Genomic DNA, 57,671 nt, shown 5'->3' with positions numbered 1-57,671 from the left:
TGTCGGCCGTGCACCAGCACATGATCGACCAGTTCTGGAGCCCACGGGTCAACAAGCGTACCGATGAATGGGGCGGCAGCTTCGAAGGTCGCATGAAGTTCGGCCTGGAAGTGCTCAAGGCCGTACGCGCCGAGGTCGGTGACGACTTCTGCGTGGGCATGCGTATCTGTGGTGACGAGTTCCACCCCGATGGCCTCAGCCACGAAGACATGAAGCAGATCGCCGCGTACTACGACGCCACCGGCATGGTCGACTTCTTCGGCGTGATCGGCTCGGGTTGCGACACCCACAACACCCTGGCCAACGTCATCCCGAACATGAGCTACCCGCCTGAGCCGTTCCTGCACCTGGCAGCCGGCATCAAGGAAGTGGTCAAGGTTCCGGTGCTGCACGCGCAGAACATCAAGGACCCGAACCAGGCCCAGCGCATCCTCGAAGGTGGCTATGTCGACATGGTCGGCATGACCCGTGCGCACATGGCCGACCCGCACCTGATCGCCAAGATCAAGATGGGCCAGGTCGACCAGATCAAGCAGTGCGTCGGTGCCAACTACTGCATCGACCGTCAGTACCAGGGTCTGGACGTGCTGTGCATCCAGAACGCTGCGACCTCCCGTGAGTATATGGGCGTGCCGCACATCATCGAGAAATCCACCGGGCCGAAACGCAAGGTGGTAGTCGTTGGTGCCGGTCCTGCCGGTATGGAAGCGGCCCGCGTTGCCGCCGAACGTGGCCACGACGTGACCGTGTTCGAGAAGAAAGAACAGATCGGCGGCCAGATCATCACCGCAGCCAAGGCGCCGCAGCGTGACCAGATCGCCGGTATCACCCGCTGGTACCAGCTGGAGTTCGCCCGTCTGAAGGTCGATCTGCGACTGGGCACCGCCGCCGACGTGGCGACCATCCAGGACCTGCGTCCGGACATCATCGTGCTGGCAGTGGGCGGTCATCCGTTCGTCGAGCAGAACGAGCACTGGGGCGCTGACGAAGGCCTGGTGGTGAGCAGCTGGGACGTGCTCGATGGCAAGGTCGCGCCGGGCAAGAACGTGCTGGTCTACGACACCATCTGCGAGTTCACCGGTATGTCGGTGGCGGACTTCATCGCCGACAAGGGCAGCCAGGTCGAGATCGTTACCGACGACATCAAGCCTGGGGTCGCGATGGGTGGTACCACCTTCCCGACCTACTACCGCTCGATGTATCCCAAAGAAGTGATCATGACCGGCGACCTGATGCTGGAGAAGGTCTACCGCGAAGGCGACAAGCTGGTTGCGGTGCTCGAGAACGAGTACACCGGCGCCAAGGAAGAGCGTGTGGTCGACCAGGTGGTGATCGAGAACGGCGTGCGTCCCGACGAAGAGCTGTACTACTCGCTCAAGGAAGGTTCGCGCAACAAGGGTCAGATCGACGTCGAAGCGCTGTTCGCGATCAAGCCGCAGCCGATCCTCAGCCAGGCCGGCGACGGTTACCTGCTGTATCGCATCGGCGACTGCGTGGCTCAGCGTAACGTGCACGCCGCGATCTACGATGCCTTGCGTCTGTGTAAGGACTTCTAAGGCAGCGGCAAGCTTCAAGCTGCACGCTGCAAGCAGAAGCGCCCGGTGTCGGCTTCGCTTGCAGCTCAGCTTTTAGGAGTTGCTTTGCAATGACTCTGTAACGCAGCGGTGGACTGCAGGCTACACGCATGAAGCAGGGGCGACGCCGCTTCTTCTTGCCGCTCGTAGCTTGCAGCTTGCAGCTCAAAGGTGCCTGCCATGTTGAACACCCTTCTACCCATCCTGCTGTTCACTGCCCTTGCCCTGGCGGTGCTCGGCGCGTTGCGCCGTGTGCGCATGTGGCGCCGTGGCCGTCCATCGAAGGTCAATCTGATCGGCGGGCTGCTGGCCATGCCGCGTCGCTACCTGGTCGATCTGCACCATGTGGTCGAGCGCGACAAGTACATGTCCAATACCCACGTGGCCACCGCAGGCGGTTTCGTCCTGTCGGCGGCGCTGGCGATTCTGGTGCATGGCTTCGGTCTGCAGAACAAGATTCTCGGCTACGCCCTGCTGGTCGCCACGGTGATCATGTTCAGCGGTGCCATCTTCGTCTTCAAACGCCGTCTCAACCCGCCTTCGCGCCTGTCCAAAGGGCCGTGGATGCGCCTGCCGAAAAGCCTGCTGGTGTTCGCCGCAAGCTTCTTCATCGCCACCTTGCCGGTGGCCGGCATCCTGCCTGCCAACACCGGCGGCTGGGTGATGGTCGCGGTGCTCGGGCTGGGCGTGCTGTGGGGCGTGTCCGAGCTGTTCTTCGGCATGACCTGGGGCGGGCCGATGAAGCACGCCTTCGCCGGTGCCCTGCACCTGGCCTGGCACCGGCGCAGCGAGCGCTTCGGCGGCGGCCGTTCGACGGGCCTCAAGCCCCTCGACCTGGAAGACCCGAAAGCGCCGCTGGGTGTTGAAAAACCGGCTGACTTCACCTGGAACCAACTGCTCGGCTTCGACGCCTGCGTGCAGTGCGGCAAGTGCGAGGCCATGTGCCCAGCGTTCGCCGCTGGCCAGCCGCTGAACCCGAAAAAGCTGATTCAGGACATGGTCGTCGGCCTGGCTGGCGGCACCGATGCCAAGTTCGCCGGTAGCCCGTACCCCGGCAAACCGATCGGCGAGCATGGCGGTCATCCGCACCAGCCGATCGTCAACGGCCTGGTCGATGCCGAGACGCTGTGGTCGTGCACCACCTGCCGCGCCTGCGTCGAGGAGTGCCCGATGATGATCGAGCACGTCGATGCCATCGTCGACATGCGCCGTCACCTGACCCTGGAAAAAGGCGCGACCCCGAACAAGGGCGCCGAGGTGCTCGACAACCTGATCGCCACCGACAACCCGGGCGGCTTCAACCCCGGCGGGCGGATGAACTGGGCGGCCGACCTCAACCTCAAGCTGCTCAGTGAAGTGAAGAGCACCGAGGTGCTGTTCTGGGTCGGCGACGGTGCCTTCGACATGCGCAACCAGCGCACCCTGCGTGCGTTCGTCAAAGTGCTCAAGGCCTCGGGCGTGGACTTCGCCGTGCTCGGCCTGGAAGAGCGCGACAGCGGCGACGTGGCCCGTCGTCTGGGCGATGAAGCGACTTTCCAGATTCTTGCCAAGCGCAACATCCAGACCCTCGGTAAGTACACCTTCAAGCGCATCGTCACCTGCGACCCGCACAGCTTCCACGTGCTCAAGAACGAGTACGGCGCGCTGGGCGGCGAGTACCTGGTGCAGCACCACAGCACCTACATCGCCGAGCTGATCGCGCAGAACAAGCTCAACCTTGGCCAGCACAAGGGCGGCAGCGTCACCTACCACGACCCGTGCTACCTGGGCCGCTACAACGGTGAGTACGAAGCCCCGCGCGACGTGCTCAAGGCCTTGGGTATCGAGGTTCGGGAAATGGAACGCTCCGGCTTCCGCTCGCGCTGCTGCGGCGGCGGTGGCGGCGCGCCGATCACCGACATCCCTGGCAAGCAGCGGATTCCCGACATGCGCATGGACGACATTCGCAGCACCGAAGCGGAAGTCGTGGCCGTGGGTTGCCCACAGTGCACGGCGATGCTCGAAGGTGTGGTCGAACCGCGTCCGTTGATCAAGGACCTGGCCGAACTGGTGGCCGACGTTCTGCTGGAAGAGCCAGCCCCTGCCGCAGCCAAAGCGCCAGCGGCCAAACGTGAACCTGCGGAGGTGCACTGATGAGCGACATCATCCGCCGCGATCCACGTGTCGAGTGGATCGCCCGTAACCGCCTGCATCCGCTGCACGCAGCGATGCAGACGCAACAGACCAGCTGGATGGGCCCCAACGGCCTGATGCGCAAGAACACCCATGCCATCGCTGCCGGCTTCATGGGCCCCAACGGCCTCAAGCGTATCGACCGCAGCGGCGCCCAGCAGGGCACCGCCGCCGGTGGCCGGCGCAGTGCTGCCGCCGAAGTGCAACTGCCGCTGCACCAGGTGGTCGATCCGGCGTTCTACATCGCCGTGGTGCCGGATATGGTCGGTGGGCGTCTGGGCGCCCACGACAAAGACCTGCTCGGCCTGGCCCACAGCCTGGCCGGCAAGGACGGAGCGGTGCTGGCCATCGTCTTCGGCGAGCACAAGGAAAGCGCCTTCGACACCGCTGGCGTCGACCGCCTGCTGGTGATCGAAGGCGATGCCTACAAAGGCTACGCCCCCGAGCAACTGGTGCAGGGGCTGCGCGCCGTAGACAACCAGTTCGCCCCGCGTCACTGGCTGCTGCCTGACAGCCGCGCCGGTGGCGGCGAGTTGGGCCGGCGCCTGGCCGCGGCCATGGGCGAGCGCCCGGCGACGCGCGTGTGGCAGGTCAAGGACGAGGAATGCATCGGCCGCGCCGGTGCCGGCCAGCAAGACCTGCATCGCCCGTTGGCGCGGGTGATCCTGGCGTCCTCGGAATGTGCCGACCCGGTCAGCGATACCCGTCACGAAGCCTTGCCGGTGGAGTTGTCGGCGCCGGTCGCGCGCAGCCTGTCGCGCATCGAAGACCTCGGTTCGGTGGCGGTCGACCCGGCGGCCATCGCCATGGCCGAAGCCGAATTCATCGTCTCGGGCGGCAACGGCATCAAGGACTGGGATTTGTACCACAAGGCCACGGCGGCCCTGGGCGCCACCGAAGGTGCCTCGCGGGTGGCAGTGGACGACGGCCACATGCCGCGTAATCGCCAGGTCGGTGCCACCGGCACCTGGGTCACCGCACGGGTGTACATGGCCGTCGGTATTTCCGGCGCCATTCAGCACCTGCAGGGCATTGGTGCCTGCGACAAGGTGATCGCGGTGAACATGGACCCGGGCTGCGACATGATCAAACGTGCCGACCTGTCGATCATTGGCGACAGTACGGCGATTCTTCAGGCCCTGATCGAGGCGGTGGAAAACTTCCGCAGCGGCGGCCAGCGTGACGCGGCGTGAGGGCACGAGCATGAGTACGAAAGTCATCAGCCTGGTTTCCATCGGCGCCCACCCAAGCTCGGGGCGCACCCGGCGTGCCGAGCAGGATGCGCGCGCCGTGGAGCTGGGCCTGCAACTGGCCGGCGAACACCTACAGGTAGTGCACGCCGGCGATCACCGCGAAGAGGCTCTGCGCGCCTACCTGGGCATGGGCCTGGATCACCTCGATGTGCTTGAGCAACCGGCAGGCGCCGATGTGCTCGGTGTGCTCGGCGACTACCTGCGCGATGCCGGTGCGCAACTGGTGCTTACCGGTAGCCAGGCCGAGACCGGCGAAGGCTCGGGGATGTTGCCGTTCCTGCTGGCCGAGCAGTTGGGCTGGCCGCTGATCGTTGGCCTGGCTGAAGTCGAATCCATCGACAACGGCACCGCCCAGGTGCTGCAAGCCCTGCCCCGCGGTCAGCGGAGGCGTCTGAAGGTGCGTCTGCCGTTGCTGGCGACCGTCGACAACGCCGCGCCGACGCCACGCCAGAGCGCCTTCGGCCCGGCCCGTCGCGGCGTGCTGGCGGCCCAGGACGTGGCAGTGGTGGACGACGAACTGCTGGCCGATGCGCAACTGCAACCGGCCCGGCCCCGGCCCAAGCGCCTCAAGGTCATCAAGGCCAAGAGCGGTGCCGACCGCATGAAGGCCGCCACGGCCAAGGCCAGTGGTGGCGGTGGCAAGGTGATGAAGGATGTCACTGCCCAGGAAGGCGCCGATGCGATCGTCAAGCTGTTGGTCGAGGAGGGGGTTTTGCGCTGAGTCCAGGAGGGGCCGGCAAAGGCCCCATCCCTGAACCCAGAGTTGCCTGAGCGTCGTCCGGCAAGTCGGTCGCTGCGTGTTTCTACGCCCTGGCCTAGCACTTTTGCCAGTTAGAGATGGCCGCGTGAGTTGCTAGGTTTCTCCTCTGTTCAACCGGAGGAACGCAAATGTCTGACCACCTCGATGGGATAAGCGCAGCACATACCTTTAACCCCGCAGCGCCGCGCGGATCATCTGCGCGGCATTACTCGCCCTACGGCGTCTGCGCGTCAGATATTCCGAGCTCACTGGGTTATACCGGACAGCGAAAAGACTCGATCACCGGATGTTACCCGCTGGGCAACGGGTATCGAAGCTATAGCCCTGAGCTCATGCGATTTCAATCTCCTGATTCGATGAGCCCCTTTGGCAAGGGCGGAATCAATACTTACGCCTACTGCACTAGCGACCCTATCAACCACATCGACCCCACCGGTCACTACATTGATGTGGCAGGAATGGTACTGAGGGGAATAGGCATGCTCTCCAGCGCACTGACCTTGGCTTACAACTTCTTGGGTCCAGTACCGACAACCCGCGTTTCACTCAATGCTGCGCGCATTAGTACGCTGGGATCCTTGCTGAGTCTCGGGAGTTCGGCTGCGCAGTTTGCTGGCGTGCAGAGTGCAGTGTTTGGCGCAAACGTGGGCACCGCGATCAGTGTCGTCGGTACCAGTGTGCGGGCAGTCTACTCTGCCTTCGGTTCTGGTAGTCAGCCAATCAGACAAATGAAGGACAATTGGAAGTTGCTGACAAGCGGCCCCGTGCCAAGTGCGGCGGACCGGTTGGATGCAGCGTCGCCGGATATCGTTGTAATGTCGTGGCGGGCGAAAGAGACTACTACTCCACACAGCGTTATTTCTCAAGCCAGTGGTGGGGCGCGACTTCGTCCTCCAGCTGCGAAAGTCGCAAAGATACGCGACAGTCGCTCAAACAGCGCCTAGTAATACGCTGCGGAGTATGCCTCCGCAGCGTGAGTCGAGGATTACTGCGCCTTGATTTCCTTCAGGTAAGGCGCAGGCTCGGCACCGAGGTTGTTCAGCACGCGCTGGCTGTACCAGTCGATGAAGTTGACCACGCCGAACTCGTAGGTCTTGGAGTACGGGCCTGGCTGGTAGGCGGTGGAGTTGATACCGCGCTGGTTCTCTTCGGCCAGACGACGGTCCTGGTCGTTGGTGGCGTCCCACACTTTGCGCATGTTGGCCGGGTCGTAGTCGACACCTTCCACGGCATCCTTGTGTACCAGCCACTTGGTGGTGACCATCGACTCCTGGGCGCTGATCGGCCACACGGTGAAGACGATCATGTGGTCGCCCATGCAGTGGTTCCAGGCGTGCGGCAGGTGCAGGATACGCATCGAGCCCAGGTCCGGGTTCTGGATGCGGCCCATCAGCTTCTTGCACGCCGGCTTGCCGTCCATGGTCATGGAAACGGTGCCCTTGAGCAGCGGCATGCGCACGATACGGTTACGCAGGCCATGGCTCTTGTGCAGGTACGGAATCTTCTCGGCTTCCCAGGCAGCGGAGCAGGCCGCGACCTGATCCTTGAATTCCTGGCTGGCGCGTGGATCGTTGGTGTCGTCGAACTCCAGCAGGGTCTGCAGCAGCTCAGGGTGCGAGCCGTTGCAGTGGTAGCACTCGCGGTTGTTTTCCAGCACCAGCTTCCAGTTGGCCTTTTCGAACAGCTGGGTCTGTACCGCGACCTTGGTGTTCTCCATGTCGTACGGTTCCATGTAGTGGTCCAGAGTGGCCAGGAACTCGTCGATGGCAGGCGGGTTTTCCGCCAGGCTGATGAAGATGTAGCCGCCAGCGGTCTTCACGTTGACCGGCTTGAGGCCGTACTGATTCATGTCGAAGTCGGCGCCCATTTCGGTGCCGGCGAACAGCAGGCGGCCGTCCAGTTCGTAGGTCCATTGGTGGTACGGACAAACCAGCTTGGCCACCTTGCCTTTGTCGCTCACGCACAGGCGCGAACCGCGGTGGCGGCAGACGTTGTGGAAGGCATGCACTTTGCCTTCGGTGCCGCGCACCACGATGATCGGGTTCTTGCCGATCTCAAGGGTCAGGTAGTTGCCCTTGGCCGGAATCTCGCAGGTCATGCCGGCGATCAGCCACTCTTTGTGGAAGATTTCCTGCATGTCGATTTGGAACAGACGCTCGTCGGTGTAGAAAGGCTGGGGCAGCGAGTAGGTGCGCTCGCGGTTCTGCAGCATCTCGGCGGTAGCCTTGCGTGCAGGTTCAAGTGGATCGCCCAGACTCAGAGTTGCGGTGACGTCCATCGTGTAGTTCCTCAAGGCCATTGTGGCCGGCGAATGGTGGCTAATCGTTGTTGTGGTGCAGCGTCGCTATTCACTTAAAAACAGCAGGTCTATTTGCGGTGGAGTGTGCGATTACTGTGGGCGTGAACCGTATCCATGGGCGACATGGCCGAATCCGATTCCGACGCCGCAACCCTTGTCTGACGGGGCTGGTCGCGATAAGCACGCCGATGTCGCAGATAGGAAAGTGCGACCCCTCGGGCTTGAGCAGAATCGCAACCATAAAAAGGCCGGTAGTCGGCCGCTGGAGATGATCATGTCCGAAACCTTCCTCAATCCGGTCACCACTCAGACCTGGGTCAATGGCCGGCACACCGTGCGCTGCGTCAAGGTCATCCAGGAGACCTGGGACGTGCGCACCTTCTGCTTCATGGCTGACGCGCCGATCATGTTCTTCTTCAAGCCAGGACAGTTCGTCACCCTCGAGCTTGAGATCGACGGCAAGCAGGTCATGCGCTCGTACACCATCTCGAGCTCGCCATCGGTTCCGTACAGTTTCTCCATCACCGTCAAGCGTGTGCCGGGCGGTCATGTCTCCAACCACCTGCACGACACCCTGCATGAAGGTCAGGAGCTGGCGGTGCACGGCCCGGTCGGTTTGTTCAACGCCATCGACTTCCCGGCCAGCAAGGTGCTGTACCTCTCCGGCGGTGTCGGCATCACCCCGGTGATGTCCATGGCCCGTTGGTTCTACGACACCAACGCCAACGTCGACATGGTCTTCGTGCACAGTGCGCGTACGCCCAAGGACATCATCTACCACCGCGAACTCGAGCAGATGGCCTCGCGCATCCCGAATTTCGGCCTGCACATCATCTGCGAGAAGCACGGCCTGGGCGAACCCTGGGCGGGCTACCGCGGCTACCTGAACCAGCGCCTGATGGAACTGATCGCCCCGGACTACATGGAGCGTGAAGTCTTCTGCTGTGGCCCGACGCCGTACATGACTGCGGTCAAGCGCATGCTCGAAGGTGTCGGCTTCGACATGAGCCGCTACCACGAAGAGTCGTTCGGTGCCACGCCGGCCGAAGACAAGGCAAACGCGGTCGAGCACGCCGAGCAGGCCGCCGATGCGCCGGAAATCGATGAATCCGACCTCAACCTGGTGGAGTTCATCGGCAGCGACAAGAGCATCCGCATCGCCCCGGGCGAAACCGTGCACGCGGCGGCGGCGAAAGTCGGCCTGATGATCCCCAAGGCGTGCGGCATGGGTATCTGCGGCACCTGCAAGGTGCTCAAGCTCGGCGGCGAAGTCGAGATGGAGCACAACGGCGGGATCACCGAGGAAGACGAAGCCGAAGGCTACATTCTGTCGTGCTGCAGTATTCCCAAGGGCGATGTGCGCATCGACTATTGAGGCAAACGGCACGCCGTGAGCTGCAAGCTGCAAGTAAGAACAGGCCCGTGATGGGCCTGTTTTCGTATGGGGCAGGGGATTCTGATCGGTGGCGGGTTTTTCGGGAACATGGGGGGTATTGGTGGGTCAATGGGGCGTTTGCTGCTGATGTCCTGATATTAATTGGCGGGAGCCTGCACTTTTCTTTATCGTGTGCGCCCTCTGCAACAACCCCGAGATAGAGCCATGCTGGAAGCCTCCCTTAATCAAATCGAGCAACTGGTCAATGACCTGCTGCAGAAGAACACCCAACTGACTGAGCAGAACGCTGCGCTGGGTCAGGAACTGGCCCAGGCCAAGGAAGAGAACGAAACCCTGCAACTGTCGCTGATGGAGCAGGAAGAGAAGCAGGGCAGCACCGCTGCGCGTCTGCAAGCGCTGCTCGAGCGCGCTGGCGCCGGTACCGTCGGCGCATGAGCCTGCACGCGCAGCCGATCAAGGTCGTGTCGATTCTGGGCACCGATTACTCGATCAAGGCACCGGACGGCCAGGAAGAAACCCTCGCCGCTGCGGTGCGCATGCTCAACACCAGCCTCAATGACACCAAGCGCCAGTACCCGACCCTGATCGGCGACAAGTTACTGGTGCTGGCCGCGCTGAACCTGTGCTCGCGGCAGATCGCCTTGCAGCACGAGCACCAACACACCCTGGCGCGCACCCAGGCGCAGATCGACGCTACCGTCGATGCCATTGCCCGGACCATCGCGCAGCCCTGAGCCGGTGGTGTTCCAAGCGGGGGCATCGCGCCCCTGCTCACTTATCCCCGAACGGGCCGCTCAGGCCTCGATGATCGCGCGAATATCCGCCGCCAACGCACGCACGCGCGATTCTTCGGTATCCCACGAACACATGAATCGCGCGCCGCCGCTACCGATGAAGGTGTAGAAGCGCCAGCCCTTGTTGCGCAGCGCTTCGAGCGCCGCCTCCGGCATTTGCAGGAACACCCCGTTGGCTTCGACCGGGAACATCAGTTCAACGCCCGGCAGGTCGCTGACCAGCGAGGCCAGCAACTGCGCGCAGTGGTTGGCGTGGTTGCCGTGGCGCAGCCAGGCGCCGTCCTCCAACAGCCCAACCCAGGGCGCGGAAAGAAAACGCATTTTCGAGGCCAGTTGCCCGGCCTGTTTGCAGCGATAGTCGAAGTCGCGGGCCAGGTCGTGGTTGAAGAACAGAATCGCCTCGCCGACCGCCATGCCGTTCTTGGTGCCGCCAAAGCACAGCACATCGACCCCGGCCTTCCACGTCAGCTCGGCGGGTGAGCAGCCGAGGAATGCGCAGGCGTTGGTGAAGCGTGCGCCGTCCATGTGCAGGTGCAGGCCCAGTTCCTTGCAGGTGGCGCTGATCGCCTTGAGCTCGTCGGGGCGGTACACCGTGCCGACCTCGGTGGCCTGGGTAAGCGTCACCACGCGCGGTTTGGGGTAGTGGATGTCCTGGCGCTTGAGGGCGATCTCGCGAATCGACTCAGGTGTCAGCTTGCCTTCGTGAGTGCGCGCGGTAAGCAGCTTGGAGCCGTTGGAGAAGAACTCCGGGGCGCCACACTCGTCGGTTTCGACGTGGGCGGTTTCCGAGCAGATGACGCTGTGAAAACTCTGGCACAGCGAGGCCAGGGCCAGTGAGTTGGCCGCGGTGCCGTTGAAGGCGAAGAACACCTCGCAGTCGGTTTCGAACAGGCGGCGGAAGTGATCGGCGGCCTGTTGCGTCCATTGGTCGTCGCCATAGGCGCGTTCGTGACCGCGGTTGGCGCGGTCCATCGCAGCCCAGGCTTCGGGGCAGATACCGGAGTAGTTGTCGCTGGCGAATTGTTGTGTGTGGTCTGGCATGACGCGGTCCTGTGAGCGAGCAGAACCGAACTCTAAACCATTGCACGTGTTGGCGTGACGAATGTCGTAAACGCGCCATTGCAAGGCGTGCGCAGGCATCTGATTGCCCCCCGGCAGCCCTACCATCGCCACAAAGGGTCATTGAACCCTCCAGACAAAAAATGATCGCTGCCGGGAGATACACGATGTTCAGCAAGCAAGACCAGATCCAAGGTTATGACGACGCACTGCTGGCGGCGATGAATGCCGAGGAACAGCGTCAGGAAGATCACATCGAACTGATCGCCTCGGAAAACTACACCAGCAAGCGCGTGATGCAGGCCCAAGGCAGCGGCCTGACCAACAAGTACGCCGAAGGCTATCCAGGCAAGCGTTACTACGGTGGTTGCGAGCACGTCGACAAGGTCGAGGCGCTGGCCATCGAGCGCGCCAAGCAGCTGTTCGGTGCCGACTACGCCAACGTCCAGCCGCACTCCGGTTCCTCGGCCAACAGCGCCGTGTACCTGGCTCTGCTGCAGGCCGGCGACACCATCCTGGGCATGAGCCTGGCCCATGGCGGTCACCTGACCCACGGCGCCAAAGTGTCGTCCTCGGGCAAGCTGTACAACGCCGTTCAGTACGGCATCGACACCAATACTGGCCTGATCGACTACGACGAAGTCGAGCGCCTGGCCGTCGAGCACAAGCCGAAGATGATCGTTGCCGGCTTCTCGGCGTACTCCAAGACCCTCGACTTCCCACGCTTCCGCGCCATCGCTGACAAGGTCGGTGCGCTGTTGTTCGTCGACATGGCCCACGTTGCGGGTCTGGTCGCTGCCGGCCTGTACCCCAACCCGATTCCGTTCGCTGACGTGGTCACCACCACCACCCACAAGACCCTGCGCGGTCCACGTGGCGGTCTGATCCTGGCCAAGGCCAACGAAGAGATCGAGAAGAAGCTCAACGCTGCGGTCTTCCCGGGCGCCCAGGGTGGCCCGCTGATGCACGTCATCGCCGGCAAGGCAGTGTGCTTTAAAGAAGCGCTGGAGCCAGGCTTCAAGGCCTACCAGCAGCAAGTGATCGACAACGCCCAGGCCATGGCCCAGGTGTTCATCGACCGCGGCTACGACGTGGTTTCCGGTGGTACCGACAACCACCTGTTCCTGGTCAGCCTGATCCGTCAGGGCCTGACTGGCAAAGATGCCGACGCCGCCCTGGGCCGTGCGCACATCACCGTCAACAAGAACGCCGTACCCAACGATCCACAATCGCCGTTCGTGACCTCGGGCCTGCGCATCGGCACCCCGGCCGTCACGACCCGTGGCTTCAAGGTCGCCCAGTGCAAAGAGCTGGCTGGCTGGATCTGCGACATCCTCGATCACCTGGGTGATGCAGACATCGAAGCCGACGTGGCCAAGCGCGTCTCCGCCCTGTGCGCCGATTACCCGGTTTACCGCTGAGGGAGTAACCCTAGATGAAACGCTATTCAGGCTTCGGCCTCTTCAAACACTCCCTCAGCCACCACGAAAACTGGCAGCGCATGTGGCGCACGCCGACCCCTAAAAAGGTCTACGACGTGGTCATCGTTGGTGGTGGCGGGCATGGTCTGGCGACCGCCTACTACCTGGCCAAGGAACACGGCATCACCAACGTGGCGGTGATCGAGAAGGGTTACCTGGGCGGCGGCAACACCGCCCGTAACACCACCATCGTGCGTTCCAACTACCTGTGGGACGAATCGGCCAAGCTCTACGAGCACGCCATGAAGCTGTGGGAAGGGCTGTCCCAGGACATCAACTACAACGTGATGTTCTCCCAGCGTGGCGTGTACAACCTGTGCCACACCCTGCAGGACATCCGTGATTCCGAGCGCCGCGTCAACGCCAACCGCCTCAATGGCGTCGATGGCGAGCTGCTCAACACCGAACAGGTCGCGGCCGAGATTCCGTACCTGGACTGCTCGAAGAACACCCGCTACCCGATCCTCGGCGCGACCATCCAGCGCCGTGGCGGCGTGGCCCGTCACGATGCCGTGGCCTGGGGCTATGCCCGTGCCGCCGACGCCCTGGGCGTCGACCTGATCCAGCAGACCGAAGTGATCGGTTTCCGCAAGGAAAACGGCGCGGTGATCGGCGTGGAAACCAACAAGGGCTTCATCGGCGCCAAGCGCGTCGGCGTGGTCACGGCCGGTAACTCCGGGCACATGGCGCGCCTGGCCGGCTTCCGTCTGCCACTCGAATCGCACCCGCTGCAAGCGCTGGTTTCCGAGCCGATCAAGCCGATCATCGACAGCGTGATCATGTCCAACGCCGTACACGGCTACATCAGCCAGTCCGACAAGGGCGACCTGGTTATCGGCGCCGGTATCGATGGCTGGGTCGGTTACGGTCAACGCGGTTCGTACCCGATCATCGAGCACACCATGCAGGCGATCGTCGAGATGTTCCCGATTCTGTCGCGGGTGCGCATGAACCGTCAGTGGGGCGGCATCGTCGACACCTGCCCGGACGCGTGCCCGATCATCTCCAAGACCCCGGTCAAGAACCTGTTCTTCAACTGCGGCTGGGGCACCGGCGGCTTCAAGGCGACCCCGGGTTCGGGCAACGTCTTCGCCGCCAGCCTTGCCAAAGGCGAGATGCACCCACTGGCCGCACCGTTCTCCATCGACCGTTTCTACAACGGTGCGCTGATCGACGAACACGGCGCCGCAGCCGTCGCCCACTAATCGGAGACAACCTTCATGTTGCATATTTTCTGTCCCCATTGCGGCGAGCTGCGCTCCGAAGAAGAGTTCCACGCTTCCGGCCAGGCGCACATCGCCCGTCCTCTGGACCCAAATTCGTGCACCGACGAGGAGTGGGGCACCTACATGTTCTTCCGCGACAACCTGCGCGGTATTCACCATGAACTGTGGGACCACGTTGCCGGCTGCCGCCAGTACTTCAACGTCACCCGTAACACCGAGACCTACGAGATCCTCGAAACCTACAAGATCGGCGAGCAGCCGAAGGTGACGGCTCGTGAAAACACACCCGCGACATCGGCGGCCGTCAACGAACGGGGAGAAAACGTATGAGCCAGACCTATCGCCTCTCCAGCGGTGGCCGTGTCGACCGCAGCAAGGTGCTGAACTTCACCTTCAACGGGAAGAGCTACCAGGGCTATGCCGGCGACAGCCTGGCCGCAGCGCTGCTGGCCAACGGCGTCGACATCGTCGGCCGCAGCTTCAAGTACTCGCGTCCACGCGGCATCATCGCCTCGGGCACCGAAGAGCCGAACGCCATCCTGCAACTGGGCAGCACCGAAGCCACGCAGATCCCCAACGTGCGTGCCACCCAGCAGCCGCTGTACTCCGGCCTGGTCGCCACCAGCACCAACGGCTGGCCGAACGTCAACAACGACATGATGGGCATTCTCGGTAAAGTCGGCGGCAGCATGATGCCGCCGGGCTTCTACTACAAAACTTTCATGTACCCCAAATCCTTCTGGATGACGTACGAGAAGTACATCCGCAAGGCCGCGGGCCTGGGCCGTTCGCCGCTGCAGAACGACCCGGACAGCTACGACTACATGAACCAGCACTGCGACGTGCTGGTGGTCGGTTCCGGCCCGGCCGGCCTGGCCGCTGCCCTGGCCGCTGGCCGTAGCGGCGCTCGAGTGATTCTGGCCGACGAACAGGAAGAGTTCGGCGGCAGCCTGCTCGACACCCGCGAAACCCTTGACGGCAAGCCTGCCGCCGACTGGGTCGCCAGCGTCATCGCTGAGCTGCAAGCCATGCCGGAAGTGACCCTGTTGCCGCGCGCTACCGTCAACGGCTACCACGACCACAACTTCCTGACCATCCACGAGCGCCTCACCGACCACCTCGGTGACCACGCGCCGTTGGGTCAGGTGCGTCATCGTGTGCACCGTGTACGTGCTAAACGTGTAGTGCTGGCCACCGGCGCCCACGAGCGTCCGCTGGTGTACGGCAACAACGACGTGCCGGGCAACATGCTCGCCGGCGCCATTTCGGTCTACGTGCGCCGCTACGGCGTGGCACCTGGCCGCAAGTTGGTGCTGTCGACCAACAACGACCACGCCTACCGCGCGGCGCTGGACTGGCACGACGCCGGTCTGCAAGTGGTGGCCATCGCCGATGCCCGTCACAACCCGCGTGGCTCGCTGGTCGAAGAAGCGCGTGCCAAGGGCATTCGCATCCTCACCTCCAGCGCCATCATCGAATCGCGTGGCACCAAGCACGTGACCGGTGCTCGCGTGGCTGCCATCGACACCGTGGCGCACAAGGTCACCAGCCCGGGCGAATGGCTCGAGTGCGACCTGATCGGCACCTCCGGCGGCTACAGCCCGATCGTTCACCTGGCTTCGCACCTGGGCGGTCGTCCGGTCTGGCGTGACGACATCCTCGGCTTCGTACCGGGCGATGCACCGCAGAAACGTGTGTGTGTCGGTGGCATCAACGGCGTTTACGCCCTGGGCGATGCGCTGGCCGACGGGTTCGAGGGCGGCGTGCGCGCAGCCACCGAAGCCGGCTTCCAGCCCACCACCGGCAGCCTGCCGAAGACCGTGGCGCGCAAGGAAGAGGCCAGTGTGGCGCTGTTCCAGGTGCCGCACGACAAGGGCACTGCCCGTGCGCCGAAGCAGTTCGTCGACCAGCAGAACGACGTCACCGCTGCTGCCATCGAACTGGCGACCCGCGAAGGCTTCGAGTCGGTCGAGCACGTCAAGCGCTACACCGCGCTGGGCTTCGGTACCGACCAAGGCAAACTGGGTAACATCAACGGCCTGGCCATCGCTGCACGCTCGATGGGTATCACCATCCCGCAGATGGGCACCACGATGTTCCGCCCCAACTACACCCCCGTGGCCTTCGGCGCTGTCGCCGGTCGTCACTGTGGCCATATCTTCGAGCCCGTGCGCTTCACCGCGCTGCACAGCTGGCACCTGAAGAACAACGCCGAGTTCGAAGATGTCGGCCAGTGGAAGCGTCCGTGGTACTTCCCCAAGCCCGGCGAAGACCTGCACACCGCCGTCGAGCGTGAGTGCAAGGCCGTGCGCGCAAGCGTCGGTCTGCTGGATGCTTCGACCCTGGGCAAGATCGACATCCAGGGCCCGGATGCCCGCGAGTTCCTCAACCGCGTGTACACCAACGCCTGGACCAAGCTCGATGTGGGTAAGGCCCGTTACGGCCTGATGTGCAAGGAAGACGGCATGGTCTTCGACGACGGCGTCACCGCCTGCGTCGCCGACAACCACTTCATCATGACCACCACCACCGGCGGCGCGGCTCGCGTACTGCAATGGCTGGAGCTGTACCACCAGACCGAATGGCCGGAGCTGAAGGTGTACTTCACCTCGGTCACCGACCACTGGGCGACCATGACGCTGTCGGGCCCCAACAGCCGCAAGCTGCTGGCCGAAGTCACCGACATCGACCTGGACAAGGACGCCTTCCCGTTCATGACCTGGAAGGAAGGCAACGTTGGCGGTGTGCCGGCCCGTGTGTTCCGGATTTCGTTCACCGGTGAGCTGTCGTACGAAGTCAACGTGCAGGCCAACTACGCCATGGGCGTGCTGGAAAAAATCGTCGAGGCGGGCAAGAAGTACAACCTGACCCCATACGGCACCGAGACCATGCACGTGCTGCGCGCCGAGAAGGGCTTCATCATCGTCGGTCAGGACACCGACGGTTCGATGAACCCGGACGACCTGAACATGAGCTGGTGCGTCGGCCGCAACAAGCCGTTCTCGTGGATCGGCCTGCGTGGCATGAATCGCGAAGACTGCCTGCGCGAAGACCGCAAGCAACTGGTGGGCCTCAAGCCGGTCGATCCGAAGAAGTGGCTGCCCGAAGGCGCCCAGTTGGTCAACGACCCGAACCAGCCGATTCCGATGGACATGGTCGGTCACGTCACCTCCAGCTACGCCTTCAACTCCCTGGGCTATTCGTTCGCCATGGGTGTGGTCAAGGGCGGTCTGAAGCGCATGGGCGAGCGGGTCTACTCGCCGCAAGCCGATGGCAGCGTGATCGAGGCAGAAATCGTGTCTTCGGTGTTCTTCGATCCGAAGGGTGAACAGCAGAACGTCTGATACCCCGGACCGCAGGGTGTGGGGGGCTGGTATCGGCTCTCACACCCCATGCGCACTACAGAATTCAAGGCAGGTAACACATGAGCGCTATCAACGTCTTCGAGCAAAACCCCAGCGGCAACGCCCGGGCCGAGTCGCCGCTGCACCACGCCGACCTGCGTAGCCTGGTCGGCAAGGGCCGTCAGAACGCAGGCGTGACCCTGCGTGAGCACAAATTCCTCGGTCACCTGACCCTGCGTGGCGATGGCCACGACGAGGCCTTCGCCAGCGCCGTGCAGAAGGCCTTGGGCCTGGAGCTGCCTGGCGCGTTGCAGCTGGTTTCCAGCGGCGACACCTCGCTGCAGTGGGTCGGTCCCGATGAGTGGCTGCTGATCGTCCCTGGCGGTCAGGAAGTGGAAGTCGAGCAGAAACTGCGCGACGCCGCTGCCGGCCTGCACATTCAGGTGGTCAACGTCAGCGGCGGGCAGAGCCTGCTGGAACTGCGTGGCCCGAACGTGCGCCAGGTGCTGATGAAATCCACCAGCTACGACGTGCACCCGAACAATTTCCCGGTCGGCAAAGCGGTCGGTACGGTGTTCGCCAAGTCGCAACTGGTGATTCGTCGCACCGGCGAAGAGACCTGGGAACTGGTCATCCGTCGCAGTTTCTCGGACTACTGGTGGCTGTGGCTGCAGGACGCTTCGGCGGAGTATGGTCTGGCGATCGAAGCCTAGAGGAGCATCAGCATGAGTCGGGCACCGGATACCTGGATTCTCACCGCCGATTGCCCGAGCATGCTCGGCACCGTCGATGTCGTGACACGGCTGCTGTTCGAGCAGCGCTGCTACGTCACCGAGCACCATTCCTTCGACGATCGGCTGTCGGGGCGCTTCTTCATCCGCGTCGAATTCCGCCAGCCGGACGACTTCGATGAACAGGCCTTCCGGGCAGCCTTCGCCGAACGCAGCGAGCCGTTCGGCATGGCCTTCGAGCTGACCGCGCCCAATCACCGCCCCAAGGTGGTGATCATGGTCTCCAAGGCCGACCACTGCCTGAATGACCTGCTCTACCGTCAGCGCATCGGCCAGTTGGGCATGGACATCGTCGCCGTGGTGTCCAACCACCCCGACCTCGAGCCACTGGCGCAGTGGCACAAGATTCCCTACTACCATTTCCCCCTCGATCCCAAGGACAAGCCTGGCCAGGAGCGCAAGGTGTTGCAGGTGATCGAGGACAGCGGCGCCGAGCTGGTGGTGCTGGCGCGCTACATGCAGGTGCTGTCGCCCGAGCTGTGCCGCCGCCTGGACGGCTGGGCGATCAACATCCACCACTCCCTGCTGCCCGGCTTCAAGGGCGCCAAGCCGTATCACCAGGCCTACAACAAGGGTGTGAAGATGGTCGGTGCCACCGCGCACTACATCAACAACGACCTCGACGAAGGCCCGATCATCGCCCAGGGCGTGGAAGTGGTGGACCACACCTACTACCCCGACGACCTGATCGCCAAGGGGCGCGATATCGAATGCCTGACCCTGGCCCGCGCCGTGGGTTACCACCTCGAGCGGCGGGTGTTTCTCAATGCCAATCGGACGGTGGTGCTCTGACCGACCACCGGTAAAGCTCCGATTACCCGTAGGAGCGAGTCCACTCGCGATGGCCGGCAAAGCCGGCCCAGCCCAGTCGCCCCCCTTATCTGCTGGCGTAAAAAGATATCCGCCCGTCGTTTCCAGTCAGGGCATCGCCCTGCGACAAGACCACAATCGAACGCAGTACAAAGGGCTGCCTGGCCCTGATCGATCCAGTTACACATGCCGTCCACGAGGGACGGTGCTACCCAACGCTGCATAAGTACAAATCAAGCGAGGTAAGAGCATGTCTGGCAATCGTGGAGTGGTGTATCTCGGCGCTGGCAAGGTCGAAGTACAGAAAATCGACTACCCGAAAATGCAAGATCCACGCGGCAAGAAGATCGAGCATGGCGTGATCCTCAAGGTGGTTTCCACCAACATCTGCGGTTCGGACCAGCACATGGTGCGCGGCCGTACCACCGCCCAGGTCGGCCTGGTGCTGGGCCACGAAATCACCGGTCAGATCGTCGAAAAAGGTAGCGACGTCGAGCGCATGCAGATCGGCGACCTGGTCTCCGTACCGTTCAACGTTGCCTGCGGCCGCTGCCGCTCGTGCAAAGAGATGCACACCGGCGTCTGCCTGACCGTCAACCCGGCCCGTGCAGGCGGCGCCTACGGTTACGTCGACATGGGCGACTGGACAGGCGGCCAGGCCGAATACGTGCTGGTGCCGTACGCCGACTTCAACCTGCTGAAGCTGCCTGACTACGACAAGGCCATGGAGAAGATCCGTGACCTGACCTGCCTGTCCGACATCCTGCCGACCGGCTACCACGGCGCCGTCACTGCCGGCGTCGGCCCGGGCAGCACCGTTTACGTTGCTGGTGCCGGTCCGGTCGGCCTAGCGGCTGCCGCTTCCGCGCGCCTGCTCGGCGCCGCCTGCGTCATCGTCGGCGACCTCAACCCGGCCCGTCTGGCCCATGCCAAGGCGCAAGGCTTCGAAGTGGTCGACCTGTCGCTGGATACCCCGCTGCACGCGCAGATCGAGGACATCCTCGGCGAGCCGGAAGTGGACTGCGCCATCGACGCCGTCGGCTTCGAAGCCCGCGGCCACGGCCATGAAGGCGCCAAGCACGAGGCTCCGGCCACTGTGCTCAACTCCCTGATGCAGGTTACCCGCGTTGCCGGCAAGATCGGTATTCCGGGCCTGTACGTCACCGAAGACCCAGGCGCGGTGGATGCCGCTGCCAAGAGCGGTGCCCTGAGCGTACGCTTCGGCCTCGGCTGGGCCAAATCGCACAGCTTCCACACCGGCCAGACCCCAACCATGAAGTACAACCGCCAGCTGATGCAGGCGATCATGTGGGACCGCATCAACATCGCAGAAGTGGTGGGCGTGGAAGTCATCAGCCTCGACGATGCGCCTCGCGGCTACGGCGAGTTCGATGCCGGCGTGCCGAAGAAGTTTGTGATCGACCCGCACAAGACGTTCAGTGCGGCGTGAGGCAAGTTCGTTGAACGAAGCCCCTCTTGCGAGGGGCTTTTTTTTCATGATGGGTCTTGGCGTCTACTGTAGTAATTGCTTTGCCGGATGTGATGGGCACGCTCCACGAAGTCTGGCATGGAGCGACGAACTGGGCTTGGAGAGCGACTGCTCGCAGGGGTTGAATCTCTGGATGTATCTGTAGACCGCACGCTGTCGGAAACGCGGCGCTGGATTGGATCTGGCGAGGTTATCTCCATCCAGCCATTGGTGGTGCCATGCGGCCACGCGGTTGGAGCTTGACCGGAAACGCTGTCGGCTAGTCCCACGTTCCGCACTGACTCGTTGACCGCTTGAGCAGTTGATGGACTTGGCGGCGAGGTTCTGGGATTGGGAGCAACGCGTGCTTCTGGCCTGTTTACTTTCGCAGGGCTTGGCGCGGTTATGAACATCAGTCCCGTCGAGCCCGTATGAGGAACGGGGCGGGGAGGCGGCCTCCTGAACTTCAAGATTGCTTTCGCCAAAACACCAAAACTGAGATGGCCCGTTCTATCAGATCGATTGACGGGGTCGCCCAAACAATAGCAATAGGCGTTCAGCCCTCCCAGTGCAAATGGGCTCCAGCTATCAGCTGAGCAAAAACGCATCAATGTTGACGAATAGGCGCGATAGCCATTGCCTAGCAGTGCACCGGGCAATTCAGAATGCTGAGGTTCTCCGTTGAATCCGAGTAATGTACTGGGGGATGGCAGTAAAGGATCATGTCCGTAAGCGGTATAGCTATGAGACTCCCTCCGTTCGCTTGCTCGTAGGTGGAGGATGGTGCCTGCATTATCTGTCGCGAGGAAACCAGTGAAGTGGATACTCCCCGTTTGTCGTTCTGCCACGGCAACATCACCGGCGCGCAGTATTCGTCGGCAAAGATGGTGTTGCGTAGCGCTGGAGAGCCTGCCGTCTTGATAGAAAAATGACTTAAAGCCCATAGATGGCTCCGCGGTGCATGATGACGCAGATGAATATCTTAAGCAGTCGGTTAAATAATGAAACTGGTAGAAATAATAGCTCTGCGAATGGCTGGGGCTGGGGGATAAGCCCATGTTGAGCGATACGCCAGTCTCGTTTCCCGCATCAAGCTGAGAAAACGCTGGCATCCGTCCGCTACTCATGCGGTTGCGACCCCTAAATCTCACCTACTCAATCACGTGGCACGGGTTTACCGTGGCATCTCAGGCGAGCAGTCTCAGGGCATCAGAGCTGGGTAGTCTGCTACTGGCGAGGCGCGCTGCAGCCGCTGCAGTACGTGGCGCAAACACGTAGTACTTCCATTGGCAATCCTTATTTACCCGACATCGTTGAGCTTCCGCCATTCCAACTGACCCCAGGGATACACGCAGAACTCGCCCACGAATACGTTTCCATCCTGCTCGGCTACATCACCCATCTCATCCATCAGTGTGACGCAGATGATGGTCACAAGCTGCTGGGCGCTGCGGGTTACTCGAGTGAGTTAGCGAATATGCTTATGAATAACATCGAACTCGACGCTGAATAGCAGCAGATTCGTCCGCGAGGGGCCGGATTGCATCTAGTGCCTAGCGCCGGACTCCTAGGCCCTGTACAGGACGCCTCGATATTTGGTGAGGCTGAGTTAAGAAAAAGCGGGGAGCGATAGCCAGAGTAGCCATCAGAATTGTCTCACCTATGCCTTAAGACTTGTCAGATAGAGCCCAAGCCTGCTAAATAATTAAGTGTTTCAGGGGTTTAAGTCGTGAGGTATAGGCGGTATTCCCGCGCAGAGATCTACTGACGAACAGGTTTCGTATTTTTCATAACGAAGCCCTCAGAATGAAGGGCTTCATTGGGTGTTTTTACAGTGCAAATTGGAATCGTAAATGATGCGGTTTTCAGTGCTCTGCAACTGACTCCTGGATCTTGCACAAGGCTGGCTGATTTACACTTGTCCTCTGATCGAAGCGGCCGCTTCAGCATTGCGATTTTTGATAATGTTTGCTAGCCCCGAAAAAGAAATGCTGAGCCTGCTCTGCCCGTCATAATAATCATGCTCTTCTGGTGTGAGCCATGATTTACTAAGCGCAGTGGATCGCATTGGACGTGTTGCTGTTTTTTTGGTGTAGTCAACCCGGGGAAGGCTTTGAAGCGCGATCACGTCTCGTTGTCTTTCAAGTTCCGAATATCTCAGAGTAATTCTCTGTTGCGAGCTGGATTGATAAGTAGGCCCGTAGAGCTTGGTGAAATTCTTCTCGCTCTCCGATACGCGCTTTTCTAGAGCGGGAATAGACGCTGCTAAGTTATTGTATCTGCGATTATTTTTCGGACTTCTTAATTGGTTTTTTTCCCACTTGGAGATGATGTACTCGCGGGCTTTCGCAAGCGAGTTCCTTTGTTGAGCTAGCTGGTTGTGTGAAGCGGCGCGTTCCTTAAGCTCCTTGGCTGGAGCGTAGTTTGAAAATAGCCAAGACCGACTGTGTCCAGTTGGATCAATGTGATTTATGGGGTCTCCCATGCAGTAGCAGTAAGCATTCAGTCCGCCGCTATCGAAAGGGCTTAAGTCGTCTGGTGAATAGAAGCGCATTGCCGCAGGACTGAAATTCCTATACCCATTACCCAGCGCATAGCACTGGGTTGTTGAATCGTATACTTCACCATTGAATCCAGGAGGCCATGTCTTTGACTGGGTCTGAGGCTCGACGCCATAACATGAGTAGTTGCGTATTTCGTTTTGTTCTTGATGGGTTGCTATCAAGATCGACCCGCTAAGGTCGGTGGCCAGCAACGAAAGGGTAGACATATTTGACATGTCCGTCAGTAGCATTTCGCCCCGGCGTAGGAGTCGTCGGGCATTAACGCCTGCTTTACATACGCTTACTGTATTGTCCTGGTAAAATAGGTGCGTTGGTTCATGTTCAGCTCGCATATCTTTCTCCTGATAACGGAATGACCGATCTATTCAAGGTCTTGGTAGCATGCTGAATAAATATGCGATACCGCTACTGGCAAAAATGATAGCTAAGTGCAGGTGGCGTCTTCTGTTGTCTAATGGGCAAAGCTAAACATGCATTTGGGACCGATCCCACGTCGAAAGCTTCTCATGAGCAATGGAAATCACCGCATCTCCCCCCTCAACCGTCCAATCCGCTCATCCTTCTCCGACCACAACCCATTCACCCACCCCTGCACCACCTTGCGAAACTCGGGATCATTCTCGTAATCCCCGCTCCACAGCACCGGGTCGAGTTCGCGTACCTGGATGTCGACGATCACCCGGCTGATGCTGCCGTTGACCAGGTCCCAGAACCCCGGGGCCTTGTCGCCTGGGTAGACTATGGTCACATCCAGCAGGGCATCGAGCTGCTCGCCCATGGCGGCGAGTACGAAGGCGACGCCACCGGCCTTGGGTTTGAGCAGGTGACGGTAGGGCGACTGCTGCTCGGCGTGCTTGGCGGGGGTGAAGCGGGTGCCTTCGAGGTAGTTGACGACGTTGACTGGTTGGCGCTTGTACAGCTCGCAGGCGGCCTTGGTGATCTCCAGGTCCTTGCCTTTCAACTCCGGGTGCTTGTCCAGAAACGCCTTGCTGTAGCGCTTCATGAACGGATAGTCCAAGCCCCACCAGGCCAGGCCCAGCAGTGGCACCCAGATCAGTTCTTTCTTGAGGAAGAACTTGAAGAACGGCGTACGCCGGTTGAGTGCTTCCATCAACGCAGGGATGTCGACCCAGCTCTGGTGGTTGCTGATGGTCAGATAGGAGGTGTCGCGACGCAGGTTTTCTGCGCCGCGGATGTCCCATTGCGTGCGTACGCAGCGGGCAAAGATGAATTTGTCGATTTCCGCCCAGGTTTCGGCGAACCACATCACCCCGGCCGAGGCGTAATCGCGGTAGCGCCCAGGCAGCACCAGCTTGATCAGCGCGCAGACCAGCAAGGGGCCGATCAGCACGAGGGTGTTGAGCAGCAGCAATAGGGCGACGAGGGTGCCAGTGAGCAGGCGGCGCATAATAGAACCTTGCACGAATGAGTCAGGGCGCAATGATAAGCAGCGCGGCACCTCACGCCAAATGTCTAGCGGGTCGCAGTGCTGGTAAATGTTTCTGGTTGTGTTTTTGAGCGTGACGCGGCGAACCTCTGCCCAGCGCGTACTCTAAGCATCGACCCCCTATTAGGAGCCTGCCCTGTGAAACCTCTGCTTGCCCTGCTGTCGCTTGTCGCTTTGCCGGTAATGGCTGCCGACCCGAACCTGTATGGACGTTACGAGAACATCACCGTGGTCGACATCGGCCAGACCTTCAAGGCCAAGATGGATACCGGTGCCTACACCGCCTCGCTGTCGGCCAAGGACATCGAGCGCTTCAAGCGTGATGGCGAGGATTGGGTACGCTTCCGCCTGGCGACCCCCGATGCTGGCAGCAAGGTCTACGAACACAAGGTGGCGCGCATCAGCAACATCAAGAACCGCGCCGAGGAAGGGGAGGACGACGCACCGGAAACCTCCAGCCGCCCGGTGGTCGACCTGGAGCTGTGCCTGGGTGATGTGAAACGCACCGTCGAGGTGAACCTGGTGGACCGCAGCAGCTTCAATTACCCGCTGCTGATCGGCGCCAAGGCGCTACGTGAGTTCAAGGCGGCGATCGACCCGTCGAAGAAATACACCGCTGGCAAGCCCGATTGCTGATTGGGATTTCTTCTGAAGCAGCTCCTGAAGGTTTCGCAAATCTTCCAGAAGCGGCTTCAGCCGCGATGGGCCGCCAAGCGAGCGGCTCCGATAGCTCTGATTAACAGCTTGGGCCAACCTGCATGCTCAAGCTGTCGGCGCTGTCGCCAGCATCGACGGCCGCTTGGCCACTTCGGCATACCACGCGGCCAGACCTGGCTGCCGCTCACGCCAGCCGAACTCGGGCTGGCGCAGGTCGAGGTAGCCCAGGGCGCAGGCCAGGCCAATGGCCGCCAGGTCGAAGCCTGAGGCGATTTCGGCCAAGTGCTGCTGCTCAAGATCAGCCAGGCTGCGGCGAATCTTCTCGCTCTGCGCATCGAGCCAGCCGTCCCAGCGCTTGTCGGCGGGCCGCACGGCCACTTCGTAGCGGCTCGACACGGCAGCATCGAGAATGGCATCGGCCTGCGACATCAGCGTCAGGCGACGCCAGCGCGCAGAGCCTTCACGGGGCAGCAGCGGCAGGCCGACGTGCTGCTGGTCGAGGTACTCGCAGATCACCCGGCTGTCGTGCAGCACCGTGCCGTCGGCCAGGCGCAGGGCGGGGATCTTGCCGATGGGGTTGCCCTGGTTGAGTGTTGCGTCGGGCTTGACGGGGCTGATGTCTACCCCTTGCAGGGTCACCCGATCGAGCTGCCCGGTTTCGTGCAGCACCACCATGACCTTGCGCACGAACGGCGAGAGCGGCGAATGGAACAGCGTCATGCTGGCCATGGCTCAGTTGCCCTGCAGGCTGGGCGGCAGGCAGACACCCGTGCCGCCGATGCCGCAGTAGCCGTTGGGGTTTTTCGCCAGGTACTGCTGGTGGTAGTCCTCGGCGAAGTACACGGTCGGCGCTTGCTCGATTTCGGTGGTGATGGGGCCAAAGCCGGCCTTGTCCAGTTCGGCTTGGTACGCGGCCTTGCTCGCCTCGGCCTGCTGCAACTGCTCGGGGCTGGTGCAGTAGATGGCGGAGCGGTACTGGGTGCCGACATCGTTGCCCTGGCGCATGCCCTGGGTCGGGTTGTGCAGTTCCCAGAACATCGCCAGCAGCTCGCCGTAGCTGACCTTGGCTTTGTCGAATACCACCAGCACCACTTCGGTGTGGCCGGTCAGGCCCGAGCAGACTTCTTCGTAGGTTGGGTTGGGGGTGAAGCCACCGGCATAGCCGACCACCGTGCTGACCACGCCTTCACGCTGCCAGAAGCGTCGCTCGGCGCCCCAGAAGCAGCCCAGGGCGAAGATGGCGAAGTCGACATCTTCGAAGAACGGGCCGAGCAGTGGGGTTTCCTTGAACACATAGTGCCGCTCGGGCAGGCTCATCGGCGTTTCGCGGCCGGGCAGGGCTTGCTCTGCGGTGGGCAGGACGTTTTTGTTCACCAGAATTTCCGAACGCAAAACCATGATGGTTCCTCTGTGTCGTGAGGTTGAAGAGGGTGGCGCGATATGCCCAGGTGGCATCGGCAAGGGCAAGGCTCATGCCTGCCATAGTGCCCAAGCCTGAAGGCGCTGTCAGGCCGCTGGGCCTCGTGGATAACGCTGTAGTCGCTCAATCAGTTCGCGCCCGGGAATGGGCCGGTCGAACAGATACCCCTGGCCGACATCGCAGCGGTGCCTGCGCAGGAATGCCAGCTGCGCGGCGGTCTCGATACCCTCGGCGACCACCTTGAGCTTGAGGTTATGAGCCATGGCCACCACCGCCGAGGTGATTTCCATGTCGTCCTGATTGTCGGGGATTTCGTTGATGAAGCTGCGATCGATCTTGATGATGTCGATGGGGAATTTTTTCAAGTAGCTGAGCGACGAATAACCGGTGCCAAAGTCGTCCATGGCCAGGGTCAGGCCCAATTGCTTGAGTTCGGCGAGCTGGCGCCGGGTGCTTTCGGTGGCCTCCAGCAGCAGCCCTTCGGTCAGCTCGAGCTCGAGCAACTGAGCCGGCAGCGCCTCCTGTTCGAGGATCGCGGCAATCGAGCTGACCAGCTCGGGGTCGGAGAACTGCTTGGGTGACAGGTTGATCGCCACGTGCAGCCTGCCCAGATCGGCCTGCTGCAACTGGCGAATCATCCGGCACGATTCACGAACCACCCACTTGCCGATGGGAATGATCAGTCCGGTCTCTTCGGCGACGCTGATGAACTGGTCGGGACGGATCATGCCGCGCTCAGGATGATTCCAGCGCAGCAACGCTTCCAGGCCCAGCAGACGCCCGCTGCGCAGGCACAGCTTGGGCTGATAGAACACTTCCAGCTCGTTCTGGGTCAGGGCGCGGCGCAGGTTGTTCTCGACGAACAGCTTGTAGCTGGCCTCGGCATTGAGCACCTCGGTGAATACCTGCGCCTGGTGCTTGCCGTTGGCCTTGGCCTTATGCAAGGCCAGGCCTGCGTTGCGCATCAGCGTCTGCGGGTCGCTGCCGTGCAGCGGCGCGCAGGCAAGGCCACCGGAGGCGGTGACGTTGATCAGCTGGTTGTCGACGAACATCGGTTTTTCCAGTGTCAGCAACAGCTGCTGGGTAAGTTGCTGGCCGGCCTCGATACTGGTGTCGTCGAGCAGTACGGCGAACTCGTTGCTGGCCAGGCGGGCCAGGCTGCTGCCGCTGCTCAGGCTGTTGCGCAGACGCCTGGCCAAGCTCATCAGCAGTTTGTCGCCGGTGGAGTGCCCGAGGCTGTCGTTGATCCGCTTGAAGTTGTCGATGTCCACCAGCAGCAGGCAGATGGGCCTTGTACCGTCGGCGCCCAGGCGCTGATCGAGGCTGCGAATGAACGCGGCGCGATTGCCCAGGCCGGTGAGGTTGTCGGTGTAGGCCAGGCGCTCGATGCGCTGCTGGGCGAGTTTGCTCTCGGTGATGTCTTCGTAGATGCCGATGTAATGGGTCAGCTCGCGGTTGTCGCCGTACACCTTGGAGATCGACAACTGCCCCCAGTAGGGTTCGAGGTTCTTGCGCCGGCTCTTGAATTCGCCTTGCCAGCTGTTGCCGATGTCCAGGCTCGACGGCGAGTCGAAGAGGATTTCACTGAGGTTTTCCAAGGCCGGCAACTCGCCCAGGGGGTGACCCTGGACTTCCTCGGTACTGTACTGGGTGATGGCGGTGAAGCTGGGGTTGACGTACTCCACCACCCCTTCACGGTTGACCAGCAGAAAGGCGCTGGCGCTTTGCTCGACGGCACGCTGGAACAGGTGCAGGGCGCTGGCGGCGGTGCGTCGCTTGTGGTTGGTGACCACCTGCGCGAACTGATCGGCCAGCTCGCCGGCGAAGGCGATTTCGTCGGCCTGCCAGGTGCGCGGCTCGGTCTGCTCCAGGCACAGCACACCGACCACCTGGCCGTCGATGCGGATGCTGGCGTCGAGCATGGCGTTGTCGTCCGGGTACAGGCTTTCGGCCAGGTCGCGGGTACGTGGATCGTGGCTGGCGTTGTGGGCGTCGATGGCGCGGCTGGTGTGCAGGGCTTCGAGGTAATCGGGAAACTCACTGGCGTCGATGGCATCGAGCAGGCGGTGCTCGGCGTCGGCATGGCGCCAGGCACTGATCGGCTCCAGCCGTTGCTCGTTGAGGTGCCAGATGCTTGCCGAGTCGACCTTGTAGATTTCACAGGCGGTGCGGGTAATCAGCTCGGCTGCTTCGAGCAGCGAATTGCCGGCGCTGTAGCGTTGGCGTGCCAGGCGCAGGATGAGGTCCTGCTGGGCGCGCACCCGTTCCAGCTGCTGCAGCTGTTCCTGCTGCGCCCGCTGGTTGAGCTGCAGCGCCAGTTGCAGACGATTGTTGCGCGTCTCCAGGGCCTGGGCGCCGAGGTCGGGGTGATCTTCCTGATCATCGAGCACGGTCAGGTAGCCGCGCAGTAACTGGCGATTGTGCTGTTTGTAGACTTCGCCGATTTCCAGTACCCGCAGTGGTTCGCTACGGGTATGCAAGGTGTAGCGCACCCGGTAATGAGGACGGCCGCTCAATTGCAGCTGGATTTCGTCGTGCAGCCGGTAGCGTGCCTCGGGTTCCATGAAGCTGGCGAACGGCGAGCCGATCATTGCGCACAGCTCGGCGGCGCTCAGGCCCAGTTGCCGTTCGCAAGCCGGATCGAGGTAGAGCAGCGACCAACTGGCCTCGTTCAGCCGCTCGAAACGTAACATGCCCAGCCGCGAGGGCACGGGCAGTTGCGTGACGACCTCGGCCACCGGACGGCTGGTGGCATCAGGTAGGCTTTTCATCGACGACTCGCTTGAGGAAAAGGGTGGCTGCCTGGACGGCGGCGCATTGGGCAAGGTTGCATCATGCGTCGGGGGCTGGCAAGCGGCCGTGTCTCTGGGTCCAGTACAGATTGTCGGCAACTGGCGGTGGGGCTGAAGGACGGGAGTGGGGCTTTGCCGCAGACAAAAAATCCCCGCCAGAAGCGTAATGCTGTTCATCCAGCGGGTTGGGCTGCGAAGCAGTCCCAAACCATGAACAGCAATACCGCCACAGGCGGGGTTGAGGCACGAGCGTGGCAGCTCGTAAAAAAGTTGCCGGCGGACTGTCCGATCAGGCCGGGCAGCCCGCTGGCAGGGTTACAGCAGCAGCGTGCGGATATCGGCCAGCACGTCGCCAAGGCGCTTGGTGAAGCGTGCAGCGGCGGCGCCGTTGATCACCCGGTGATCGTAGGACAGCGACAGCGGCAGCATCAGCTTGGGCTGGAAGGCCTTGCCGTCCCACACCGGTTGCATGGTCGCCTTGGAAACACCGAGGATCGCCACTTCCGGCGCGTTGACGATCGGCGTGAAGCCGGTGCCGCCAATGTGGCCCAGGCTGGAGATGGTGAAGCAGGCACCCTGCATGTCATCGGCCGAGAGCTTCTTGGTACGGGCTTTTTCAGCCAGTGCTGCGGCTTCGGCTGCCAGTTGCAGCAGGCTCTTCTGGTCGACGTTCTTGATCACCGGTACCAGCAGGCCATCCGGGGTGTCCACGGCGAAGCCGATGTTCACGTACTTCTTGCGGATGATGGCCTTGCCGCTCGGTGCCAGCGAGCTGTTGAAGTCAGGCATTTCCTTGAGCAGGAAGGCGCTGGCCTTGAGCAGCAGTGGCAGCACGGTGAGCTTGACGCCGGCTTTCTCGGCGACGGCTTTCTGCGCGACGCGGAAGGCTTCCAGCTCGGTGATGTCGGCCGAGTCGAACTGGGTGACGTGCGGCACGTTCAGCCAGCTGCGGTGCAGGTTGGCGGCGCCGACCTGCATCAGGCGGGTGAGGGCGACTTCTTCGACTTCACCGAACTTGCTGAAGTCGACGGTCGGAATCGGCGGGATGCCGGCGCCACCGGTCGCACCGGCTGCTGCCGGCGCTTCCTTGGCCTTCTGCATCATGGCCTTGACGTAGGCCTGCACGTCTTCCTTGAGGATGCGACCGTGCGGACCGCTGGCGCTGACCGCACCCAGGTCGACCCCGAATTCACGGGCCAACTGACGCACCGCAGGGCCGGCGTGGACCTTGGCGTTGCTGCCGGCCGCAGGGGCGGTCGCAGCCGGTGTCTCGACCGCCGCTGCCGGCTTGGCAGCCTCTTGCTTCGGCGCAGCTGCAGGCTCGGCCTTGGCCGGTGCTTCAGCTTTGCTTGGGGCAGGAGCCGGCGCAGCGCCAGCGACTTCCAGTTTGAGAATCAGGTCACCGGTGCCGACTTCGTCGTCGAGCTTGGCGATCACTTCCTTGACCACGCCAGCGGCGGGCGAAGGGATTTCCATGGAGGCCTTGTCGGACTCCAGGGTGATCAGCGACTGGTCGGCTTCGACGGTGTCGCCGGCCTTGACCAGCACTTCGATGATCTTGGCCTTGCCCGACGAGCCGATGTCCGGCACGTGGATGTCCTGCACGCTGGCGGCCGCAGGTGCGGCAGCCGGCGCAGCAGCTTCCTGCTCGGCCGGTTTTTCGGCAGCAGCAGGGGCAGCAGCAGGTTTTTCCTCGGCGGCGGGTGCTTCGGACGCCGCAGCGCCCTCGGCTTCCAGCACCAGCAGTTCGTCGCCTTCTTTCAGGCGGTCGCCCAGCTTGACCTTCAGTTCCTTGACGACACCGGCCTTGGGCGCCGGAATCTCCATGGAGGCCTTGTCGGACTCCAGGGTCAGCAGGCTCTGGTCGGCCTCGATGCGGTCGCCGACCTTGACGAACAGCTCGATGATTTCACCTTCACCGCTGCCGATGTCAGGTACGCGAATGAGTTCGCTCACTTAAAAATACTCCTCAGCAGTCCAGTGGGTTGCGCTTGTCCGGGTCGATGCCGAACTTGGCGATGGCATCGGCCACCACTTTCGGTTCGATCTCGCCACGGTCAGCCAGGGCTTCCAGGGCAGCCAGTACCACGAAGTGACGGTCGACTTCGAAGAAGTGACGCAGCTTCCTGCGGCTGTCGCTGCGACCGAAGCCATCGGTACCCAGGACCTTGAACTCTTTGCTCGGCACCCACTGACGGATCTGCTCGGCAAAAATCTTCATGTAGTCGGTGGACGCCACCACCGGGCCTTTGCGGCCGCTCAGGCACTGCTCGACGTAGGTCTGCTGTGGCTTCTGGCCAGGCTTGAGGCGGTTGGCGCGTTCAACGGCCAGACCATCGCGACGCAGCTCGTTGAAGCTGGTGACGCTCCACACGTCGGCGCCGACGTTGTACTCGTCACGCAGGATCTTCGCTGCTTCGCGGACTTCACGCAGGATGGTGCCCGAGCCCATCAGCTGGACGTGGTGCGCCGCATCGCGGGTGTCTTCCTCGAGCAGGTACATGCCCTTGACGATGCCTTCCTCGGCACCGGCCGGCATTGCAGGCTGCTGGTACGACTCGTTCATCACGGTGATGTAGTAGAAGATGTCCTGTTGCTCTTCGGTCATCTTCTTCATGCCGTCCTGAATGATCACCGCCAGCTCATAACCGTAGGTCGGATCGTAGGTGCGGCAGTTCGGGATGGTCCCGGCCAGCAGGTGGCTGTGACCGTCTTCGTGCTGCAGGCCTTCACCGTTGAGGGTGGTCCGCCCGGCGGTGCCGCCGATCAGGAAACCACGGGTACGGCTGTCGCCAGCGGCCCAGGCCAGGTCACCGATACGCTGGAAGCCGAACATCGAGTAGAAGATGTAGAACGGCAGCATCGGCTGGTTGTGGTTCGAGTACGAAGTACCGGCAGCGATGAACGACGACATGGCGCCGGCTTCGTTGATGCCCTCTTCGAGAATCTGGCCTTTCTTGTCTTCGCGGTAGAACATCACCTGGTCTTTGTCGACAGGCTCGTAGAGCTGACCGACCGACGAGTAGATGCCCAACTGGCGGAACATGCCTTCCATACCGAAGGTACGGGCTTCGTCCGGGATGATCGGAACGATGCGTGGGCCGATCTCCTTGTCCTTGACCAGCTGCGCGAGGATGCGCACGAAGGCCATGGTGGTGGAGATTTCACGGTCGCCCGAGCCATCGAGGATGGCCTTGAGGGTGTCGAGCGAAGGCGTCGGCACACTGAAGCTCTTGGCGCGGCGCTGAGGCACGCAGCCGCCCAGGGCTTCGCGGCGCTTGGCCAGGTACTTGGCTTCGGCGCTGTCAGGCTCGGGCTTGAAGAACGGCAGGTTCTCCAGCTCGTCGTCCTTGACCGGAATGTCGAAGCGGTCGCGGAAGTGACGCAGGCTGTCGACGTCGACCTTCTTGGTGTTGTGCGCGGTGTTCTTGGCTTCGCCGGCACCGGTGCCATAACCCTTGATGGTCTTGGCCAGGATGACGGTCGGCTGTTCCTTGTGGTTCACCGCCTGATGGTAGGCCGCGTAGACCTTGTACGGGTCGTGGCCACCACGGTTGAGCTTCCAGATCTCGTCGTCGGACAGGTGCTCGACCATGGCCTTGAGTTCCGGGGTGTTGAAGAAGTGCTCGCGGACGTACGCACCGTCCTTGGCCTTGTAGTTCTGGTACTCGCCGTCGATGACTTCGTCCATGCGACGTTGCAGGATACCGTCGGTGTCCTTGGCCAGCAGTGGGTCCCAGAAACGGCCCCAGACCACTTTGTTGACGTTCCAGCCACCGCCACGGAACACGCCTTCGAGTTCCTGGATGATCTTGCCGTTGCCGCGCACCGGGCCGTCGAGGCGCTGCAGGTTGCAGTTGATGACGAAGATCAGGTTGTCGAGCTTCTCGCGGCCGGCCAGGGAGATCGCACCCAGCGATTCCGGCTCGTCGCACTCGCCGTCGCCCATGAAGCACCAGACTTTCTGCTTGCCGGCCGGGATGTAGCCGCGCGCTTCCAGGTACTTCATGAAACGTGCCTGGTAGATCGCCTGGATCGGGCCCAGACCCATGGAGACGGTCGGGAACTGCCAGAAGTCAGGCATCAGCCACGGGTGCGGGTACGAGGACAGGCCGTTGCCGTCGACTTCCTGGCGGAAGTTGTTCATCTGATCTTCGCTGATGCGACCTTCCATGAAGGCGCGGGCATAGATGCCGGGCGACGCGTGGCCTTGGTAGAAGATCAGGTCGCCGCCGTGTTCTTCGGTAGGGGCCTGGAAGAAGTAGTTGAAGCCGATGTCGTACAGCGTGGCACTGGAGGCGAAGCTGGAGATGTGGCCGCCCAGGTCCGAGTCTTTCAGGTTGGTGCGCACCACCATGGCCAGAGCATTCCAACGCACCAGCGAGCGAATGCGGCGTTCCATGAACAGGTCGCCAGGCATGCGTGCTTCGTGGGTGACAGGGATGGTGTTGCGGTATGGCGTGGTGATCGCGTACGGCAGCTGAGAGCCACTGCGGGTGGCCAGCTCGCCCATGCGGGTCATCAGGTAATGAGCGCGGTCTTCGCCTTCTTTGTCGAGGACCGACTCCAGGGCATCCAGCCATTCCTGGGTTTCGATTGGATCGAGGTCTTGCATGGCTTGCTCCAGGGCGGAAAGGCAACCAGAATCGGAAGCCTGAGTTTGCGACTGGCCTTATGGGCAGACGTCGTGAATTCTTGGATTGCCGTAGTGTCTTTCGGCGGCGTGTAGTTTTACTACAAATGCTTTCGGATTTCATGCTTTTGCAGAGAAGGGGTAGTAGTAAAACTACAGAGAAGCGATGTTCGATCGCACCTTCGCTTGTGGGAAAAATCGTTCCCGTACCCAAAAAATTACTTTCAAGGGGACGGTTTTTGAATTTTCCTGCCTTGATTTTTGCCTTTTAAGCTATTTACAACTTTTGTATACAATTTTGCCCGGCTGCCTTTTTCCTTGGCCGGACGCTCACCCTTCCCAAATGCCGATCTAGGATAGACCATGCGCCAGCCTTTGCCGCTCGATCTGCCTGTCATCCTCCGACCGCTGGTCGTGCGTAATCAACAGTTCCTCGAAGAAGCCACCGCCGTCCATCCCGGGCTCGACCTGCAACGCTTGAGCGCCGAGCAGCGCCGGCAATTCGATCAGGTTGCCGCGGCCAGCGATTTCGTCATGCAACAGACCCAGCGCGAGCCGGGCATGCTTCTGGAGCTGCTCGAAAGCGGCACGCTGGCGCGGGCCTATGCCGCCGGTGAGCTGCGCGCGCGCATCACCGCCATAGCCCAGGCGGCGCAGAGTGAGGATGATCTGGCGCGCAGCCTGCGCCGCGAGCGCAACCGTCAGCAAGTGCGGATCATCTGGCGCGACATCACCCGCCAGGCGGCGCTCGGGGAAACCTGCCGCGACCTCTCCGACCTGGCCGACGCCTGTATCGACCAGGCCTATCAGTGGCTGTACCCGCGCCATTGCCAGCAGTTCGGCACCCCGGTCGGTCGGCGCAGCGGCCTGGCCCAGCACATGGTGGTGCTGGGCATGGGCAAGCTCGGCGCCGGGGAGCTGAACCTGTCGTCGGACATCGACCTGATCTTCGCCTTCCCGGAAGGCGGCGAAACCGAAGGGGTCAAGCGCCCGCTGGACAACCAGGAGTTCTTCACCCGCCTAGGCCAGCGGCTGATCAAGGCGCTGGACCCGGTGACCGTCGATGGCTTCGTGTTCCGCGTCGACATGCGCCTGCGCCCGTATGGCTCGTCCGGCGCCCTGGTGCTGAGCTTCAATGCCCTCGAACAGTATTACCAGGACCAAGGCCGCGACTGGGAACGCTACGCCATGATCAAGGCCCGCGTCGTGGCTGGCGATCAAGCTGCCGGTGCGCAGTTGCAAGAGATGCTGCGACCCTTCGTGTACCGGCGTTACCTGGACTTTTCGGCCATTGAAGCGCTGCGCACCATGAAGCAGCTGATTCAGCAGGAAGTGCGGCGCAAGGGCATGGCCGACAACATCAAGCTCGGTGCCGGTGGCATCCGCGAGGTGGAATTCATCGCCCAGGCCTTCCAGCTGATTCACGGTGGGCGCGACCTCAGCCTGCAACAGCGGCCGTTGCTCAAGGTGCTGGCGACCCTCGAAGGCCAGGGCTATCTGCCGGGCGCTGTGGTTGCCGAGCTGCGCGACGGCTACGAATTTCTGCGTTACACCGAACACGCCATCCAGGCCATCGCCGACCGCCAGACGCAGATGCTGCCGGACGACGAGCAGGACCGTGAGCGCGTCGCCTATATGCTTGGCTTCGCCGACTGGGCGCAGTTCCACAGCCAGCTGATGCACTGGCGTGGGCGCATCGACTGGCACTTCCGCCAGGTGATCGCCGACCCCGACGAAGACGAGGCCGAAGGTGAACTGGTAGTCGGCGGCGAATGGTCGCCGCTGTGGGAACAGGCCCAGGATGAAGAGGCGGCTTGCCGTCAGTTGCAGGAAGCCGGCCTGCGGCAGCCAGCCGAGGCGCTGCGCCGGCTCACCGGGTTGCGTACCAGCCCGTCGCTGCGTTCGATGCAGCGTATTGGCCGTGAACGCCTGGATGCCTTCATTCCGCGGCTGCTGGCCCAGGCGGTGGAGCACGACAACCCAGACCTGGTACTGGAACGGGTACTGCCGCTGGTCGAAGCCGTCGCCCGGCGCTCGGCCTACCTGGTGCTGCTGACGGAAAACCCCGGCGCACTGCGTCGCCTGCTGACGCTGTGCGCGGCCAGCCCGTGGATCGCCGAGCAGATCACCCGCTTCCCGTTGCTGCTCGATGAGCTGCTCAACGAAGGTCGGCTGTTCAGCCCGCCGCTGGCGCCGGAGCTGGCCAGCGAGCTGCGCGAGCGGCTGATGCGCATTCCCGAAGATGATCTGGAACAGCAGATGGAGGCGCTGCGCCATTTCAAACTGGCCCACAGCCTGCGCGTGGCGGCCTCGGAAATCACCGGAAACCTGCCGCTGATGAAGGTCAGCGACTATCTGACCTGGCTGGCCGAGGCGATTCTCGACCAGGTGCTGGCCCTGGCCTGGCGCCAGACCGTCGCTCGCCACGGCCAGCCGATGGGCAATGACGGCGCGCTGTGTGACCCAGGCTTCATCATCGTCGGCTATGGCAAGGTCGGCGGCATCGAGCTGGGGCACGGCTCTGACCTGGACCTGGTGTTCATCCATGACGGTGACCCGAACGCCGAAACCGACGGTGCCAAGCCCATCGACAGCGCGCAGTTCTTCACCCGTCTGGGCCAGCGCATCATTCACCTGCTGACCACCCAGACCAACTCCGGGCAACTCTACGACGTCGACATGCGTCTGCGGCCCTCGGGCGCCTCGGGCCTGCTGGTCAGTTCGCTGGGCGCCTTCGAGCGCTACCAGCAGAACGAAGCCTGGACCTGGGAGCATCAGGCGCTGGTGCGGGCGCGGGTGCTGGTGGGTTGCCCGCAGGTGGGCAAGGCATTCGAGGCGGTGCGTGCCAAGGTGCTGGGCAAGGCGCGCGACCTCGACACCCTGCGCAGCGAGGTCAGCGACATGCGCGCCAAGATGCGCGCCAGCCTAGGCAGCAAAATCAGCGCTGCCGGCACGGCGGCCAATGCCTTCGACGCCGGGGTGCCGTTCGACCTCAAGCAGGATGCCGGCGGCATCGTCGACATCGAGTTCATGGTGCAGTACGCCGCCCTGGCGTGGTCCCACGATCACCCCGAGCTGCTGCGCTGGACCGATAACATCCGCCTTCTCGAAGAGCTGCAGCAGGCCGGGCTGCTGCCGGCGGCCGACGCTGAGCTGCTGCGCGAGGTGTACAAGGCCTTCCGCTCGGCTTCGCACCGCCAGGCCCTGCAAAAGCAGGCCGGGGTCATCGACGCCAGCCAGTTCATCGACGAGCGTCGGCAGGTGCAGCGAATCTGGGCGCAGTTGGGCTTGTAGGCCAGCAGGCCGGGTCGATCCAGCGGGCTCACAGCATGGATCGGCCGGGTCGAAGCGTGGGGAATCGCCTCCCGGGGTGTGGGTGGTACACTGTGCGCCATTGAGCCTGACTATAAAGAGGGGCGGCCGTGCCGGACTCGGTTATGACCTGCACCGAGCCTTCCCGCGCGTTTGTGGACTAAGCATGAGAATACTGATCATTGGCCCGAGCTGGGTCGGCGACATGGTGATGGCCCAGACACTGTTCCAGTGTCTGAAGCAGCGACATCCCGACTGCGTCATCGACGTGCTGGCCCCCGATTGGAGCCGGCCGATCCTCGAGCGCATGCCCGAAGTGCGCCAGGCCTTGAGCTTCCCGCTCGGCCACGGTGCGCTTGAGCTCGGCACGCGCCGGGGCATCGGCAAATCCCTGGCCGGTCAGTACGACCAGGCCATCCTGCTGCCCAACTCGATGAAGTCGGCGCTGGTGCCGTTCTTCGCGGGTATTGGCCAGCGCACCGGCTGGCGCGGCGAAATGCGCTGGGGTCTGCTCAACGACGTGCGCAAGCTCGACAAAGCCCGCTACCCGCTGATGATCGAACGCTTCATGGCGCTGGCCTACGAGCCGGGCGCCGAGCTGCCGCAGCCTTACCCACGCCCCGAACTGCGTATCGAAACTGCCAGCCGTGAGGCCGCCCTGGCCAAGTTCGGCCTGAGCCTCGACCGCCCGGTGCTGGCGCTGTGTCCGGGGGCCGAGTTCGGTGAGGCCAAGCGCTGGCCGGCCGAGCACTACGCCGAGGTGGCCGATGCGTTGGTGCGTCAGGGCTGGCAGGTGTGGCTGTTCGGCTCGAAGAACGACCACCCGGTGGGCGAGTCGATTCGCGCGCGGCTGATTCCGGGTCTGCGTGAAGAGTCGGTCAATCTGGCTGGCGAAACCTCCCTGGCCGAGGCCATCGACCTGATGTCCTGCGCAGCCGCGGTGGTTTCCAACGATTCCGGACTGATGCACGTGGCCGCCGCCCTCAACCGCCCGCTGGTGGCGGTATACGGCTCGACCTCGCCGGGCTTCACGCCGCCGCTGGCCGAGCAGGTCGAGGTGGTGCGCCTGGGCCTGGAATGCAGCCCGTGCTTCGACCGCACCTGCCGCTTCGGCCACTACAACTGTTTGCGCCTGCTCGAGCCACAGGCGGTGATCGCGGCCCTGCAACGCCTCGACGGCGGCCAACTGATCGATGTTTTGGCCGAGGTCGACTAAGTGCGGGTACTGATCATCAAGACCTCATCGCTTGGCGATGTGATCCACACCCTGCCGGCGCTCACCGATGCCGCCAAGGCCTTGCCCGGCATCCGCTTCGACTGGGTGGTGGAGGAGGGCTTCGCCGAGATTCCGGCCTGGCACCCGGCGGTCGACCAGGTCATCCCAGTGGCCATCCGCCGCTGGCGCAAGAACGTCTGGCAAACCCTCAAGAACGGCGAGTGGAAAGCTTTCAAGCAGCGTCTGCGCGCCCACCGCTACGACTTGGTGATCGACGCCCAGGGCCTGCTCAAATCCGCCTGGCTGACCCGGCTGGTCAAGGCCCCGGTGGCCGGGCTCGACCGTTACTCGGCCCGCGAAGGGCTGTCGAGCCGCTTCTATGATCGGCGCCTGTCGGTTGCCGTCGGCCAGCATGCCGTGGAGCGGGTGCGGCAGTTGTTCGCCCTGGCCCTGGCCTACGACCTGCCGGAAGGGCTGGGCGACTACGGCCTGGATCGGGCGCGCCTGCAACTGCCGCCCACCGCCCCCTACGTGGTGTTCCTGCATGGCACCACCTGGGCCACCAAGCACTGGCCCGAAGCCTATTGGCGAGAGCTGGCCGAGCGCATGGGGCCGCGCAAGCTGCAGGTCTGCCTGCCGTGGGGCAACGCCGAGGAAAAGGCCCGCGCCGAGCGCATCGCCGCGGGCCTCGCGCACTGCCAGGTGCTGCCGCGCCTGAACCTGGTGGGTGTGGCCCGGGTATTGGCAGCGGCCAAGGCCTGCATCGCCGTGGACACCGGTCTTGGCCACCTGGCGGCGGCACTGGATGTGCCGACCATCTCGTTGTTCGGCCCGACCAATCCGGGCCTGACCGGCGCCTACGGGCGTAGCCAGGTGCACCAGGGCAGTGATTTTCCCTGTGCGCCGTGCCTGCAGAAGAAATGCACTTACCAACCGAGCGCCGAGGACCTGCGCCGGTTCGATCTCAAACGCGAGTGGCCGCTGTGCTTCACTCGCCTGAATCCCGAGCATGTGGCGAGCCGCCTGAGCGCGCTGCTGCTGGCTGAGGATGTCCGTTGATGCAATTGGCTTTCGTGCTCTACAAGTATTTCCCCTTTGGCGGCCTGCAACGCGACTTCATGCGCATTGCCCTGGAGTGCCAGCGCCGTGGGCATCGGATTCGTGTGTACACGCTGATCTGGGAAGGCGATATTCCGCCGGGCTTCGAGGTGCAGGTCGCGCCGGTCAAGGCGCTGTTCAACCACCGCCGCAATGAAAAACTCAGCGCCTGGATGGAGGCTGATCTGGCCAAGCGCCCGGTCGACCGCCTGATCGGCTTCAACAAGATGCCGGGCCTTGATGTCTACTACGCCGCTGACGGCTGCTTCGAAGACAAGGCGCAGACCCTGCGCGGCAACCTGTACCGGCGCTGGGGCCGCTACCGGCATTTTGCCGAGTACGAGCGAGCGGTTTTCGCCGAGGATTCGGCCACGCAGATCCTGATGATTTCCGAGGTCCAGCAACCGCTGTTCGTCAAGCATTACAACACCCCCGCCGAACGCTTCCACCTGCTGCCGCCGGGGATTTCCCACGACCGCCGTGCGCCAGACAACGCCGCTGAGATTCGCGCGGCGTTTCGTCAGGAATTCGCCCTGGGCGATGACCAACTGCTGCTGGTGCAGATCGGCTCGGGCTTCAAGACCAAGGGCCTGGACCGCAGCCTCAAGGCCCTTGCGGCATTGCCGGCCGAGCTGCGCAAACGCACCCGGCTGATGGTCATCGGCCAGGACGACCCCAAGGTGTTCCAGTTGCAAAGCGCGACCCTGGGCCTGGGCGAGCAGGTGCAGTTCCTCAAGGGGCGCAGCGATATTCCGCGCTTTCTGCTCGGCGCCGACCTGCTGATTCATCCGGCCTACAACGAGAACACCGGCACCGTGCTGCTCGAAGCGCTGGTGGCCGGTTTGCCGGTGCTGGTGTCGCGGGTGTGCGGCTACGCCCACTACATCGAAGAGGCCGCTGCCGGCCGAGTGCTCGATGAGCCATTCGCCCAGGAGCAGCTCAATGGCTACCTGCAAGACATGCTCGAACGCCCCGAAGCGCGCGCCGAATGGACGCGCAATGGCCTGGCCTTCGCAGACAGCGCCGACCTCTACAGCATGCCGCAGCATGCCGCCGACGTGATCCTCGGCCAGGAGCGCCCATGAAGCTGATACTGGCCGAGCCGTTCAAGCGCCTGTGGGCCGGGCGCGACCCGTTCGACGCCGTCGAAGCACTCGACGGTGAGGTGTACCGCGAACTCGAAGGCCGGCGCACGCTGCGCACCGAAGTGGCTGGCGACGGTTACTTCGTGAAGATTCACCGCGGCATCGGCTGGGGGGAGATCTTCAAGAACCTGTTCAGCGCCAAGCTGCCGGTACTCGGTGCCGGTCAGGAATGGCGTGCTCTGGAGCGCCTGCACCAGGCCGGCGTGCCGACCATGACTGCGGTCGCTTTCGGCGAGCGTGGCAGCAACCCGGCCACCCAGCACTCGTTCATCGTCACCGAAGAACTGGCACCGACCATCAGCCTGGAAGACTTCAGCCTCGACTGGCAGCGACAGCCGCCGGCGCCGGGCTTGAAGCACGCGCTGATCGCCGAGGTGGCGAAGATGACCGGCACCATGCACCGCGCTGGGGTCAATCACCGCGATTGCTACATCTGCCACTTCCTGCTGCACACCGACCGGCCAATAGTGCCGGGGCAACTGAAACTGTCGCTGATCGACCTGCACCGCGCGCAAACCCGCGCCCGCATCAGCCGCCGCTGGCGCGACAAGGACCTCGCCGCGCTGTATTTCTCGGCGTTGGACATCGGCCTGACCCGACGCGACAAGCTGCGTTTCCTGCGCGGCTATTTCCAGCGCCCGTTGCGCGAAGTGCTGCGTGATGAAGCGGCGTTGCTGGCGTTCCTCGAGCGCAAGGCGCAAAAACTCTATGCGCGTAAACAGCGCTATGGGGATGCACTCTGATGGCCGGTTGGACATTGGCGGCGGATTACGCGCGCCTTGCAGCAGACTTCGGCAGCCTCGATGCGGTGTTCGCCCTGCAAGGCGAACGCCTGACCCGTGACCCGCTCAGTGAAGTGGTGCGCATCGAGCGTGAAGGCGTCAATTACTACGTCAAACGCTACACCGGCGCTGGCAAGGGCCTGCGTCGTTACCTGGGGCGTCCGCGCATCAAGGCCGAGTGGCAGAACCTCAAGCAGTTCGCCAAGTGGGGCATCCCCACTGCCGAGGTGGTGGCCTGGGGCCTGGAACGCAACGGTCTGGGCTTTGGCCGTGGCGCGATGATCACCCGTGAGCTGCCGCGCACCGAAGACCTCTCGGTGCTGGCCGAGCGCAACGATGCGCGCCTGGCCGACCGCGCCTGGGTCGACCACCTCAGCCGGCAACTGGCCCGGCACACGCGGGTGATGCACGACCATCACTTCACCCACAATGACCTGAAGTGGCGCAACCTGCTGGTCGACGACCAGGCCACGGTGTATTTCATCGACTGTCCGACCGGGGACTTCTGGCGCGGCTTCATGCTCCGTCACCGGGTCATCAAGGACCTGGCCTGCCTGGACAAGGTGGCCAAGTATCACCTGTCGGCAACCCAGCGCCTGCGCTTCTACCTGCAATACCGCGGCCACCAGCGCCTCAACGCCCACGATAAACAGCGGGTGCGCCAGGTGCTGGGCTTTTTCGAGGGACGGGAATGACCGATTACCTGGCCAGCAGTGACCTTGCCCTGTTGCAGCGTCATGGCCTGAATGATTTCGAGGCGCTGTGGGCCTTGCAGCTCGATGCCGTCGACGAACCCAACACCGGCCGCGGCGGCTGGAGCAGCGTCTATCGCCTGGAGCTCGAAGGCAAGGGCTACTACCTCAAGCGCCAGCGCGATTATTTCACCCGCACGCTGCACGCGCCGTTCGGCGAGCCCACCTTCGCCCGCGAGTTTCGCAACATCAGCCGCTACCAGAAGCTGGCGATTCCGGCGCTGCAAGCGGTGTTCTTCGGCCAGCGCAAGGGCAAGGACGGGCACCGTGCCATTCTGCTGACCCGCGCCCTGGACGACTGGCAAGACCTCGACAGCCTGCTCGGCCAGTGGCTACAACTGCCCGCCGAACGCCGCGCCGGCATCCTGCGCGCCTGTGGCGAACTGGCGCGCACCCTGCACGCTGCCGGTCAGGTGCATGGCTGCTTCTACCCCAAGCATATTTTCCTGCGTGAGCGCCGCGATGGCTGGCTGGCGCAGTTGATCGACCTGGAAAAGACCCGGCCCTTGCTGCTCGGCCAGCGCGACCGCCTCAAGGACCTGGAGCCGCTGTTGCGCCGCGCCAGGGTCTGGAGCGAGGGAGACGTGCGCAGCCTGCTTGGCGCCTACCTGGCCCAGCCTGCCGACAGCGCCCTGGTCGGCGACTGGCTGCAACGTCTGACCCGCCGCCGCCACGACAAAGAGGCCCGTTGATGCGTTTGTCCGAACTGACCCAGGCCGGGCGCAGCCCGAGCCTGCCCTTGAGTGTTCGCCTGGAAGATGCCGCCGGGCCCAGCGACTTGCGCCTGCATCGCCTGTTGCGTGTACTGCCTGGCCAGCGTTATGTCGGCGCCGCCACCTGGCGCGACACGCCAGTGCTGGCCAAGCTGCTGGTCGGCAGCAACGCGGCGCGGCACTTCCAGCGCGAGCTTGAAGGTGCACGCCTGTTGGCCGCGCAAGGGCTGAAGACGCCAACGCTGCTGGCCGATGGCCTGGTCGACCATGAAGGCGGCTGGCTGCTGTTCGAGTTTCTCGACGATGCGCAAAGCCTGGGCCAGGCCTGGCAAGACGTGCAGCACCTGACGCCGCTGGCCGACGCGCAGCAGCAGGTGTTGGGTGAAGCCCTGGCTGCGGTGGCGAAGATGCACGCGGTGGGGCTGTGGCAGGACGACCTGCACCTGGACAACCTGCTGCGCCAGGGTGGCGAGCTGTACCTGATCGACGGTGGCGGGGTCAAAGCCGAAACCCCCGGCCAGCCGTTGTCGCGTCAGCGCGTGCTGGAAAACCTCGGGGTGTTGTTCGCCCAGTTGCCCAAGCGCCTCGAACCCTTTCTCGAAGAGCTGTTGGTGCACTACCTGCTGAGCAATGCCGAGCATGCCCTGCCGCTCGAAGCGCTGCAAAAGCAGATCGACAAGGTGCGCACTTGGCGGCTCAAGGACTACCTGGACAAGGCCGGACGCGACTGCACGCTGTTCAGCGTCGAGCGTTCGCTGTCGGGTTTGCAGGCCATTCGCCGCAACGAGGCCGCTAACCTGGCCCCGGTGCTGGCGCAGGCCGACGCGCTGCTCGACCAGGGTCACCTGTACAAGACCGGTGGCGCCGCCAGCGTGGCGCGCATCGAAGTCGATGGTCGGCCATTGGTGCTCAAGCGCTACAACATCAAGAACACCGCGCACTGGTTCAAGCGCTTCTGGCGCCCGAGCCGGGCCTGGCATTCGTGGATCGAGGGGCATCGCCTGGAGTGCCTGGGCATTGCCACGCCCAAGCCTTTGGCGGTGCTCGAGCAGCGCGTGCTGGGCCTGCGCAGCCGCGCCTATTTGCTCACTGAATATGCCGAGGGTTCCGACCTCACCGCCAGCTTCGCACCCTACGTCGACAGCGGCGCAGCGCCAGACGAGCAGGTGCAGGCCCTGGTGCAGTTGATGCAGCAACTGATCGCCGCGCGCATCAGCCACGGCGACATGAAGGGGCACAACTTGTTCTGGCAGGACGGCCAGTGGTCACTGATCGACCTCGATGCCATGTGTCAGCACGCCACTCAGCTCAGCTTCGCCAGCGCCTATGGGCGTGACCGCGCCCGTCTGCTGCGTAACTGGCCGAGTGGCAGTGCCTTGCATCAGCGGCTCGACGCCGCGTTGCCGCGCCTCACTGCATAAGCCTGCGGCAGCGCCAGCCAGTCGCTGCTGCGACCAGGCTGGCGGACACGGACGCGCCACTGATCGTTGTGCCAGCGCAGGATCGCCCAGGCGGTCGCGCCCTGTGGCGATTGCCTGGGAATCAGCAGGTGGTAGTGATCATCGAGCAAGTGCTTGCGCAGCGGTAAGGCGTGTGCACCGGCGCGCAGGTACACCTGCTCATCGAGCTGAAACAGGCCGTCTGCCGACTGCGCCTGGCCCTCTGTCGGGACGGCGCTGAGCCGGCAGTGGTCGAACAGCGCTTGCAGGTCGGGCAGGCCGTCGAACCACAGCACCGGAGAATCCACGACCCATTCGCCATTCGCGCAGCGCATGACGGGCACCTTGATGTAGGCATCGGGCATGCGCGGATCGACCACCCGCCAGCGATAGCCGTCGAAGGCCACTTGATAATTGGTGCCCGAGGCATCTCTGATGAAGTACAGGCTCAGTCCTGGGTAGGGCGAGCGCTGTTCATAGATGCCCTCTTTGTGGATGCCATCGACCCGGTAGTGAAGGCGGTCGGTATTGACCCGCACCGCTGCCGATGTCGGCAGTTTGAGCGGTGGGGTTGGCGGGATCGCACGGATCGCTCGTCGAATCACCGTGGTGCCGCCGATGCTGTTGACTGCGTCGTTGGCATGGGTGAATGCCTCGACCAAGTGTTTCAGCACCCCTACCCGATCATCCTTGCCGAAGGCTTTCTCGGTGTCGATTACCGAGAGCAGGGCGCGGGCGACCGCCAACGCCGTGAGTCCCCGCGCTGGCAGTACCAGGCTCACCAGGTCAAGCAGGACCGAAAAGGCGTGCAGGCTGAACTCGCCCAACAGTTCCAGGCGGGTGTAGGTGCTCGCATCGACGGCTGCGATCAGTGCGTTGACCTCGGCGCGGTAACGGGCCTGCTGGAAGTCGCCGCTGATCACGGGACGCTGCGCGATGGCGCCCAGGCCGCCTTTGGTCAGCCAGCGTTCGACCTGATCGCGCTCGAGCATGGGCAGCCGATCCTGCACATACTCACGCAGGTGCGGTTTTTCGCGCAGGGTGCGCAGCAGGTGCCGGGCATTGCGAAACTCGCGCCATGCGCGGCGATCGGGCGCATCTGGGGTGTAGGCCAGCAGGCGCGTGCTGGTCGGCGCGTCTGGCGTGATCAGCATGACGTCGTGCAGCGTGTGCCCGGCGATCAGCAATTGGCGGACGCTGAGCTTCGGCGCGTCGAGTGACTCGCGCGTCTGGCTGTCTGGGTGATCGATGACCAGCGTGGCCCAGGCAAACCCGCGTTCGAACGGGTCTTCGAGAAAATGCCCGGCGTAGCGGGCCTTGACGACCTCGGCGCGCATCCGCGCGCAACTGATCGCCTCATAGTGCTCGCGGCGCCATTGCGCTTCCAGCGAAGTCAGCAAATGCTTGCGCAGGTAATGGCTATAGCTGTCACCCACATTCAAGGCGCGGACCATCTGCTTCACCTGACTGGGGCTGATGCCCGTCAGTGTGTTGTCGTCCTTGTCGTGAACCCGTGCCGTTAGCCAGTAGTCGATGTCGAGCAGGGAGATATTGAGCAGCGCCAGCTCATCGAGGCGATAGGTTTGTCTGACCAGCTCGATGGTATCGCCCACCTGTGGGCGGGCGGCCACTGGAATCCAGCCAGTGGTTACACCGGGATGGGTCACCGGGCCACGCTGGCGTGCCAGGGTTACGCTGACATAGACCGCCTGTGGATCGAGATCGAGCTGATGGCGCTGGCGCAGTTCACTGCGCAGACGGTCACAGGTCCAGGCCAGCAAGCTCTCGCGTTCTGCGAACTGGGCGAGGCTGAGAATTCCTGGCGCCGCTGCGCGATCGATGGCGATGACCAGCTCCTGCATGGTCTGCATGATGTGGGTCAGGCCTTGGGCTGAGGCATTTTTCAGCCAGGCGGGCGAGTTGCGCTCCAGCAGCAGCCCGTACCGGGTTTGCAACGCGCAGCGGCTGTCGAGCCAAGGCAGCAGGTCAGCGGTGCGTCGCAGTTGGTCTTGCAGGGCGGGCCAGTCCAGCGCGGGCTGTTCGGCAGCGGTGTTCCAGGCCTGTGTCAGGGCATGATACTGCGCGTCGATCACCGCCTGTGCCTGAGCGTGTATGAGGTCGTCGTTGAACCAGTCATAGCGCAGTCGCTCGGCATTGTGCGCTTTCTCGCGATCTGCGGGGCTGTCGAGCAGGTGCAGCAGAGGCCGGCTCTGCTGCGGGTCATCCAGACGCTCAAACAGTTCCAGGTGCAGTTCGGCCAAGTCATGGAAGGTTTCGATGCCGTGGGAAAGGCTGTACAGCAGCGCATATTCGCTGGGCTGGCCAGGGTCAGCCATGCTGCCCTCTGGCCCCCCTTCGACGATCACGAACGCACCGCGCAGCGGGCTGCGCCAATGGGGCGTGGTGATGTCCAGCAGCGGCCGATAGACCTGCGGGCGCTGCGCCGCTGGGGTCTGCTGGCGCTGCGCGGGCAGCGGGGAGGTCAAGCACGCGCGCAGCAGGTCGGCATGTCCGGAGCCGAGCGTGTGGTCGCCAATACGCAGGTCGATCTGCGCGAGCAACTGCTGGCGGAGGATCGAGCCGAGGCGCTGGCGGCGATTGCCGGTCCCGTCAGGGTCGGCCAGCCAGTAGTCAGTAAGGGCCGCGAAATAATTCTGGCGTGCGCGGGGCAGTGGCAGTGTGGGGTCCGGCTGGGGCGGTGCATCAAGCAGTTGGCTCAGTTGCAGGTCGAAGGCCTTGAATTGTTCCAGGCTCATGGCAGTGGCTCGGTGATGAGTGAGCCGCGAACGCTGGCGCCTGGACGGTAGGCCCAGGCGGTAGCCCATTACCACGTGCCGGGTAAAGCGCCGGCGCTGGCGTTGCGTTCGTCAGAGACTGGGGTGATGGGCCATGCGCCGGCGCCAGGCGCTGAGTTGCTGCTCAAGTTGCAGTGGGCTATCGAGCTGTTGGCGGCGCGCCTGGCTGAGCAGGATGAGCATCAGTTCAGCGGTGACCTGGGCATCGGCACTGGCGTGGTGACGCTCCTGCACGTGCAGGCCGAAACGGGTGATCCAGTCGTCCAGGCCAGCCTCGCGCAGCACGGTGTCGGGATTGAGCATCGGTGCCAGTTCGGCGACATCCAGGAACGGATGCTGCAAGCGATGGCCGAGGCTGTCCTTCAGGGCGCGGGCCAGCATGCGCTGGTCGAAGGGTGCGTGGAACGCCAGCAGTGGGCTGTCACCGATGAATTCGAGCAGATCCAGCAAAGCCTCGGCGGGGTCGCAGCCGGCGGCCAGGGCGCTGGGGCCCAGGCCATGGATCAACACGCTGGAGGTGGTCTTCTGCGCGGGCCGGTGCAGGGTCCGTTCAAACTGCTGGGCGAAGTCGATGGCGCCATCGTCGATCACCACTGCGCCGATCGACAGCACCTGGTCACGGTTGACGTTCAGGCCGCTGGTCTCTAGATCAAGCACCACCCAGCGCTGCTCGCGCAGGCTGCAGTCACGCCAGGGCGCGGGGACGGGCAACCGCGCCAGGCGTTGCTTGAGCGCGTCACTCAGGGTCGGCGCGGGGGCGCGCAGCCAGCTCAGCAGGCTCATAGTTGGTAACACAGCGCCAGGCTGCTTTGCAGGCGCTGGGCCTGACGCAGCGACTCGCGCAGGATGCGCCGGTCGAGCTGATTGAGGCTGTCGGGGTCGAGCCGGTTGCTGTAGGGCTGGTTATCGCGAGTCTGGCGCTGGTGCTGCTGCATGCGGGTCTGCTGAATGAAGTGATACGCCTCCTCGAAGGCGGCGGCGTCCAGCGCGTCGAGGACTTCGCGCCGGGCCAGTTGGCGCAGACGTTCGACAGTGTTATTGGCGGCGATGCCATGGGCCAGCGCCAGCAGGCGAGCGCCATCGACGAACGGCGTGAGCCCCTGCACCTTGAGGTCGAGGGTGGCGGCCTTGTCGTGGCCCTGGCGGGTCAGCACGAACTCGCGCAGACGCCCAACCGGCGGGCGCTGACGCAAGGCGTTCTCGGCCAGCATGCGCTGGAACAGGCGGTTGTCGGCGACCTGGGCGAGGATGCCCTGGCGCAGGTGTTCACAACCTTGTTCGTCGCCCCATACGGCGCGCAGGTCGAAATAGATGCTCGAACCGAGCAGGTTCTCCGGGCTGGCCTCGCGGATGAACCCGGCGAAGCGCAGCGCCCACTCGCTGCGCGACAGGCACAGCTGCGGGTTGCCAGCCATGATGTTGCCGCTGCACAGGGTGAAGCCGCACAGCGCCAGGCTGCGGTTGATGTGCTGCGCCAAGGGCAGCAGGCGCAGGCGGAGGGTCTGGGCTTCGCTGGCGCTGGCGGCTTCGAACAGAATGCCGTTGTCCTGGTCGGTGTGCAGGGTCTGCTCGCGTCTGCCTTCGCTGCCAAAGCACAGCCAGGTAAAGGGAACGCCGGGGTCGCCCAGCTCGGCCAGGGTCAGCTCGATGACCCGGCACACGGTGTGGTCGTTGAGCAAGGTGATGATCTGGGTGATCTGCGACGACGACGCGCCATGGGCCAACATTCTTTCCACCAGCTGGCCGATCTCACCGCGCAGCGACACCAGGGTTTCCAGGCGTGCGGCGTGACGGATGGTCCGTGCCAGGTGCACCAGATCGACCCGTTGCAGGGAAAACAGATCGCGCTCGGACACCACCCCGCACAGACGCTGCTCATCGACCAGGCAGACGTGGGCGATATGCCGCTCGGTCATCGCCATGGCGGCGTCGAAGGCGGTGGCCTGGGGGCTGAGGTAGAACGGCCGGGCGGTCATGTGGCGGGCGATCGGTGCGCTGAGGTCGGCGCTGGCATCGGCCACCACCTGGCGCAGGTCGCGCAAGGTGAAGATGCCGGTCGGGAAGCGCTGGGCGTCGACGATGACAATGCTGCCGACTTGCTGCTGGTGCATCAGCCCGACCGCCTCGCGCAGCGGCATGTCGGCGTCGCATACCACCGGATGCCGCATGGCCAGTTCGCCCAGCGGAGTGTTGAGCGAGTACTGATTGCCCAAGGTATGAACGGCGCGCTGACGCACCTGCTGGTTGACCTGGTCGAGCAGGCTGCTGACGCCGCGCAGGGCGAAGTCGCGGAACACCTCCGACAGCGAGAACACGCGGATGAACGCGGCTTTGTTGAGTTGCAGGCAGAAGGTGTCTTCGCCGGCCAGGTGCTCGGTGCGGGTGGCGCGTTCGCCAAGCAGTGCGGCCAGGGGGAAGCATTCACCGCTGGTGATTTCGAAGGTGGCGTGGGTATCGGCACCGGTGGCCGACTGCCGCTCGCCGACCACTCGGCCCTGCTTGACGATGAAAAAATGCGTGACCGGTCCGTCAGCAGGCTTGACGATGCTTTCACCGCTGGCATAAAAGCGCAGTTGGCACTGTTCCACCAGGTAGGCGAGATGACTCTGCTCCATCTGGTTGAACGGCGGGAAGCGTTGCAGAAACTGCAGCGTGCCCTGAATGTTCTGCAGCACGGCTGTTCTGCCAGCCTGATCGAAGGCGTCCTGTTTGCTCATCGCACTGACCGCATGCATGGCCCGCGCAGGTGGCGTGGGCCTCGTTGTTGTTTGGCCATGGTCGGCCGCCAGGCAGGTGCTGCCCATTGGACGTAAGTCTAGGAAGGGCTTGCGCAGGTTGGGGTGTCAAATTCCCGACGAAAGGCAGTAGGCACAAGACTGAGATGCGGTCTGAACTGAGCGAACGAAAGTTTTTTGACGAGATGAGCATGAGCGAGCATGACGACATCCTCAGCGACGCCGAGCGCGAGGCCTTAGCTGCGGTGAGCGCGCCCGATGAGCCGGCACCTTTGGTGTTGGTGGTCGATGACAATGCGCTCAATCGTGAGGCGCTGTCCGTTTACCTGCGCAGCCGCGGCATCGATACCTGCATGGCAGACGGCGCGGCTCAGGCGCTCGCTCAGCTTGCCGCGCATCCACGCATCGGGCTGATGGTCACCGACCTGCGCATGGCGCCGGAAGACGGCCTGGCGCTGATCCGGCACGTGCGCGTGTCGCAACGGGCAGAGCTGCCGATCATCGTGGTGTCGGGGGATACCGATGTGCAGGAAGCGGTCGAGGCCATGCACCTCGGGGTGCTGGATGTGCTGCTCAAACCGGTGGATCTGGGGCGGTTGCTGGAGCTGGTGAGCACAGAGTTGAAGCTGGAGGTAGGGGGGCGGGGCTAGGGGTGTTGCTGGTCATTTTCGAGGGGGTGATTGGGACTGCTTTGCAGTCCATCGCGGCTAAAGCCGCTCCTACAGACCACTGTAGGAGCGGCTTTAGCCGCGATCGGCCGCATAGCGGCCCTGACAGCTAGCTCAACTCAGCGCCCGTGCCGCGCCTTGAACTCGCGCCGGCGCCGGTGCAGAACCGGCTCGGTGTAGCCATTGGGCTGTTTGGCGCCTTCGATGACCAACTCCACCGCCGCCTGGAAGGCGATGTTGTCGTCGAAGTTCGGCGCCAGCGGACGGTACAGCGCGTCACCGGCGTTCTGCCGGTCGACCACCGCGGCCATGCGCTTGAGGCTTTCCAGCACCTGATCTTGACTGACCACGCCATGGCGCAGCCAGTTGGCCAGCAACTGGCTGGAAATGCGCAGGGTGGCGCGGTCTTCCATGAGGCCGACGTCATTGATGTCCGGTACCTTCGAGCAGCCCACGCCCTGGTCGATCCAGCGCACTACGTAACCGAGGATGCCCTGGGCGTTGTTGTCCAGTTCGTTGCGGATTTCCTCGGCCGACCAATTCGTATCAGCGGCCAGCGGAATGCTCAGGATGTCGTCGACCGATGCCGGGGTGCGCTGGGCCAGTTCGGCCTGCCGCGCCTGCACGTCGACCTTGTGGTAGTGCAGCGCGTGCAACGTAGCGGCGGTCGGCGAGGGTACCCAGGCGGTATTGGCGCCGGCCAGCGGGTGGGCGATCTTCTGTTCCAGCATCGCCGCCATCAGATCAGGCATGGCCCACATGCCCTTGCCGATCTGCGCGCGGCCTTGCAGGCCGGTGGCAAGACCCACGTCGACGTTGTTGTCTTCGTAGGCGGCAATCCATTTCTGATTCTTCATGGCGCCCTTGCGCACCACCGCGCCGGCTTCCATGGAGGTGTGGATTTCATCACCGGTGCGGTCGAGGAAGCCGGTGTTGATGAACACCACACGCTCGGCCGCCTCCTTGATGCAGGCCTTGAGGTTGACCGTGGTGCGGCGTTCCTCGTCCATGATGCCGACCTTCAGGGTGTTGGCCGGCAGGCCCAGCAGTTGCTCGACGCGGGCGAACAGTTCGGCGGCGAAGGCCACTTCTTCCGGGCCGTGCATCTTCGGTTTGACGATGTACACACTGCCGCTGCGGGTGTTCTTGCGCTGAGTATTGCCGTTGAGGTTGTGCACCGCGGCCAGCACGGTGAACAGCGCATCCTGAATGCCTTCGGGAATCTCTTCGCCCTGGGCGTCGAGAATCGCCGGGTTGGTCATCAGGTGGCCGACGTTGCGCACGAACAGCAGCGAACGGCCGTGCAGGGTCACGCTGCCGCCGTTGGGTGCGGTGTACTCGCGGTCGGGGTTCATGGTGCGGGTGAAGGTCTTGCCGCCCTTGCTGATGCTTTCCGCCAGGTCGCCCTTCATCAGGCCCAGCCAGTTGCGGTAGACCAGCACCTTGTCGTCGGCATCGACGGCGGCGACCGAGTCTTCGCAGTCCATGATGGTGGTCAGCGCCGACTCCATGAGGATGTCTTTGACGCCTGCGGCATCGGTGCTGCCGACCGGAGTGCTGGCGTCGATCTGGATTTCGAAGTGCAGGCCGTTGTGCTTGAGCAGCAGCGCGGTGGGCGCGGCGCCGTCGCCGTGCAGGCCGATCAGTTGCGCAGCGTCACGCAGGCCGCTGTGGCTGCCGCCCTTGAGTGCGACCACCAGCTTGCCGGCCTCCACCCGGTAGGCCACGGCATCGGCATGGGAGCCAGTGCTCAGCGGCGCCGCCTGGTCGAGGAAAGCGCGGGCGAAGGCGATGACCTTGTCACCGCGGACCTTGTTGTAACCCTGGCCTTTCTCCGCGCCGCCGTCCTCGCTGATGGCGTCGGTGCCATACAGCGCGTCGTACAGCGAGCCCCAGCGGGCGTTGGCAGCGTTCAAGGCGAAGCGCGCATTCATCACCGGCACCACCAGTTGCGGGCCGGCCATGTGGGCGATTTCTTCGTCGACGTTTTGCGTGCTGGCCTGGAAATCGTCTGCTTGTGGCAGCAGGTAGCCGATGTCCTGGAGGAAAGCTTTGTAGGCGGCGGCGTCGTGCGCCTGGCCTTGGCGCGCCTGATGCCAGGCGTCGATCTGCGCTTGCAGTGCGTCGCGTTTGGCGAGCAGTGCTTTGTTCTTTGGAGCGAGGTCGTTGATGATCTTCTCGGCACCGTCCCAGAACTGCGCGGCGACCATGCCAGTCCCTGTAATGGCCTCGTCATTGACGAAGTCATACAGGACTTTGGCGACCTGAAGGCCACCGACTCGAACGTGTTCAGTCATTGCTTGCCTCACTCTGCTCAGCTGTTTCGCTCATCGTAAAAAGCCTGTAACGCACATTCCGCACGCCTCCCGGACATGCCCTGAGAGCGGCGGGAAACGGCAGTGAAATGTGCCATAGGGCGGCGTACAGGCGCCTCGGCAGACAACCGGAGGACATCTTGTAGTCCGGTTCGGCGAATACTACATGAAGCCGTTCGCCAGTGAACATCAGACTAAAAGCGTCGCTCGACGACCCTTTGGTCGTACCAGGTCACGCTGGGAAGGAGCATGTTCGCAAAAATCGTGTGGATTGTTCCAGATAAATCTCTAAACAGTACACGATCATTGTCGTGGACTTCTCTGCGGCAGGATGCCGCGTATTGCCTATACTCGAAGTCCGCCTGACTGCCATGAGGAGCGTGACGTGGAGCATCTGGTCATCACTGTCATCGCCGCCGACCAGGCGGGCCTGGTCGAACGCGTCGCGCACTGCATCAGTGAGCATCAGGGCAACTGGCTGGAAAGTCGCCTATCGCGCATGGCCGGGCAATTCGCTGGCATCGTCAACGTGGCAGTGCCCAGCGCCGAATGGGACGGCCTGCTGACCTCGCTGCGAGCGCTGTCCAGCCGGGGCATTCGCGTACAGATCGCCGAAAGGGGCGGCGAGCCGAGCGACCTGCGTCAGACGGTGAGGATGGAACTGGTGGGTAACGACCGCCCAGGGATCGTTCGTGACATCAGCCGGGTGCTAGCGCAACTGGCAGTGAACGTGGAACGGCTCAGTACCCAGGTACAGCCCGCGCCCATGAGCAACGAGCCGCTGTTTCACGCCGAAGCGGTGCTGGCGCTGCCGGCTGAATTGTCGCTCGAGCGTTTGCAACAGCGCCTGGAAGGCCTGGCCGATGAGCTGATGGTGGAACTGAGCGTTCGCGCCGAGGGCTAAAGTGGTTTTCCACAGCGGTTGTGCACAGGCGAAGTTATGCAGAATGTCCGGGGACTGCCTTGTGGATAAGCTGGGGGGATAGCGCTGTAGGCCTTGTATCCCTTGGCCTGTAGCGGTTTGGTTAGAAAATGTACAGACCCCCGGCGCTTGTGCACAAACGGCGGGGATGGCGCTGTGGATAAGCTCTGGAGACATCGCTGCAGGCCATGCGCCGTAAGGCCTGCAGAGGTTCGGTCATAAAATGATCAGCGTTTGCGCAGAATCAGCCAGGTATCGATGCTGTAGACCAGCAACGCAGCCCAGATGAACATGAACGCCACCAGGCTACTGGGCGACAGGTGTTCATCGAACAGCCAGACCGCCTGGGCCAGCACCAGCGTCGGTGCCAGGTACTGGAGAAAACCCAGCGTGGTGTAGGGCAAATGCCGTGCAGCGGCGTTGAAACACAGTAGCGGCACCAGCGTCACCGGGCCTGCCGCCATCAACCAAAGCGCCTCGCTGCTCAGGTAGAAGCCCGGTTGCGCGCTGCCCATGCCGGGGTGCAGCAGTAGCCAGCCCAACGCCAGCGGCAGCAGCATCCAGGTTTCCACCACCAGGCCGGGCAAGGCGGCCACCGGAGCCTTCTTGCGGATCAGGCCGTAGAAGCCGAAGGTCAACGCCAGGGCCAGCGACACCCAGGGCAGGCTGCCGACCTGCCACACCTGTTGCGCCACACCGACGCAGGCCAGGCCTACCGCCAGCCATTGCAGGCGGCGCAGGCGTTCATTGAGCAACAGCATGCCCAGCAGCACGTTGACCAGCGGGTTGATGTAGTAGCCAAGGCTGGCTTCGAGCATGCGCCCGCTGTTCACCGCCCACACATACACCAGCCAGTTCAGCGCGATGAGACTGCCGCTCAGGGCCAATACCGCCAGGCGTTGCGGGTTCTGGCGCAGCTCGCGCCACCAGCCGGGGTGCTTCCACACCAGCAGCATCAGGCCACCGAACAGCGCCGACCAGAGCACCCGATGCAGGATGATCTCCAGCGCCGGCACGCTTTGGATGGCCTTGAAGTAGAGCGGGAACAAGCCCCAGATGACGTAGGCCGACAGGCCCAGCAGATACCCGCGTCGCGGGTTGGCGGCGTGCATGGATGGTCCTTGCTGTGTGAGGGTGAAGCGGCGGGTAGTGTAGACAACCCGCCCGGCAGATTCAGAACAATTTCAGCGGCGCTTCATCCAGCGCGGCGCACTGTTCACGCAGGGCGAGAATCTGATCGCCCCAGTAACGCGGCTGGCCGAACCAGGGGAAGCTGCGCGGGAACGCCGGGTCATCCCAGCGCCGCGCCAGCCAGGCGCTGTAGTGCAACTGACGCAGCGCGCGCAACGGCTCGATCAAGGCCAGTTGGCGCGGGTCGAAATCGTGGAATTCGTTGTAGCCATCGATCAGTTCGGCCAGTTGCCCGAGGCGTTCCTCGCGGTTGCCGGCCAGCATCATCCACAGGTCCTGAACCGCCGGGCCCATGCGGCAGTCGTCGAGGTCGACGATGTGGTAGGTGTCGTCGCGGTGCATGAGGTTGCCAGGATGGCAGTCGCCATGCAGGCGGATCACCGCGTGCGGGGTAGCGGCGTAGATGCGCTCGACCCGCTCGATGACGTCCCGGGCCACCGATTCGAAGGCCGGTAGCAGTTCCTTGGGCACGTAGTTGCCGTCGAGCAAGGTGCGCAGCGAAGCGTGACCGAAGGCCGACACGGTGAGTGTCTCGCGGTGCTCGAAGGGGCGCGTGGCGCCCACAGCGTGCAGGCGCCCGAGCAACTGGCCGAGGCGGTAGAGCTGATCGAGGTTGCCCGGCTCCGGCGCATGGCCGCCGCGGCGCGGGAACAGCGTGAAGCGAAAGCCCTGGTGGCTGAACAGGCTGCGTTGATCGAACTCCAGCGGCGCCACCACCGGCACTTCGCACTCGGCCAGTTCGGCGCTGAAACGGTGTTCTTCGAGAATCGCCGCGTCGCTCCAGCGATCGGGCCGGTAGAACTTGGCGATCAGCGGCTGCTCGCCTTCGATGCCCACCTGGTACACCCGGTTTTCGTAGCTGTTGAGCGCCAGCACCCGGGCGTCGCTGAGCAGGCCAAGGCTCTCTACCGCGTCCAAGACCAGATCAGGGGTGAGGGTATCGAATGGATGGGACATGGGCGCTCCGCAAGGCCTGGACAGTCGCCCATGGTAGCGCAACCCTTATAGCGGCGTGCCAATCAGCACATAAGAGGGATGGAACAGCGCTTCGATGTCGCTGCCAGGGCCAATGCCATGGCGCTGCAGCCAGGCGCTGTCGGCGATGGCGCACAGGCTCTGGCCGTTGCCCAGGTGCAGACGTACTTCACTTTGCCCGTCATCCCCGGCCAGGCATTCGCTGACCTGCGCCTGCAGGCAGTTGTCGTCGGGGTCGAGCGCCTCGTCGCCCAGCGACAGCCGCACCCAGCCTGCCTTGAGCAAGGCGACCACGGTATTGCCCAGGGCCAGGTCGAGGCGTTCGGTGCTATCGGGGGTTATCAGCGCGGTGATCTGCGCGCCACCGGCCAGGGTCAGGCCGATGCGGTCGTGGCGGCCTTCGCGCTGCAGCAGGCTGACTGTGCCGGACAGTTGATTGCGCGCGCTGGTGCGCAGCATCAGGCGCCCGAGCAGGTCGAGGTCGCTGGCCTGTTCGGCTTGCAGCACCTGGGCTTGCAGCGCTTGCAGGCGCAGGTACAGATCGAGGACTCGGCGGCCCTCGCTCGACAGTTTTGCGCCGCCGCCGCCGCGGCCACCGGTGCTGCGCTCGACCAGCGGGCTGGTGGCCAGGTTGTTGAGTTCGTCGATGGCGTCCCAGGCGGCCTTGTAGCTGATACCGGCAGCTTTTGCCGCCTGGGTGATCGAGCCTTGCTCGGCGACATGCTGGAGCAGGGCGATACGCTGCGGGCGGCGGGCGATGTGCTGGGTGAGCAGGGTAGGCAAGGGCATGGGGGGAGAGGCGGTTCCAGGCGGGATGAGTGAACGAGCGACTGCTGCGACGTTGCCTGCGCACCCCGGTGCAAGTCAAGCGTGTGCAGGCATTGGCGTGCGCGCCAGGCAATAGATGTCGACCCGCTGCGCCCCGGCGCGGCGCAGCAGTGCCGCCAGAGCCTGGGCCGTGCTGCCGGTGGTCAGCACGTCATCGATGATCGCGACGTGGCGACCGGCCGGCTTGGCCGCCGCCGTCAGGCCAAAGGCATCGCGCAGGTTACGCCGCCGCGCGCGGGCGCCGATGGTTTGCTGCGCCGGCGTGTCGCGGCAGCGTGTCAGCCAGTGCTCGCTGCAGGGCACCTGGATTTCGCTCGACAGCCAACGGGCGAGCATCGCCGCCTGATTGAAGCCGCGCATGCGCAGGCGTCGTTTGGCCAATGGTACTGGCAACAGCAACTGCGGACGTGGCAAGCCTACTTCGAAGCGGTGGCGCAGGTTCTGGCTGAGCAGCAGCGCCAGCAGGCGCCCTAGCGGCCACTGGCGGTGGTGCTTGAAGCGGCTGATGACGCTATCGACCGGGAAAGCGTAGTGCCATGGCACGACCACCGTGGTAAAGGCTGGCGCTCGGCGTCGGCAGTCCGCGCAAATCATGTCAGAAGCGGGCATGGGCAGGGCGCAGCGCTGGCAGGCGTCGATCAGCCAGGGCAGCTCGTTCTCGCAAGGATGGCAGAGCGGGTAGGTCTGCTCGGCAAGCTCACTGCACAGCAAACAGATTTGATCGCTATTTAACCAATTGTTGACCAGTGCTTTTAACGCAAGTTGACAGTTCATGGGCCTTCCGTGAGTATGCGGGCTATCCGTGAGGCGCTGGCGGGGACTTCCTGTCGCGGCGCAGCAACAGC

At 63.4% G+C, this 57,671-nt stretch carries 44 protein-coding genes (1 of these 44 cut by a window edge); 26 read left to right on the top strand and 18 right to left on the bottom strand.

Going from position 1 to position 57,671, the window contains the following annotated elements:
* The 5 genes from dgcA to LK03_RS21760 form a co-directional block, all read left to right on the top strand.
* On the top strand, nucleotides 1–1,556 hold the 3' portion of the coding sequence (gene dgcA / locus LK03_RS04105) for a dimethylglycine demethylation protein DgcA (protein ID WP_028693438.1). The gene continues 505 nt to the left of window position 1, outside the view; only the last 1,556 of its 2,061 coding nucleotides appear in the window; its start codon lies beyond the left edge, outside the window; its stop codon occupies nucleotides 1,554–1,556.
* Nucleotides 1,557–1,754: 198 nt separating this feature from the next.
* Complete coding sequence (dgcB, locus tag LK03_RS04100) at nucleotides 1,755–3,707, top strand: dimethylglycine demethylation protein DgcB (RefSeq protein ID WP_038411195.1); 1,953 nt, start codon at nucleotides 1,755–1,757, stop codon at nucleotides 3,705–3,707.
* A complete protein-coding gene (locus tag LK03_RS04095) occupies nucleotides 3,707–4,939 on the top strand; it encodes an electron transfer flavoprotein subunit alpha/FixB family protein (protein WP_038411194.1) in 1,233 nt (410 codons plus the stop codon). Before dgcB ends, LK03_RS04095 begins: the two co-directional genes overlap by 1 nt.
* 10 nt (nucleotides 4,940–4,949) lie before the next feature.
* Nucleotides 4,950–5,720 carry an electron transfer flavoprotein subunit beta gene (locus tag LK03_RS04090; protein ID WP_028693441.1) on the top strand — a complete coding sequence of 257 codons (771 nt, stop codon included), beginning with the start codon at nucleotides 4,950–4,952 and terminating at the stop codon, nucleotides 5,718–5,720.
* A gap of 167 nt (nucleotides 5,721–5,887) precedes the next feature.
* Nucleotides 5,888–6,703 (top strand): RHS repeat-associated core domain-containing protein, encoded by an 816-nt coding sequence (locus LK03_RS21760; protein WP_081951551.1) that lies wholly within the window; start codon nucleotides 5,888–5,890, stop codon nucleotides 6,701–6,703.
* 41 nt (nucleotides 6,704–6,744) lie between these two features.
* On the opposite strand, the gene gbcA is transcribed toward LK03_RS21760, so the two are convergent.
* A complete protein-coding gene (gbcA, locus tag LK03_RS04085) occupies nucleotides 6,745–8,037 on the bottom strand; it encodes a glycine-betaine demethylase subunit GbcA (protein WP_038411193.1) in 1,293 nt (430 codons plus the stop codon).
* 295 nt (nucleotides 8,038–8,332) lie between these two features.
* Here gbcA and gbcB point away from each other — a divergent pair, with 295 nt between their 5' ends.
* From gbcB to LK03_RS04070, 3 genes are all read left to right on the top strand, one after another.
* Nucleotides 8,333–9,433, top strand: coding sequence for a glycine-betaine demethylase subunit GbcB (gbcB, locus tag LK03_RS04080; protein WP_038411192.1), 1,101 nt, complete (start codon nucleotides 8,333–8,335; stop codon nucleotides 9,431–9,433).
* 225 nt (nucleotides 9,434–9,658) lie between these two features.
* The gene (locus LK03_RS04075; protein WP_038411191.1) at nucleotides 9,659–9,889 is read left to right on the top strand and encodes a hypothetical protein; all 231 of its coding nucleotides are present in this window, start codon (nucleotides 9,659–9,661) and stop codon (nucleotides 9,887–9,889) included.
* Complete coding sequence (locus LK03_RS04070; RefSeq protein WP_038411190.1) at nucleotides 9,886–10,188, top strand: cell division protein ZapA; 303 nt, start codon at nucleotides 9,886–9,888, stop codon at nucleotides 10,186–10,188. The genes LK03_RS04075 and LK03_RS04070 overlap by 4 nt, the downstream gene beginning before the upstream one ends.
* 60 nt (nucleotides 10,189–10,248) lie before the next feature.
* On the opposite strand, the gene LK03_RS04065 is transcribed toward LK03_RS04070, so the two are convergent.
* Nucleotides 10,249–11,289, bottom strand: a complete 1,041-nt coding sequence (locus LK03_RS04065) for a low specificity L-threonine aldolase (RefSeq protein WP_038411189.1) — start codon at nucleotides 11,287–11,289, stop codon at nucleotides 10,249–10,251.
* Between the two features lie 185 nt (nucleotides 11,290–11,474).
* Between LK03_RS04065 and LK03_RS04060 the strand changes: the two genes are divergently transcribed.
* The 7 genes from LK03_RS04060 (at nucleotide 11,475) to fdhA (ending at nucleotide 20,409) form a co-directional block, all read left to right on the top strand.
* Nucleotides 11,475–12,728 carry a serine hydroxymethyltransferase gene (locus tag LK03_RS04060; protein ID WP_038411188.1) on the top strand — a complete coding sequence of 418 codons (1,254 nt, stop codon included), beginning with the start codon at nucleotides 11,475–11,477 and terminating at the stop codon, nucleotides 12,726–12,728.
* A gap of 14 nt (nucleotides 12,729–12,742) precedes the next feature.
* A complete protein-coding gene (locus tag LK03_RS04055; protein ID WP_038411187.1) occupies nucleotides 12,743–13,993 on the top strand; it encodes a sarcosine oxidase subunit beta family protein in 1,251 nt (416 codons plus the stop codon).
* 15 nt (nucleotides 13,994–14,008) lie between these two features.
* Complete coding sequence (locus tag LK03_RS04050; protein WP_028693451.1) at nucleotides 14,009–14,344, top strand: sarcosine oxidase subunit delta; 336 nt, start codon at nucleotides 14,009–14,011, stop codon at nucleotides 14,342–14,344.
* Nucleotides 14,341–17,358, top strand: a complete 3,018-nt coding sequence (locus LK03_RS04045) for a sarcosine oxidase subunit alpha (RefSeq protein WP_038411186.1) — start codon at nucleotides 14,341–14,343, stop codon at nucleotides 17,356–17,358. The genes LK03_RS04050 and LK03_RS04045 overlap by 4 nt, the downstream gene beginning before the upstream one ends.
* Nucleotides 17,359–17,438: 80 nt before the next feature.
* Complete coding sequence (locus tag LK03_RS04040; RefSeq protein WP_028693453.1) at nucleotides 17,439–18,071, top strand: sarcosine oxidase subunit gamma; 633 nt, start codon at nucleotides 17,439–17,441, stop codon at nucleotides 18,069–18,071.
* Between the two features lie 12 nt (nucleotides 18,072–18,083).
* Nucleotides 18,084–18,941 (top strand): formyltetrahydrofolate deformylase, encoded by an 858-nt coding sequence (purU, locus tag LK03_RS04035; RefSeq protein ID WP_028693454.1) that lies wholly within the window; start codon nucleotides 18,084–18,086, stop codon nucleotides 18,939–18,941.
* Nucleotides 18,942–19,209: 268 nt separating this feature from the next.
* On the top strand, nucleotides 19,210–20,409 hold the full coding sequence (gene fdhA, locus LK03_RS04030; protein ID WP_038411185.1) for a formaldehyde dehydrogenase, glutathione-independent: 1,200 nt from the start codon (nucleotides 19,210–19,212) through the stop codon (nucleotides 20,407–20,409).
* A gap of 44 nt (nucleotides 20,410–20,453) precedes the next feature.
* Here fdhA and LK03_RS21750 read toward each other — a convergent pair whose 3' ends face one another.
* From LK03_RS21750 to LK03_RS04025, 3 genes are all read right to left on the bottom strand, one after another.
* Nucleotides 20,454–21,371, bottom strand: coding sequence for an RHS repeat-associated core domain-containing protein (locus LK03_RS21750; RefSeq protein WP_156109512.1), 918 nt, complete (start codon nucleotides 21,369–21,371; stop codon nucleotides 20,454–20,456).
* Between the two features lie 968 nt (nucleotides 21,372–22,339).
* Nucleotides 22,340–23,323, bottom strand: coding sequence for an RHS repeat-associated core domain-containing protein (locus tag LK03_RS21740; RefSeq protein ID WP_081951548.1), 984 nt, complete (start codon nucleotides 23,321–23,323; stop codon nucleotides 22,340–22,342).
* A gap of 188 nt (nucleotides 23,324–23,511) precedes the next feature.
* Entirely contained in the window at nucleotides 23,512–24,399 is an 888-nt protein-coding gene (locus tag LK03_RS04025; RefSeq protein WP_038411184.1) for an acyltransferase, read from the bottom strand.
* Between the two features lie 177 nt (nucleotides 24,400–24,576).
* On the opposite strand from LK03_RS04025, the gene LK03_RS04020 reads away from it, so the two are divergent.
* On the top strand, nucleotides 24,577–25,074 hold the full coding sequence (locus LK03_RS04020; protein ID WP_038411183.1) for an ATP-dependent zinc protease family protein: 498 nt from the start codon (nucleotides 24,577–24,579) through the stop codon (nucleotides 25,072–25,074).
* Between the two features lie 126 nt (nucleotides 25,075–25,200).
* On the opposite strand, the gene LK03_RS04015 is transcribed toward LK03_RS04020, so the two are convergent.
* From LK03_RS04015 to aceE, 5 genes are all read right to left on the bottom strand, one after another.
* A complete protein-coding gene (locus LK03_RS04015) occupies nucleotides 25,201–25,824 on the bottom strand; it encodes a glutathione S-transferase (protein WP_038411182.1) in 624 nt (207 codons plus the stop codon).
* A gap of 3 nt (nucleotides 25,825–25,827) precedes the next feature.
* Nucleotides 25,828–26,493, bottom strand: a complete 666-nt coding sequence (msrA, locus tag LK03_RS04010) for a peptide-methionine (S)-S-oxide reductase MsrA (protein WP_038411181.1) — start codon at nucleotides 26,491–26,493, stop codon at nucleotides 25,828–25,830.
* A 108-nt stretch (nucleotides 26,494–26,601) separates the two neighbouring features.
* Nucleotides 26,602–29,286, bottom strand: coding sequence for a putative bifunctional diguanylate cyclase/phosphodiesterase (locus LK03_RS04005; RefSeq protein WP_038411180.1), 2,685 nt, complete (start codon nucleotides 29,284–29,286; stop codon nucleotides 26,602–26,604).
* A gap of 336 nt (nucleotides 29,287–29,622) precedes the next feature.
* Nucleotides 29,623–31,263, bottom strand: a complete 1,641-nt coding sequence (gene aceF / locus LK03_RS04000) for a dihydrolipoyllysine-residue acetyltransferase (protein WP_038411179.1) — start codon at nucleotides 31,261–31,263, stop codon at nucleotides 29,623–29,625.
* 13 nt (nucleotides 31,264–31,276) lie between these two features.
* Nucleotides 31,277–33,922: a pyruvate dehydrogenase (acetyl-transferring), homodimeric type gene (aceE, locus tag LK03_RS03995; protein WP_038411177.1), complete on the bottom strand. Its 2,646-nt coding sequence runs from the start codon at nucleotides 33,920–33,922 to the stop codon at nucleotides 31,277–31,279.
* Between the two features lie 381 nt (nucleotides 33,923–34,303).
* Here aceE and glnE point away from each other — a divergent pair, with 381 nt between their 5' ends.
* From glnE to LK03_RS03955, 8 genes are all read left to right on the top strand, one after another.
* Nucleotides 34,304–37,234 (top strand): bifunctional [glutamate--ammonia ligase]-adenylyl-L-tyrosine phosphorylase/[glutamate--ammonia-ligase] adenylyltransferase, encoded by a 2,931-nt coding sequence (gene glnE / locus LK03_RS03990; protein WP_038411176.1) that lies wholly within the window; start codon nucleotides 34,304–34,306, stop codon nucleotides 37,232–37,234.
* Between the two features lie 184 nt (nucleotides 37,235–37,418).
* Nucleotides 37,419–38,468 (top strand): lipopolysaccharide heptosyltransferase II, encoded by a 1,050-nt coding sequence (gene waaF / locus LK03_RS03985; protein WP_038411175.1) that lies wholly within the window; start codon nucleotides 37,419–37,421, stop codon nucleotides 38,466–38,468.
* Nucleotides 38,469–39,527, top strand: a complete 1,059-nt coding sequence (waaC, locus tag LK03_RS03980) for a lipopolysaccharide heptosyltransferase I (RefSeq protein ID WP_038411174.1) — start codon at nucleotides 38,469–38,471, stop codon at nucleotides 39,525–39,527.
* A complete protein-coding gene (locus LK03_RS03975) occupies nucleotides 39,527–40,651 on the top strand; it encodes a glycosyltransferase family 4 protein (protein WP_038411173.1) in 1,125 nt (374 codons plus the stop codon). The genes waaC and LK03_RS03975 overlap by 1 nt, the downstream gene beginning before the upstream one ends.
* The gene (gene rfaP / locus LK03_RS03970; RefSeq protein WP_038411172.1) at nucleotides 40,648–41,454 is read left to right on the top strand and encodes a lipopolysaccharide core heptose(I) kinase RfaP; all 807 of its coding nucleotides are present in this window, start codon (nucleotides 40,648–40,650) and stop codon (nucleotides 41,452–41,454) included. Before LK03_RS03975 ends, rfaP begins: the two co-directional genes overlap by 4 nt.
* The gene (locus LK03_RS03965) at nucleotides 41,454–42,188 is read left to right on the top strand and encodes a lipopolysaccharide kinase InaA family protein (protein WP_038411171.1); all 735 of its coding nucleotides are present in this window, start codon (nucleotides 41,454–41,456) and stop codon (nucleotides 42,186–42,188) included. The genes rfaP and LK03_RS03965 overlap by 1 nt, the downstream gene beginning before the upstream one ends.
* Nucleotides 42,185–42,937 carry a lipopolysaccharide kinase InaA family protein gene (locus LK03_RS03960; RefSeq protein WP_038411170.1) on the top strand — a complete coding sequence of 251 codons (753 nt, stop codon included), beginning with the start codon at nucleotides 42,185–42,187 and terminating at the stop codon, nucleotides 42,935–42,937. Before LK03_RS03965 ends, LK03_RS03960 begins: the two co-directional genes overlap by 4 nt.
* Nucleotides 42,937–44,379, top strand: coding sequence for a lipopolysaccharide kinase InaA family protein (locus tag LK03_RS03955; RefSeq protein WP_038411169.1), 1,443 nt, complete (start codon nucleotides 42,937–42,939; stop codon nucleotides 44,377–44,379). Before LK03_RS03960 ends, LK03_RS03955 begins: the two co-directional genes overlap by 1 nt.
* On the opposite strand, the gene LK03_RS03950 is transcribed toward LK03_RS03955, so the two are convergent.
* The 3 genes from LK03_RS03950 to LK03_RS03940 all read right to left on the bottom strand — a co-directional run bounded on the left by LK03_RS03950 (nucleotide 44,340) and on the right by LK03_RS03940 (nucleotide 49,909).
* The gene (locus LK03_RS03950; RefSeq protein WP_038411168.1) at nucleotides 44,340–47,153 is read right to left on the bottom strand and encodes a dermonecrotic toxin domain-containing protein; all 2,814 of its coding nucleotides are present in this window, start codon (nucleotides 47,151–47,153) and stop codon (nucleotides 44,340–44,342) included. The two genes, LK03_RS03955 and LK03_RS03950, sit on opposite strands and share 40 nt — an antisense overlap.
* A 111-nt stretch (nucleotides 47,154–47,264) precedes the next feature.
* A complete protein-coding gene (locus tag LK03_RS03945; RefSeq protein WP_038411167.1) occupies nucleotides 47,265–47,975 on the bottom strand; it encodes a 3'-5' exonuclease in 711 nt (236 codons plus the stop codon).
* Nucleotides 47,972–49,909, bottom strand: a complete 1,938-nt coding sequence (locus LK03_RS03940; protein WP_038414597.1) for a putative nucleotidyltransferase substrate binding domain-containing protein — start codon at nucleotides 49,907–49,909, stop codon at nucleotides 47,972–47,974. Before LK03_RS03940 ends, LK03_RS03945 begins: the two co-directional genes overlap by 4 nt.
* Before the next feature lie 164 nt (nucleotides 49,910–50,073).
* On the opposite strand from LK03_RS03940, the gene LK03_RS03935 reads away from it, so the two are divergent.
* The gene (locus LK03_RS03935; RefSeq protein WP_081951547.1) at nucleotides 50,074–50,577 is read left to right on the top strand and encodes a response regulator; all 504 of its coding nucleotides are present in this window, start codon (nucleotides 50,074–50,076) and stop codon (nucleotides 50,575–50,577) included.
* A 137-nt stretch (nucleotides 50,578–50,714) separates the two neighbouring features.
* Here the strand turns inward: LK03_RS03935 and LK03_RS03930 are convergent, their stop codons facing one another.
* On the bottom strand, nucleotides 50,715–52,892 hold the full coding sequence (locus LK03_RS03930) for a malate synthase G (RefSeq protein WP_038411165.1): 2,178 nt from the start codon (nucleotides 52,890–52,892) through the stop codon (nucleotides 50,715–50,717).
* 403 nt (nucleotides 52,893–53,295) lie between these two features.
* Between LK03_RS03930 and LK03_RS03925 the strand changes: the two genes are divergently transcribed.
* Nucleotides 53,296–53,814 (top strand): glycine cleavage system protein R, encoded by a 519-nt coding sequence (locus LK03_RS03925; RefSeq protein ID WP_038411164.1) that lies wholly within the window; start codon nucleotides 53,296–53,298, stop codon nucleotides 53,812–53,814.
* A gap of 245 nt (nucleotides 53,815–54,059) precedes the next feature.
* Here LK03_RS03925 and rarD read toward each other — a convergent pair whose 3' ends face one another.
* From rarD to LK03_RS03905, 4 genes are all read right to left on the bottom strand, one after another.
* Nucleotides 54,060–54,944: an EamA family transporter RarD gene (gene rarD, locus LK03_RS03920; RefSeq protein ID WP_038411163.1), complete on the bottom strand. Its 885-nt coding sequence runs from the start codon at nucleotides 54,942–54,944 to the stop codon at nucleotides 54,060–54,062.
* Nucleotides 54,945–55,005: 61 nt separating this feature from the next.
* Nucleotides 55,006–55,980, bottom strand: coding sequence for a serine/threonine protein kinase (locus tag LK03_RS03915; RefSeq protein WP_038411162.1), 975 nt, complete (start codon nucleotides 55,978–55,980; stop codon nucleotides 55,006–55,008).
* A gap of 45 nt (nucleotides 55,981–56,025) precedes the next feature.
* Nucleotides 56,026–56,787, bottom strand: coding sequence for a TOBE domain-containing protein (locus tag LK03_RS03910; protein ID WP_038411161.1), 762 nt, complete (start codon nucleotides 56,785–56,787; stop codon nucleotides 56,026–56,028).
* 75 nt (nucleotides 56,788–56,862) lie between these two features.
* The gene (locus LK03_RS03905; RefSeq protein WP_038411160.1) at nucleotides 56,863–57,600 is read right to left on the bottom strand and encodes a ComF family protein; all 738 of its coding nucleotides are present in this window, start codon (nucleotides 57,598–57,600) and stop codon (nucleotides 56,863–56,865) included.
* Nucleotides 57,601–57,671 lie beyond the last annotated feature (71 nt).

The sequence above is a fragment of the Pseudomonas cremoricolorata genome, from assembly GCF_000759535.1.
GTDB classification, from domain to species: domain Bacteria; phylum Pseudomonadota; class Gammaproteobacteria; order Pseudomonadales; family Pseudomonadaceae; genus Aquipseudomonas; species Aquipseudomonas cremoricolorata_A.
The sequence above is the reverse complement of the archived record's forward strand: the minus strand, read 5'-3'. Positions and strand labels throughout refer to the sequence as shown.

Bases quoted from the DNA above. Each gene is read 5' to 3' on its own strand.
- dgcB (WP_038411195.1), top strand. From the start codon at position 1,755: ATGTTGAACACCCTTCTACCCATCCTGCTGTTCACTGCCCTTGCCCTG.
- LK03_RS04095 (WP_038411194.1), top strand. From the start codon at position 3,707: ATGAGCGACATCATCCGCCGCGATCCACGTGTCGAGTGGATCGCCCGT.
- LK03_RS04090 (WP_028693441.1), top strand. From the start codon at position 4,950: ATGAGTACGAAAGTCATCAGCCTGGTTTCCATCGGCGCCCACCCAAGC.
- LK03_RS21760 (WP_081951551.1), top strand. From the start codon at position 5,888: ATGTCTGACCACCTCGATGGGATAAGCGCAGCACATACCTTTAACCCC.
- gbcA (WP_038411193.1), bottom strand. From the start codon at position 8,037: ATGGACGTCACCGCAACTCTGAGTCTGGGCGATCCACTTGAACCTGCA.
- gbcB (WP_038411192.1), top strand. From the start codon at position 8,333: ATGTCCGAAACCTTCCTCAATCCGGTCACCACTCAGACCTGGGTCAAT.
- LK03_RS04075 (WP_038411191.1), top strand. From the start codon at position 9,659: ATGCTGGAAGCCTCCCTTAATCAAATCGAGCAACTGGTCAATGACCTG.
- LK03_RS04070 (WP_038411190.1), top strand. From the start codon at position 9,886: ATGAGCCTGCACGCGCAGCCGATCAAGGTCGTGTCGATTCTGGGCACC.
- LK03_RS04065 (WP_038411189.1), bottom strand. From the start codon at position 11,289: ATGCCAGACCACACACAACAATTCGCCAGCGACAACTACTCCGGTATC.
- LK03_RS04060 (WP_038411188.1), top strand. From the start codon at position 11,475: ATGTTCAGCAAGCAAGACCAGATCCAAGGTTATGACGACGCACTGCTG.
- LK03_RS04055 (WP_038411187.1), top strand. From the start codon at position 12,743: ATGAAACGCTATTCAGGCTTCGGCCTCTTCAAACACTCCCTCAGCCAC.
- LK03_RS04050 (WP_028693451.1), top strand. From the start codon at position 14,009: ATGTTGCATATTTTCTGTCCCCATTGCGGCGAGCTGCGCTCCGAAGAA.
- LK03_RS04045 (WP_038411186.1), top strand. From the start codon at position 14,341: ATGAGCCAGACCTATCGCCTCTCCAGCGGTGGCCGTGTCGACCGCAGC.
- LK03_RS04040 (WP_028693453.1), top strand. From the start codon at position 17,439: ATGAGCGCTATCAACGTCTTCGAGCAAAACCCCAGCGGCAACGCCCGG.
- purU (WP_028693454.1), top strand. From the start codon at position 18,084: ATGAGTCGGGCACCGGATACCTGGATTCTCACCGCCGATTGCCCGAGC.
- fdhA (WP_038411185.1), top strand. From the start codon at position 19,210: ATGTCTGGCAATCGTGGAGTGGTGTATCTCGGCGCTGGCAAGGTCGAA.
- LK03_RS21750 (WP_156109512.1), bottom strand. From the start codon at position 21,371: ATGGGCTTTAAGTCATTTTTCTATCAAGACGGCAGGCTCTCCAGCGCT.
- LK03_RS21740 (WP_081951548.1), bottom strand. From the start codon at position 23,323: ATGCGAGCTGAACATGAACCAACGCACCTATTTTACCAGGACAATACA.
- LK03_RS04025 (WP_038411184.1), bottom strand. From the start codon at position 24,399: ATGCGCCGCCTGCTCACTGGCACCCTCGTCGCCCTATTGCTGCTGCTC.
- LK03_RS04015 (WP_038411182.1), bottom strand. From the start codon at position 25,824: ATGGCCAGCATGACGCTGTTCCATTCGCCGCTCTCGCCGTTCGTGCGC.
- msrA (WP_038411181.1), bottom strand. From the start codon at position 26,493: ATGGTTTTGCGTTCGGAAATTCTGGTGAACAAAAACGTCCTGCCCACC.
- LK03_RS04005 (WP_038411180.1), bottom strand. From the start codon at position 29,286: ATGAAAAGCCTACCTGATGCCACCAGCCGTCCGGTGGCCGAGGTCGTC.
- aceE (WP_038411177.1), bottom strand. From the start codon at position 33,922: ATGCAAGACCTCGATCCAATCGAAACCCAGGAATGGCTGGATGCCCTG.
- glnE (WP_038411176.1), top strand. From the start codon at position 34,304: ATGCGCCAGCCTTTGCCGCTCGATCTGCCTGTCATCCTCCGACCGCTG.
- waaF (WP_038411175.1), top strand. From the start codon at position 37,419: ATGAGAATACTGATCATTGGCCCGAGCTGGGTCGGCGACATGGTGATG.
- LK03_RS03975 (WP_038411173.1), top strand. From the start codon at position 39,527: ATGCAATTGGCTTTCGTGCTCTACAAGTATTTCCCCTTTGGCGGCCTG.
- rfaP (WP_038411172.1), top strand. From the start codon at position 40,648: ATGAAGCTGATACTGGCCGAGCCGTTCAAGCGCCTGTGGGCCGGGCGC.
- LK03_RS03965 (WP_038411171.1), top strand. From the start codon at position 41,454: ATGGCCGGTTGGACATTGGCGGCGGATTACGCGCGCCTTGCAGCAGAC.
- LK03_RS03960 (WP_038411170.1), top strand. From the start codon at position 42,185: ATGACCGATTACCTGGCCAGCAGTGACCTTGCCCTGTTGCAGCGTCAT.
- LK03_RS03955 (WP_038411169.1), top strand. From the start codon at position 42,937: ATGCGTTTGTCCGAACTGACCCAGGCCGGGCGCAGCCCGAGCCTGCCC.
- LK03_RS03950 (WP_038411168.1), bottom strand. From the start codon at position 47,153: ATGAGCCTGGAACAATTCAAGGCCTTCGACCTGCAACTGAGCCAACTG.
- LK03_RS03945 (WP_038411167.1), bottom strand. From the start codon at position 47,975: ATGAGCCTGCTGAGCTGGCTGCGCGCCCCCGCGCCGACCCTGAGTGAC.
- LK03_RS03940 (WP_038414597.1), bottom strand. From the start codon at position 49,909: ATGAGCAAACAGGACGCCTTCGATCAGGCTGGCAGAACAGCCGTGCTG.
- LK03_RS03935 (WP_081951547.1), top strand. From the start codon at position 50,074: ATGCGGTCTGAACTGAGCGAACGAAAGTTTTTTGACGAGATGAGCATG.
- LK03_RS03930 (WP_038411165.1), bottom strand. From the start codon at position 52,892: ATGACTGAACACGTTCGAGTCGGTGGCCTTCAGGTCGCCAAAGTCCTG.
- rarD (WP_038411163.1), bottom strand. From the start codon at position 54,944: ATGCACGCCGCCAACCCGCGACGCGGGTATCTGCTGGGCCTGTCGGCC.
- LK03_RS03915 (WP_038411162.1), bottom strand. From the start codon at position 55,980: ATGTCCCATCCATTCGATACCCTCACCCCTGATCTGGTCTTGGACGCG.
- LK03_RS03910 (WP_038411161.1), bottom strand. From the start codon at position 56,787: ATGCCCTTGCCTACCCTGCTCACCCAGCACATCGCCCGCCGCCCGCAG.
- LK03_RS03905 (WP_038411160.1), bottom strand. From the start codon at position 57,600: ATGAACTGTCAACTTGCGTTAAAAGCACTGGTCAACAATTGGTTAAAT.